Annotated in this window: 48 protein-coding genes; 19 read left to right on the top strand and 29 right to left on the bottom strand. The window is 40.1% G+C overall.

Going from position 1 to position 51,455, the window contains the following annotated elements:
- Nucleotides 1–229: 229 nt before the first annotated feature.
- The gene (locus CWC11_RS15425) at nucleotides 230–682 is read right to left on the bottom strand and encodes a c-type cytochrome (RefSeq protein ID WP_058547780.1); all 453 of its coding nucleotides are present in this window, start codon (nucleotides 680–682) and stop codon (nucleotides 230–232) included.
- Between the two features lie 92 nt (nucleotides 683–774).
- Nucleotides 775–1,245, bottom strand: a complete 471-nt coding sequence (locus CWC11_RS15420) for a DUF2721 domain-containing protein (RefSeq protein WP_058547736.1) — start codon at nucleotides 1,243–1,245, stop codon at nucleotides 775–777.
- Nucleotides 1,246–1,480: 235 nt separating this feature from the next.
- Between CWC11_RS15420 and CWC11_RS15415 the strand changes: the two genes are divergently transcribed.
- A complete protein-coding gene (locus CWC11_RS15415) occupies nucleotides 1,481–4,951 on the top strand; it encodes a S8 family serine peptidase (protein WP_138683417.1) in 3,471 nt (1,156 codons plus the stop codon).
- Nucleotides 4,952–5,084: 133 nt separating this feature from the next.
- On the top strand, nucleotides 5,085–7,277 hold the full coding sequence (locus CWC11_RS15410; protein ID WP_138683416.1) for a S9 family peptidase: 2,193 nt from the start codon (nucleotides 5,085–5,087) through the stop codon (nucleotides 7,275–7,277).
- A gap of 55 nt (nucleotides 7,278–7,332) precedes the next feature.
- Here CWC11_RS15410 and CWC11_RS15405 read toward each other — a convergent pair whose 3' ends face one another.
- Genes CWC11_RS15405 through CWC11_RS15390 form a run of 4 tightly spaced genes read right to left on the bottom strand, consistent with a single transcriptional unit; the run spans nucleotide 7,333 to nucleotide 11,060 of the window.
- Nucleotides 7,333–8,817, bottom strand: a complete 1,485-nt coding sequence (locus CWC11_RS15405; protein ID WP_138683415.1) for a sensor histidine kinase — start codon at nucleotides 8,815–8,817, stop codon at nucleotides 7,333–7,335.
- 11 nt (nucleotides 8,818–8,828) lie between these two features.
- Nucleotides 8,829–9,554, bottom strand: a complete 726-nt coding sequence (locus CWC11_RS15400) for a response regulator transcription factor (protein ID WP_138683414.1) — start codon at nucleotides 9,552–9,554, stop codon at nucleotides 8,829–8,831.
- Between the two features lie 58 nt (nucleotides 9,555–9,612).
- Nucleotides 9,613–10,347, bottom strand: a complete 735-nt coding sequence (locus CWC11_RS15395; protein WP_138683413.1) for a spondin domain-containing protein — start codon at nucleotides 10,345–10,347, stop codon at nucleotides 9,613–9,615.
- A gap of 11 nt (nucleotides 10,348–10,358) precedes the next feature.
- Nucleotides 10,359–11,060, bottom strand: a complete 702-nt coding sequence (locus tag CWC11_RS15390) for a spondin domain-containing protein (protein ID WP_138683412.1) — start codon at nucleotides 11,058–11,060, stop codon at nucleotides 10,359–10,361.
- A 181-nt stretch (nucleotides 11,061–11,241) separates the two neighbouring features.
- On the opposite strand from CWC11_RS15390, the gene CWC11_RS15385 reads away from it, so the two are divergent.
- Entirely contained in the window at nucleotides 11,242–11,607 is a 366-nt protein-coding gene (locus CWC11_RS15385; protein ID WP_138683411.1) for a DUF4870 domain-containing protein, read from the top strand.
- 65 nt (nucleotides 11,608–11,672) lie between these two features.
- Nucleotides 11,673–12,107, top strand: coding sequence for a YqaA family protein (locus tag CWC11_RS15380; RefSeq protein WP_138683410.1), 435 nt, complete (start codon nucleotides 11,673–11,675; stop codon nucleotides 12,105–12,107).
- A 1-nt stretch (nucleotide 12,108) separates the two neighbouring features.
- Here the strand turns inward: CWC11_RS15380 and folX are convergent, their stop codons facing one another.
- From folX to ycaO, 7 genes are all read right to left on the bottom strand, one after another.
- Nucleotides 12,109–12,465, bottom strand: coding sequence for a dihydroneopterin triphosphate 2'-epimerase (gene folX / locus CWC11_RS15375; RefSeq protein ID WP_058547727.1), 357 nt, complete (start codon nucleotides 12,463–12,465; stop codon nucleotides 12,109–12,111).
- A 2-nt stretch (nucleotides 12,466–12,467) separates the two neighbouring features.
- Nucleotides 12,468–13,022: a GTP cyclohydrolase I FolE gene (gene folE / locus CWC11_RS15370; protein ID WP_055015863.1), complete on the bottom strand. Its 555-nt coding sequence runs from the start codon at nucleotides 13,020–13,022 to the stop codon at nucleotides 12,468–12,470.
- A 22-nt stretch (nucleotides 13,023–13,044) separates the two neighbouring features.
- Nucleotides 13,045–13,764: a dihydromonapterin reductase gene (gene folM, locus CWC11_RS15365; RefSeq protein WP_138683409.1), complete on the bottom strand. Its 720-nt coding sequence runs from the start codon at nucleotides 13,762–13,764 to the stop codon at nucleotides 13,045–13,047.
- 133 nt (nucleotides 13,765–13,897) lie between these two features.
- Nucleotides 13,898–14,734 (bottom strand): NAD(+) synthase, encoded by an 837-nt coding sequence (gene nadE / locus CWC11_RS15360; protein ID WP_138683408.1) that lies wholly within the window; start codon nucleotides 14,732–14,734, stop codon nucleotides 13,898–13,900.
- Nucleotides 14,735–14,804: 70 nt separating this feature from the next.
- The gene (locus CWC11_RS15355; RefSeq protein ID WP_138683407.1) at nucleotides 14,805–15,431 is read right to left on the bottom strand and encodes a YceH family protein; all 627 of its coding nucleotides are present in this window, start codon (nucleotides 15,429–15,431) and stop codon (nucleotides 14,805–14,807) included.
- Between the two features lie 43 nt (nucleotides 15,432–15,474).
- Nucleotides 15,475–18,834: an ATP-binding protein gene (locus CWC11_RS15350; RefSeq protein WP_138683406.1), complete on the bottom strand. Its 3,360-nt coding sequence runs from the start codon at nucleotides 18,832–18,834 to the stop codon at nucleotides 15,475–15,477.
- Between the two features lie 134 nt (nucleotides 18,835–18,968).
- Nucleotides 18,969–20,729, bottom strand: coding sequence for a 30S ribosomal protein S12 methylthiotransferase accessory factor YcaO (gene ycaO, locus CWC11_RS15345; protein WP_138683405.1), 1,761 nt, complete (start codon nucleotides 20,727–20,729; stop codon nucleotides 18,969–18,971).
- Nucleotides 20,730–20,885: 156 nt separating this feature from the next.
- Here ycaO and CWC11_RS15340 point away from each other — a divergent pair, with 156 nt between their 5' ends.
- From CWC11_RS15340 to CWC11_RS15325, 4 genes are all read left to right on the top strand, one after another.
- The gene (locus tag CWC11_RS15340; RefSeq protein WP_138683404.1) at nucleotides 20,886–23,171 is read left to right on the top strand and encodes a penicillin acylase family protein; all 2,286 of its coding nucleotides are present in this window, start codon (nucleotides 20,886–20,888) and stop codon (nucleotides 23,169–23,171) included.
- A gap of 58 nt (nucleotides 23,172–23,229) precedes the next feature.
- On the top strand, nucleotides 23,230–24,078 hold the full coding sequence (locus tag CWC11_RS15335) for an MBL fold metallo-hydrolase (protein ID WP_138683403.1): 849 nt from the start codon (nucleotides 23,230–23,232) through the stop codon (nucleotides 24,076–24,078).
- 88 nt (nucleotides 24,079–24,166) lie between these two features.
- Entirely contained in the window at nucleotides 24,167–25,699 is a 1,533-nt protein-coding gene (locus tag CWC11_RS15330) for a bifunctional GNAT family N-acetyltransferase/carbon-nitrogen hydrolase family protein (protein WP_138683402.1), read from the top strand.
- Nucleotides 25,699–26,016 (top strand): DMT family transporter, encoded by a 318-nt coding sequence (locus tag CWC11_RS15325; protein ID WP_055015872.1) that lies wholly within the window; start codon nucleotides 25,699–25,701, stop codon nucleotides 26,014–26,016. Before CWC11_RS15330 ends, CWC11_RS15325 begins: the two co-directional genes overlap by 1 nt.
- 82 nt (nucleotides 26,017–26,098) lie before the next feature.
- Here the strand turns inward: CWC11_RS15325 and CWC11_RS15320 are convergent, their stop codons facing one another.
- Nucleotides 26,099–26,977 (bottom strand): EamA family transporter, encoded by an 879-nt coding sequence (locus CWC11_RS15320; RefSeq protein ID WP_171038435.1) that lies wholly within the window; start codon nucleotides 26,975–26,977, stop codon nucleotides 26,099–26,101.
- 255 nt (nucleotides 26,978–27,232) lie between these two features.
- Here CWC11_RS15320 and CWC11_RS15315 point away from each other — a divergent pair, with 255 nt between their 5' ends.
- Nucleotides 27,233–27,616, top strand: coding sequence for an MAPEG family protein (locus CWC11_RS15315; protein ID WP_138683401.1), 384 nt, complete (start codon nucleotides 27,233–27,235; stop codon nucleotides 27,614–27,616).
- Nucleotides 27,617–27,689: 73 nt separating this feature from the next.
- Here CWC11_RS15315 and CWC11_RS15310 read toward each other — a convergent pair whose 3' ends face one another.
- The 3 genes from CWC11_RS15310 to CWC11_RS15300 form a co-directional block, all read right to left on the bottom strand.
- A complete protein-coding gene (locus tag CWC11_RS15310; RefSeq protein ID WP_138683400.1) occupies nucleotides 27,690–28,901 on the bottom strand; it encodes a M56 family metallopeptidase in 1,212 nt (403 codons plus the stop codon).
- Nucleotides 28,902–28,910: 9 nt separating this feature from the next.
- Nucleotides 28,911–29,285 carry a BlaI/MecI/CopY family transcriptional regulator gene (locus CWC11_RS15305; protein ID WP_138683399.1) on the bottom strand — a complete coding sequence of 125 codons (375 nt, stop codon included), beginning with the start codon at nucleotides 29,283–29,285 and terminating at the stop codon, nucleotides 28,911–28,913.
- Nucleotides 29,286–29,384: 99 nt separating this feature from the next.
- Nucleotides 29,385–30,077 (bottom strand): pseudouridine synthase, encoded by a 693-nt coding sequence (locus CWC11_RS15300; protein ID WP_138683398.1) that lies wholly within the window; start codon nucleotides 30,075–30,077, stop codon nucleotides 29,385–29,387.
- Between the two features lie 90 nt (nucleotides 30,078–30,167).
- Between CWC11_RS15300 and CWC11_RS15295 the strand changes: the two genes are divergently transcribed.
- Together CWC11_RS15295 and CWC11_RS15290 are read left to right on the top strand one after the other, a co-directional pair.
- Entirely contained in the window at nucleotides 30,168–30,473 is a 306-nt protein-coding gene (locus tag CWC11_RS15295; RefSeq protein WP_138683397.1) for a DUF6482 family protein, read from the top strand.
- A gap of 41 nt (nucleotides 30,474–30,514) precedes the next feature.
- A complete protein-coding gene (locus CWC11_RS15290; RefSeq protein ID WP_138683396.1) occupies nucleotides 30,515–30,922 on the top strand; it encodes a GNAT family N-acetyltransferase in 408 nt (135 codons plus the stop codon).
- 10 nt (nucleotides 30,923–30,932) lie between these two features.
- On the opposite strand, the gene CWC11_RS15285 is transcribed toward CWC11_RS15290, so the two are convergent.
- The 9 genes from CWC11_RS15285 to lptM all read right to left on the bottom strand — a co-directional run bounded on the left by CWC11_RS15285 (nucleotide 30,933) and on the right by lptM (nucleotide 38,394).
- Nucleotides 30,933–31,289, bottom strand: a complete 357-nt coding sequence (locus CWC11_RS15285) for a HopJ type III effector protein (protein WP_138683395.1) — start codon at nucleotides 31,287–31,289, stop codon at nucleotides 30,933–30,935.
- A gap of 31 nt (nucleotides 31,290–31,320) precedes the next feature.
- Nucleotides 31,321–32,625: a hypothetical protein gene (locus CWC11_RS15280; RefSeq protein ID WP_138683394.1), complete on the bottom strand. Its 1,305-nt coding sequence runs from the start codon at nucleotides 32,623–32,625 to the stop codon at nucleotides 31,321–31,323.
- Between the two features lie 23 nt (nucleotides 32,626–32,648).
- Complete coding sequence (locus tag CWC11_RS15275; protein ID WP_138683393.1) at nucleotides 32,649–33,755, bottom strand: retroviral-like aspartic protease family protein; 1,107 nt, start codon at nucleotides 33,753–33,755, stop codon at nucleotides 32,649–32,651.
- 25 nt (nucleotides 33,756–33,780) lie between these two features.
- A complete protein-coding gene (locus CWC11_RS15270; RefSeq protein WP_138683392.1) occupies nucleotides 33,781–34,488 on the bottom strand; it encodes an HAD-IA family hydrolase in 708 nt (235 codons plus the stop codon).
- Between the two features lie 10 nt (nucleotides 34,489–34,498).
- Nucleotides 34,499–35,446, bottom strand: coding sequence for a tyrosine recombinase XerC (locus CWC11_RS15265; protein WP_138683391.1), 948 nt, complete (start codon nucleotides 35,444–35,446; stop codon nucleotides 34,499–34,501).
- The gene (locus CWC11_RS15260) at nucleotides 35,443–36,054 is read right to left on the bottom strand and encodes a DUF484 family protein (RefSeq protein WP_138683390.1); all 612 of its coding nucleotides are present in this window, start codon (nucleotides 36,052–36,054) and stop codon (nucleotides 35,443–35,445) included. Before CWC11_RS15260 ends, CWC11_RS15265 begins: the two co-directional genes overlap by 4 nt.
- Nucleotides 36,051–36,881 (bottom strand): diaminopimelate epimerase, encoded by an 831-nt coding sequence (gene dapF, locus CWC11_RS15255; RefSeq protein WP_058547704.1) that lies wholly within the window; start codon nucleotides 36,879–36,881, stop codon nucleotides 36,051–36,053. The genes CWC11_RS15260 and dapF overlap by 4 nt, the downstream gene beginning before the upstream one ends.
- A gap of 64 nt (nucleotides 36,882–36,945) precedes the next feature.
- Nucleotides 36,946–38,199 (bottom strand): diaminopimelate decarboxylase, encoded by a 1,254-nt coding sequence (lysA, locus tag CWC11_RS15250; protein ID WP_138683389.1) that lies wholly within the window; start codon nucleotides 38,197–38,199, stop codon nucleotides 36,946–36,948.
- On the bottom strand, nucleotides 38,200–38,394 hold the full coding sequence (gene lptM / locus CWC11_RS15245; RefSeq protein ID WP_058547702.1) for an LPS translocon maturation chaperone LptM: 195 nt from the start codon (nucleotides 38,392–38,394) through the stop codon (nucleotides 38,200–38,202).
- A gap of 169 nt (nucleotides 38,395–38,563) precedes the next feature.
- Between lptM and cyaY the strand changes: the two genes are divergently transcribed.
- The 8 genes from cyaY (at nucleotide 38,564) to add (ending at nucleotide 48,309) form a co-directional block, all read left to right on the top strand.
- Entirely contained in the window at nucleotides 38,564–38,887 is a 324-nt protein-coding gene (cyaY, locus tag CWC11_RS15240; RefSeq protein WP_138683388.1) for an iron donor protein CyaY, read from the top strand.
- Complete coding sequence (locus CWC11_RS15235) at nucleotides 38,884–39,540, top strand: alpha/beta hydrolase (protein ID WP_138683387.1); 657 nt, start codon at nucleotides 38,884–38,886, stop codon at nucleotides 39,538–39,540. Before cyaY ends, CWC11_RS15235 begins: the two co-directional genes overlap by 4 nt.
- 22 nt (nucleotides 39,541–39,562) lie before the next feature.
- Entirely contained in the window at nucleotides 39,563–40,540 is a 978-nt protein-coding gene (locus CWC11_RS15230; RefSeq protein WP_138683386.1) for a DUF2914 domain-containing protein, read from the top strand.
- A 36-nt stretch (nucleotides 40,541–40,576) separates the two neighbouring features.
- On the top strand, nucleotides 40,577–41,515 hold the full coding sequence (gene hemC, locus CWC11_RS15225; protein WP_138683385.1) for a hydroxymethylbilane synthase: 939 nt from the start codon (nucleotides 40,577–40,579) through the stop codon (nucleotides 41,513–41,515).
- The gene (locus CWC11_RS15220) at nucleotides 41,516–43,348 is read left to right on the top strand and encodes a uroporphyrinogen-III synthase (protein ID WP_138683384.1); all 1,833 of its coding nucleotides are present in this window, start codon (nucleotides 41,516–41,518) and stop codon (nucleotides 43,346–43,348) included. It begins immediately after the preceding gene.
- Nucleotides 43,345–44,454 (top strand): heme biosynthesis HemY N-terminal domain-containing protein, encoded by a 1,110-nt coding sequence (locus CWC11_RS15215; protein WP_138683383.1) that lies wholly within the window; start codon nucleotides 43,345–43,347, stop codon nucleotides 44,452–44,454. The genes CWC11_RS15220 and CWC11_RS15215 overlap by 4 nt, the downstream gene beginning before the upstream one ends.
- Nucleotides 44,455–44,501: 47 nt before the next feature.
- On the top strand, nucleotides 44,502–47,186 hold the full coding sequence (locus CWC11_RS15210; RefSeq protein WP_138683382.1) for a CHASE domain-containing protein: 2,685 nt from the start codon (nucleotides 44,502–44,504) through the stop codon (nucleotides 47,184–47,186).
- Between the two features lie 121 nt (nucleotides 47,187–47,307).
- Nucleotides 47,308–48,309 carry an adenosine deaminase gene (gene add, locus CWC11_RS15205; protein ID WP_138683381.1) on the top strand — a complete coding sequence of 334 codons (1,002 nt, stop codon included), beginning with the start codon at nucleotides 47,308–47,310 and terminating at the stop codon, nucleotides 48,307–48,309.
- Between the two features lie 51 nt (nucleotides 48,310–48,360).
- Here add and CWC11_RS15200 read toward each other — a convergent pair whose 3' ends face one another.
- The 3 genes from CWC11_RS15200 to ubiD all read right to left on the bottom strand — a co-directional run bounded on the left by CWC11_RS15200 (nucleotide 48,361) and on the right by ubiD (nucleotide 51,227).
- Nucleotides 48,361–48,771, bottom strand: a complete 411-nt coding sequence (locus CWC11_RS15200) for a CBS domain-containing protein (RefSeq protein ID WP_138683380.1) — start codon at nucleotides 48,769–48,771, stop codon at nucleotides 48,361–48,363.
- Between the two features lie 166 nt (nucleotides 48,772–48,937).
- Complete coding sequence (gene fre, locus CWC11_RS15195; RefSeq protein ID WP_138683379.1) at nucleotides 48,938–49,651, bottom strand: NAD(P)H-flavin reductase; 714 nt, start codon at nucleotides 49,649–49,651, stop codon at nucleotides 48,938–48,940.
- Nucleotides 49,652–49,760: 109 nt separating this feature from the next.
- Nucleotides 49,761–51,227, bottom strand: coding sequence for a 4-hydroxy-3-polyprenylbenzoate decarboxylase (gene ubiD / locus CWC11_RS15190; RefSeq protein ID WP_138683378.1), 1,467 nt, complete (start codon nucleotides 51,225–51,227; stop codon nucleotides 49,761–49,763).
- Nucleotides 51,228–51,455: the final 228 nt, after the last annotated feature.

Here is a 51,455-nt window from a genome sequence, read left to right as displayed (position 1 = left end):
CATTTACGACTGCATGGATGCAGAAGGTAGAGCAATGCAGGAGCAATTGCCGAGAATAACTTAATAGCGAGTTTTTTACCTAGCTATCAACACGTTTTTTCAGCCTCAAAATAGATCACTTAATTAAGCGAATTGGTATAAATATAAAGCATAAAAAAAGCACTGAATGGTTAACCGTTCAGTGCTTTTTTATTATCTTTTTTTAATGCAGTTTAACGCTGCAGTAAAATTAATCTTTAAATTGTTTATGACAATCTTTACAACCTTTAGCCCATGCGCCAAAAGCTTTACCTATTACCGCTTTGTCGCCTGTTTGAGCTGCTACTGCTAGCTTATCTGCATTTGCAGCAAAGGCGTTGGCTTTTTCAACAAAAGTTGCCTTTTCAGACCAAACTGCTGCTAGTGCTGCTGTATCGCCTTTATCTGTGCCTTCGTAAAACGCTTCCCAAGGCATTTTAGAAAGAGCGGCTGCGTTATTAGCGCGCATTTTAAATTGCTCTGCATCAAACGGCACTTTGCCTTTTAGCATGGCGCCCATGTCACCAATTTGCACTGAGATCATTGAAAAAGCAGCTTGGCGGTATTCAATTGCATCGCTTGGCTCTTTAAAAGCTGAGTTTGCTGATACGCTAAGTGTGCAAGTTGCTAAAGCAACCCCTGCTAAAACTTGTTTTAATTTAATCATTGGAATCCCTGTTAATTATGTCTCGACTATTGCTTTTGTATCTTAGCTACTGCTTTTATTCAAGCTAATAAGACAAAATTAACTAAAAGTTAATCGTTTATGTCTATATCGGCAAATATCATCCCTCGGCGCATACTACGGGTTGCCAAAAATACTTCTCCAAGTAGCGACATAAAAGCGCATATTAGTAATGCCATTGCTGCTACAAAACAGCTAGCAATCGTGACACCTAAATTAATCGACTGAATATGTGATAGAAATAATAGCATTACTACGGCACAAACCAGTAGAGCACTTAATACACTTAAACTAAAAGCAATATGGATACAACGTGAGCGTTTTAACAGCGCACGTAGCTCAGTGGCGAGAGACTTATTAAAGTCCTCATCAATACTAATTTTTAGTTTGCGCTCAAGCTGGCGTGCACGATCTGTTATACGTGCCAAACGATTAGATAGAACCCCTAAAGTGGCTGCAATTCCGGTTATTAAAAATACAGGAGCTACAGCTGTTTGTATTACTTTAGCCATAGTTAAAATGTTGATTACGTCATTGCTCATTAATTTTCCAGAGAATTTAGGGTTTGGTTTACATTAGTTCACAAATGCAGGAGGTTTTTTAGTTCTTTAAAATCATTGGTTTATTGTGTAATTTGTTGTTTTTACTTATTTGCAGTCATATGTTTGTAACCAAGGTGTTGCTTGGCCTGCACTGAAAGTTTTATATTCACTAGCATAATTTAATCATTCTGATTATTACAAATACAATAATACATAACCTACCCAAGGGGAACTAATGGCTAACAATATAATAAAAAAAACTGCTATTGCCACAGCAGTCTCAAGCGCATTTCTTGCCACGTTTGTTAACGCAGCAACTTTGCCTAAAGCAACGATCTCACCTCAAGCTGCAGAACAAGTAAAAGAATTAGCATCTGATCAAAAACAACCATCAGCACATATGATTGTACTACGAGCAACTACATCTGTTGATGCTGTTGCTGCAGGGACTTATCAAGTAGCAAATAGTCGTGAAATTATAGCGAATGTTGAGCAGCTACAAGATACTATGACGAGCGAGCTTAATAGCCTAGACTTCGATGCAAAAGTAATAGGTAAAACAAAAATATTAGCACCAACGCTAATAGTACAAGCAACACCAGAAGCTTTAGCTGAAATAGCAAAAGATGCACGTGTAGAGAAAGTTTTACCAATGTTTGATTACCAGCTGCATGTTTCAGACTCGTCTGATTACATTAATGCTAAACCTTTAGTTATTGATGGTGTTGTAACGGGTAAGGGGCAGCGCGTTGCTGTTTTAGATACTGGTATTGATTATACTCACAAAGCATTTGGTGGTGAAGGCACTGTTGATGCATATTTAGCAGCTCAAGCTGATCCTACTGAAGTTAGCTGGCCGCAAGGTATTGTCCAAGGCGGTTATGATTTTATTAATGAAGATGCTGACCCTATTGAAAACGATCCTGCAAACTCATCTGCAACAGGTGATCCAACAAATCATGGTACATCGTCTTCAAACTCGGTAAATGGTATCGCACCAGATGTTGAGTTATATGTTTACTCTGTATGTGGTGGTGGCTGTCCTAGTGCCGCACAAGCCGCAGCGCTTGAAGCTGCAATGGATCCTAACGGTGATGGCGACATTTCAGACCGCGTAGACGTTATGAATATGTCACTAGGCGGTGAGTATGGTGATACTTACACAGGTGGCGGTGCACAATACCTTATTCAACGAGCTGTTGATTTAGGCGTGAATATGGTTATTTCAGCTGGTAATGATGGTGATCATCCATTCCGTATTGGTGGTCCAAGTACTACACCAAATGCATTATCAGTAGGTGCTATGACTCATCCAACAACCGAAGTGGGTGTAGCTACTGGTACTGTTGCAGGCGTTGAAGGAAGTATTCAAGCGTCTGGCTTTGGTCCGCAAGTTGACTTTGCAATCTCTGGTGCTGATATTGATTTAGTATACCCAGACGCAAACCAAGATGGTTGTAATGACTTTGCTGATGATGTTGATTTTACAGGCAAAGCGGTATTAATTGATCGTGGTGCATGTGCATTTACAGCCAAAGTACTAAACGCACAAGAAAAAGGTGCTGAATTTGTATTTATTGCAAATAATGTAGACGATGGTACGCCAGCGCCAATGGGCGGTAGTGATGCTGCTGTAACAATAAAAAATGTAGGTATTAACTTTGCCGCGGGTGCAGCTTTAAAGGCGCAATTAGCAGCTGGTGATACAGTTACATTTGATATTGATGTTAAAATTAAAACTACTGCAGGTGCGGTAGCGACGTTCTCTTCTCGTGGCCCTTCAATGGATGGTTTATTAAAACCAGAGATTACAGCACCTGGTACAAGTATCTTGGTAGCTGCTGCAGGCACGCAAGATCAGCTAGCACCTGTAAGTGGAACTTCTTTCTCTGGCCCAATTACAGCCGGCGCAGTAGCTATGGTTCGTGAAGCTCACCCTGAGCGTAATGCATTTGAAATTAAAGCAACAATAATGAATGCTGCAGACTTAAATGTTACTAATGAACCACTAGCGGTTAATCCAGATTCAGAACTGGCTCCAATTAGTATGATTGGTGCAGGTTTGGTTGATGTGACTAAAGCTGTAAACCTACCCGTTGCTGCTTGGGTAAATAATACTGATTTTGAAACTAAACAAGCTGCGCTTTCGTTTGGTCTTATTTCAATGGCTGAAACTGGTTCATTAACTAAAACAGTAACAGTTAAAAACTTTTCATCAGAAGCGAAAACTTACGCGTTACGCACGGAAGCTCGCTACCAAAATGATGAAGATACGGGGGCAATTAGTTGGGAATTCCCTGAGTCGGTAACAATTCCTGCAGGCCAGTCAGTTAACTTTGATGTGACGTTAACTGTTGATCCAACAAAACTACCAGTATGGGAATTAGAAAACCCATTTAGTGCAGACGACATTGCAGCAAGAAGTGCAGCACTTACTTCTGTAGAGTTTGATGGTGCATTAGTCTTTAATGATGCAAGCACTGATACAGATCACGACTTGCACGTTGTGTATCATGCAATGCCTAAAGCTGCTACAGGCTTAGATGTTTCATCTCAAATTATTGATAATGAAATGGCGCTAATTGTTGAAAATAGCGGCCAAACAGAATTAACACCATTTGCAGAAAGTATTGTTGCAATGGGAACTGAAAAAACACAAGAAGAAGCTGAGTTTAATATTTTAGCAACTACTTTCTCTGCGTTTGCAGACAGTTCTTGTGATTCAGGTATTTTTGTAACGTCGTCTATTCAATTGCGTGACCCATTAACACATGTATTCCAAGCGGGTTACAGACTAGAAATTGATACCGATAATGACGGTGTTTACGATCACCTAATGCAAAATTACAACGACCGTGGTCGTGATACTGCATTCCCAGGACGTAGCCGTACAGTAATTGGTGCGACTGATGGCGCAGGTAACGATGCTTTAGCATGGGTTACTCCGCTTTATCATTCTGCTGGCGAAGACACTATTACTTTCTCAACATGTAGTGAACTATTAAATATTGATGGTTCATTACTTGGCGCAAACATGAACTTTAAAGCATCTGTGGGTTACCCATCATATTACACTGGTATATTCACTCAGACAGATAGCATTGAAGGTTCTACTACGTTTGGTGCGTCTCCAAGTGTAACGCTTACCTCTATGGAAACAGGTGAAGAAGTTACGTCACTTAAACCAGGTGAGAAAGCAATTGTTGAAGCTAGTGGCCCATTTGCATTATCGCAAGATTCAGGCCTAGATATTATCAAAGTAATGTCAGCTTCTGAGCTTGATGTTCCTGCAATCGAAGCTCCAATGTTAGTTGGTGGCGAGTTCAGTGTTGTTGAAGATGCTGCTAACGGTACAGTTGTTGGCGCGCTTACAATTACTGAATCAGATTTAGACTTAGATGTATCAGAGTACTATGTGCAATCAAATACTCATCAAGGTTTAGGTATCGATGCTGATGGACAAGTAGTTGTAATTAACTCTGAACTATTAGCAGGTGATTCAACAGCTGAAATTCAAGTTGTGGCAATCGATGTGCGCGGTAATGTGTCTGCACCAGCAACGGTTTCAGTAAGCATTACTAAAGCTGTTGAACCAATAGCAACTGTTACACCTGAAACAGTGAAAAAGAGTTCGTCTGGTTCACTAGCTTGGCTTACATTGCTAGTAGCGCCGTTTGCATTTATGCGTCGTCGTAAACAAAAGTAATTTTATAACTACCTAGTTATTTTAAAGGGAGCTTCGGCTCCCTTTTTACATAGCTTCACAAACTAAATCACACCGCGCTTTATTATTAGGTATATTTAATATTACCAATAATAACAACGACTGAGATTTACAAATGTTCCGTTCTTCATTCACACTAGCCGCATTATCACTAGCTGTTTTAGCTGGTTGTAATAAGGCTCCACAAAGTACATCTACCGACACTTCAAATACAAACACTGTGCAAACACAGCAAGTGGAAAAAAAAGTTAGCGCAGTTGCACCTATCGCTAAAAAAGTACCTCACGAAATGACTATTCATGGCGACACGCGTATTGATGACTACTACTGGCTACGTGATGACGAGCGCAAAGCGCCAGAAGTTATTAGTTACCTTGAGGCTGAAAATATCTACACAGATACCATGCTTGCACATACTAAAACACTGCAAAGTAGTTTGTTTGAAGAGCTTAAAGGGCGAATCCAAAAAGATGATGATTCTGTTCCAGTAAAAGACGGCCAGTACTATTACTCGTCACAAACTCGCGGCGATAATGAATATACTACTTACTTACGTAGTAGCGATTTTGCAGGGACCGATCAGCAAGTTATTTTAGACGTAAACGAATTAGCTAAAGGTCATGACTACTTTGCGGTTAGTGGTTTAAATGTAAGCCCTAATGACAACTTAATGGCTTATGGTGAAGATACGGTGAGTCGCCGTATTTACAACATAAAAATTAAAGATTTAAGCACCGGTAAATTATTAGAAGACACGCTTGAAGGCACTAGCGGTAATGTTGTGTGGGCGAACGATAATAAAACTGTGTATTACATCAAAAAAGACGCGCAAACTTTACTCGGTTATCAAGTTTATCGACATACGCTTGGTAAACCACAAAGTGATGACGAGCTTGTATACGAAGAAACAGACACAAGCTATTACACCGGTATGAGCAAAAGCAAAGATGGCTCAGAAATTTATATTTGGCATAGCAGCACTGATGCATCGGGTTTATCAGTGATAAGTGCAAACGATGTAAACGCCAAGCCAAAGCGTTTTATTGAGCGTGAAGGCAACCTTGAATACAACATATCTAAACTAGGTGATACTTATTACATTGTTACTAATTTAAATGCCGTTAACTTTCAGCTTATGAAAGTAGATATCGATAAAGCTGGTGATAAAGCGAATTGGCAAAGTGTGATCCCTGCGCGCGAGGGTATTAAACTTGAGGGTGTAGAGTTATTTGACGACTACTTAGTATACCAACAGCGCGAAATGGGCCAATCAACACTTATTGCGCGTAATTTAACATCAGGCAAAGAGTTACCACTAAGCTTTAACGACAGTGCGTATACAATTAACGCATATGGTAATAACGAATTAGACAGCGATACACTGCGTGTGTATTACACTAGTATGACGACACCGGGCTCATCATACGATGTTAACTTAGCCACTGGCGAAAAAACATTATTGAAGCAGCAGGCTGTATTAGGCGACTTTGATGCTGATAATTATGCGTCTGAGCGTATTTTTGTAGAAGCGCGCGACGGTATAAAAGTACCGGTAAGTTTAGTTTATCGTAAAGATGCATTTAAAAAGGATGGCACAAACCCATTACTACAATACGGCTATGGCTCGTATGGCGCCACCATGGATCCTACTTTTTCTAGCTCGCGTTTAAGTTTGCTAGACCGTGGTTTTGTATATGCTATTGCCCATGTACGCGGCTCGCAAATGTTAGGTCGTCCTTGGTATGAAGATGGTAAATTACTAACTAAAAAGAATACCTTTAATGACTTTGTTGATGTAACTAAATCATTAATGGCACAAGGCTATGGCGCTAAAGATGAAATATTTGCTTATGGTGGCAGTGCTGGTGGTTTATTAATGGGCGCGGTAGCAAACCAAGCGCCTGAGCTTTATAAAGGCATGGTAGCAGCAGTACCGTTTGTTGATGTAGTTACCACCATGCTTGATGCCAGTATTCCGCTTACCACCAATGAGTATGGCGAGTGGGGTAACCCAAATGAAAAAGAGTACTATGACTATATGCTTTCGTACTCGCCATACGACCAAGTATCTAAGCAAGCATATCCAAATATGTTAGTGACAACCGGTTTGCATGACTCACAAGTTCAATACTTTGAGCCTGCTAAATGGGTTGCTAAGCTGCGTGATTACAAAACAGATGGTAATAAGCTACTGTTTAAAATAGATATGGAAGCAGGGCACGGCGGCGCATCAGGTCGCTTTAAGCGCTTAGAAGATACCGCGTTTAATTATGCCTTTATTCTTGATTTAGCGGGTATTAAAAACTAGGTGACCCGCCCTAATTACAATAAAATTAAGTAATGTTTAAAGGTATAGCCAACGGCTATACCTTTATTTTTTGTGGCAAGTTAAAGCTAAACATAGTGCCTTTGCCCAGCTCACTTTGTACATTGATTTCGCTGTCCATAAGTTTTAATAGGCCCTTACAAATAGCCAGCCCTAAGCCACCCTGTTGTCGCCCTTCGTTATTTGAGTTTGAAGCCTGATAATGCGGATTAAAAATAGCGTTTAGCTCATCATGCTTAATCCCCACACCAGTATCAGAAACCTGCACAAATAATTGCTTCTGATCAATGCGCTTAACGTGTACAGCTATACTGCCGCCTTTAGGTGTGTGCCTTATTGCATTATCAATTAAATTACTCAATACACGCTCAAGTTTTGCAATATCGGCTACAACAGGAAAATCGCAAATTGCCGGCTCTACTGTTAAGTTAAGGCCTTTTTTCTCAGCGGTAAGAGAAAACTTAGCAATGCAATCGTAAATAAGCTCACCTAAATTAAAGGTTTCTTTGTGTATACTTATTTCGCCGTTTTCTAAATGAGCAAGCTCAAAAATTTGCTCAATAAGCTGTTTAAGTTGATCGCAGTTATTAAGTGAAACATGCAAGTACTCTCGTTGTTCTTTAGCGCTTAACTGTGCGCCTGACTGATTAAGCACCTCTAAAAATCCCTGCAAAGAGGCAAGAGGCGTACGTAAGTCGTGCGATAAATGGGTAAGTAGCTCTTTACGCTGTTTATCGCTTTGCTCAAGTGCTTTAAATTGCTCGTCAATACGGCTGACCATAGCTTGAATGCTTCGGCCTAAACTGTGCACTTCGTTGCTTTTTTGGGTTGAATAGTTACTGAGCTTTGTATCGGTAATACTGTAATTAGCCGCTTCAATATTACTTACATCACGGGCTAATCGCTGAATCGGGTTAGTAAAAAAGCGCAGTAAAATTAGCATGGCAATTAATAAACAAACTAAGGCAGCCCCAAGCCACAGTGCGGTAAGCCAAAGTTGGTCGTTGTTTTTAATTGTATTTAAAGATGTATCGTATGCCTCACCTCCAATAATCACATATAAATAACCTTGCAGGGACTGCTGATTATAAACCGGTGCAACAGAAAATATTTTTTTACCTTGAGTGTTACGCGGATCGTCGCCATAAACCGGAGCGCTTTTAGGATTAGTTATAAGCTGTTTTAGTGGGTCTAAATTAATATGGCTTCGTTTTACTTTTCCGGGTTTTGCAGAGTAGGTTAATATTTTTCCGTTTTCATCTACAAAATAAAATTCAAATGCGGGGCCTAATAGCATTAAGGTATGAAAAAGGTTTTCGAGTGCTTTGTAGTCGTACACCCCTTCTTTTATTAGTGGATTATCTTGTACTAAGTGCTCGGCAAGCGCCAAATGTAAATTTTGCTCAGCATGATGTTTTGAGGTGAGTTCCAGTTGTTTGCTCCAGCTGTAAACTAATGCGCAAATAAAGCAAAATATAACAACTAACGACACTGCTAATTTTTTATACAAAGATAGTTTCATTATTAAAGCTCTTAAGTGAGTTGGCTTGGGTTGAGTTTGTAGCCAACCCCCCAAACTGTTTCGATAATGGGTGCTTGGTGATGTTGCTCAAGCTTTGCGCGTAGCCTATTTATATGTGAGTTAACGGTGTGCTCGTATCCGCTGTGTTGATACCCCCACACTTTATCGAGCAGTTGCTGACGGCTAAAAACATGGTTTGGATGTCTAGCAAAATACACAAGTAAATCAAATTCAGTGGCGGTTAGGTTGAGGGCTTGTTCGTCCAAATAAACTTGGTGTGAGCTAAATTCAATATTCAGCGATCCTACGTTTAGTGTTTGCTCATTGTGTGTGGGGTCATTTTCGTTATTTTGAATCGCTAGAAGCTGTGAGCGGTGGCGTAATTGTGTTTTAACGCGGGCTTGTAATTCGCGAGCAAAAAAGGGTTTGCAAATATAGTCATCAGCGCCCATTTCAAGACCAATTACACGGTCCATATCGCTACTCAGTGCGGTAAGTAAAATAACGGAGATGGTAGGGTAGTGCTCTTTAATTTTACGGCATAGGCTCAAGCCATCCATTTGTGGCAGGTTTATATCCAGTAAAATAAGCCCGTATGGTTGTTTTGCTATTTTTTTAAGTGCGAGCTCAGCGCTTACAACATGATCAACATGTAAATTTAACGAAGCAAGTTGAGTGGTTATTAATTGTCCTATTTCTCTGTCGTCTTCTACTACCAGTATTTTTTCGTGCCGCATAGTTAACCTCGTAAAAAAGGGACGTCCGTGTCGCCTCACTTCCCCATTACAAGCTGTTTTACTGTGTACGAGTGATCACGATTTTTGATACTGGGTTATCAAACTTCAGTTCAGCACCAAGTGCTGAGGTTGATAAGCCATCTTGATTAGACACAATACCTGGATGCATTGTAATCATATCGGCAATATCGTCGCGTATTTCGTTAAATCCTTCGCCGCCAGCGGCGGGACCAGGCACAGTGTCAGCCGTTTCTGTATTTGCTTCCGTACCTGCATCGTAAGCAGCGGTTGTTCTTGATATTGAACTGCCTACTTCCAATGCTGATACATCTACAGAACTAAGACCGGTAAAAGCGTCATTTGTATTCCCAAGCATTGCAGCAAAAGATAAATTAAGAACATCTTGTGCATTTACAGAGATAGTTACAGAGGTTGTTTCTCCAGGACCAATGCCGCCTTCAGCTGATACTGCAGCAAGTGCATTTTCGTCGCTAAGGTACTCTTCATTAGCGCCGCTTTCTGCAATCATTTCTAAACCGACAGAAGCCGACTCACCAAATTGCCATGGCGCGGTATCATCAAACGCAATAACAGATAATGGCGATAGAGGCTGGCCGGCTGTTAGGTTACTAAAGGTAATAGTAAACTCATAAACTACTGGTTCTGGCTCAACAACAACGACAGGTTCTTGATCTTCAATAGGGTCGTTATTATCGTTATCGCCACACGCAGCTAATGAGCCGGCTAACATTAAAACAAGCGCACTTTTTTTGAAATTAGAAAGAGATGACATAATTAACTCTCCTATTTAACCGTCACAGTTAATTTTGCAACTGGGTTTAACCATCTGTGTACAGTGTTACTTAAATCACTATTACCACCTTCTAGGTCGTCATCGCCTAAACTACCAGGGTGAATGTGCACCATCATATTTGTATCGCCCATTGTTACACCTGTACCCGCAGTACCTGCATCAGCACCTGGTGCTGCTGGAATACCTAAAACACCCGGTGCGCCAGAGCCTTCTACAACAAGCTCGTTATTTGCTTCTGTACCTGCATCATAGCCATTTAGGTAAACAGTATAAGTACCTGCTTCAGTAGGAACTTTCCAGCTATCAAGACCTACAAAGCCATCGTTCGTTGGAAGTAGCATAGCGGTTACAGATAGGTATTCGTTGCCATCGGTCGTTGTTAATTCTGCTGTTGCTGACGCTGCAGGGGCTAATAAGCCAGCTGCTGGGTTTTCTGCAATATCGCTACTTGATGCTGATGCCTGAGTAACAAGTGCTGAAATATCGCCGCCTTCAGCCATTGCTTGCAATGCAGAAGATGCTTCGGTCGCTACTTCGAATAATTTGTCTTCGCTGTCGTGCGCTGTAATTAGTACCGGCGTAAAGTAAAGGCCTTTTGTAAGGTTTGTAATTTTAACGTCTAGCTCTGCTGCCATAGTTGATTGGCTAGCTACTGCTAGAAGAGTTGCAATTGTAAATGCTGAAGCTTTCATTGTTATTTCCTGTAAGTGATGATTCAGGTTAAGTATTAAATAACCACCTCAAGAAACTCTCACGAAGTTATCACTTTTTTATCACAGCGCTTTGCGTTGTGATATTTAGCCTTATATAGGCTAATTTGTAGACACATAGCGAATAAAAAGGCAGTATAGATAAAATAAAAAGGAGAGCGTAATGCAAGAAAATCAACAGGTTGAACCAATCAATAAAGATGATAGGACATGGGCTATGCTCTGTCATTTAAGCGCCGTAGCGGGGTTTGTGATCCCGTTTGGCTCTATACTTGGGCCATTAGTAATATGGCTAATTAAAAAAGATGAAATGCCAATAGTAGACATACATGGTAAAAAATCGCTTAATTTTCAAATCACTATGGCTATAGCTTACTTTGTATGTTTTTTACTAGTCTTTGCCGTAATAGGCTTAGTTTTACTACCTTTAGTGGCTATCTTTTCTTTTATAATGGTTGTTTTAGCAAGTATTAAAGCCAACGAAGGTCGGGAGTTTAACTATCCGTTTAGCTTAAACTTGATAAAATAAAGCGTTAGCTATTATCCTGCGAACCCAGCTATAAGCTGGGTTTTTACGTTTAGCCTAAGGGCATTATGCTTTATTTAACTTTGTTTATTAGTGCGTTTATATCGGCCACTTTATTACCAAGCTCCTCAGAAGTCGTTTTAATAACGATGATTACCCAAGCAAAAGCAAACATTTGGCTTTTATGGTGTGCAGCTACGCTTGGTAATGTATTGGGCAGTTGTGTGAATTATTGGTTGGGTACGCAAGTATTACGCTTTAAAAATAAAAAGTGGTTTCCGGTATCGGCCAAGGGGCTTGAAAAGGCGCAAGATCAGTTTAATAAATACGGTGTGTATAGTTTGTTGTTTGCATGGCTACCCATTGTGGGGGACCCGCTCACCGTGATTGGAGGCATATTTAAAGTACGTTTTAGTGTGTTTTTATTACTAGTAACACTTGGCAAAGGCGCACGCTATTTAGCGGTTATTGCCCTTGCCATAGGTATTGATAAAATAACTTAAGCTATTTAACCCAATCAAGCGTGAGTGATACCGAATCGGCAAAACGCAGCGCATGTGGCTTATCCACGCGTGCTTTGGCGTAATGCACGCTTGGGTGTTTGTGACAAACAGCAAGTATTTCCGCAACGAGTTTTTCTAGTAGTAAAAAGTGCCCTTGCTCTACTAAGTTAATCACCTCTTTGGTGATCACTTTATAGTTAAGTGCTTGCTCTACCTCATCCGTTTTACACGCATCGTCAGCAGGATAATGAATCTCTAAGTTGATCACTACATCTTGCTTTTTTTCACGTTCATCAGGGTTAAAGCCAATAAATGTACGCAAGCGTAAGTTAGTTACGTTAATAATTGCGTTAGCCATAATTAGCCCTTAATAAGCTGTAAAAACTCGTTGCGTGTTTTAGAGTCGCTTCTAAAGTTACCTAGCATTACAGAGGTACGCATGCTTGAATTTTGCTTTTCTACACCGCGCATCATCATACACATGTGTTTAGCTTCAACAATAACCCCCACGCCTTTAGCACCAGTAACTTCTTCAACTGCCTTGGCAATTTGATGAGTAAGCTGCTCTTGAATTTGAAAGCGACGAGCAAACATATCAACAATACGCGCAAACTTAGATAAACCAAGTACTTTGCCATCTGGAATATAAGCAATATGGCAGCGACCAATAAATGGCAATAAATGATGCTCACACATAGAGTAAAGCTCTATATCTTGCACCAGTACCATGTCATCAGCGTCAGAGGTAAATACCGCATTGTTAGTGATTTCATCAAGCGTTTGACGATAGCCTTTAGTTAAGTATTCCATCGCTTTTGCTGCGCGTTTTGGCGTGTCTAATAAACCTTCACGATTAGCATCTTCGCCTACAGCGGTAATAATATTTTGATAACTTTGTTTTAATTCGTCATGCATAAATTTCTCAGTCTAGTGTGTTCTACTTTAAATGGCGTCCGCCATCTACGGGCAAAGCGCGGCCTGTGATGTAGTGGCTTTGCAGTAATAAATCAATACTGTTAATAATCTCTTGGCAACCGGGCTCAATACCCATTAATGATTTTTTAAGTGTTTTGGCACGATAAGCTTCATCGTCATGTTCATTAAAAATGATTAATGATGGCGCTACTGAATTTACTTTTATATTAGGCGCATATTTAGCACTAAATGACTTTGTGAGATTATCTAGAGCAGCTTTACTTGCTGCGTAAGCTAAATGTTTAGGGCTGCCAGTTTCTACAACATAATCAGTGAGATGAATAATATCTGCTGGTACATTATGGCTTGCTTGATAATTAAGTAATAAATCAGCGCACAATAAATTAATTAAATAAGGTGTTTTTGCATGAATACGCATCATGCTATCAAACAGCGCGGCAAAGTCTGGGTTATTAGCTTCACAGTCCCAGCTAGACGCATTATGAATAATAGCGCGCAAGCTACTGGTGTGCGTGTTAAGTGTATTTATAAATGTGCTAATGCCAGTATCGTTACTAAAGTCAGCAAAAATACACACAGCACCTTGTTGCTCTAGTAAATCAACAGCCTGATGACGAGTGCGATAAGTAATAATAACGCTTTGCCCTTGGGCTAAATAATGCTTGGCAAGTGCTAGGCCAATGCGTTGGCCTGCGCCGGTAATTAAAATAGGCGATGTCATATAATGCAGTATTCTCTATGGCGGGCAGTTAATAATATTGAATGCGTTTATTAGGCGATTTATACGCAATACAGTTGTGGCTAGATCAAAAAGCAACTAACGCCTATTGGCATTAGTTGCTATTAGCTATAGCTTATAAATCGTCGTAAATAGTCGGAATTGCTTGGCGCTTATGTTGTGTGCGCAAGTATATATCTATAAGCTTTTGCTCAACCTCTTTTGAAACCTCTTTAGCTTCTAAAAAGTCATCTATTTGCTCATAGCTCAGTCCTAATGCTTCTTCATCGGTAAGGCCCGGTCTATCGCTTTCTAAATCCGCAGTAGGTGCTTTAGTAACAAGTAAATCAGGAGCGCCTAATGCCGTTGCAAGAGCGCGTACTTGGCGTTTTGATAAACCAAATAATGGCGCTAAATCGCAAGCGCCATCACCAAATTTGGTGTAAAAGCCAGTGATGTTTTCAGCACTATGATCGGTACCCACTACTAAGCCTTGGCAAAAACCGGCAATTTCATATTGAGCAACCATACGTTGGCGCGCTTTTACATTACCTTTAATAAAGTCAACTTTTGCTTGCTCAGGAAGTACCGCACCACTGCCTACAATAGCTGCCATTGCTTGATCATGAAGCGCATCTGCTGCTGGTTGTACATTCACCGTCATGCGTTTACTTGGCTTAATAAAATCAACGGCCATTTGCGCTTCATCTTCGTCGGCTTGTATACCGTATGGCAAGCGTACTGCTATAAATTGATATTTGTCGGTACTTTGCTCGGCATTTAATTCATCTACCGCTAATTGGCACAAGCGACCGCAGGTTGATGAGTCAACACCACCGCTAATACCCAGCACTAGCGATACACTATGGGCTGCCACTAAACGTGCTTTAATAAAGTTAACTCGACGGGTTATTTCAGCGTTTACATCAATACTTGGCTGAACTTTCATTTCAGCCACAATTTCGGCGCGCATGGCCAGCTCCTCGTTGGTAAATAATTTTGTTTTTAAGCTTAATTATATTATGTGATTTAGCTGGGCGTAATTAAAGCCCTAAATGTGCTTTTATCATACGAAGCTCTTCTTTTAGTTCGTCTATTTCTGCAAGTAACTCATTAATTTCATGGTTTCTTACATCTGTAATAGCGCTCGGTTTTTGCTCAGGCTGTACTTCGTTTGTATCGCCAAACAAGTGAACATAGCGACTTTCGCGTTTCCCGGCTTCTCGCTCTAATTTACAAACGTAATCATTTTGAGCTAATAAGCTAAGCGCGTTTTCAACTTCACTTACGTTATTAAATTCAGCCAAGCGTGCACTACGCGTTCTTAACTCGCCTGGAGTTTGTGCGCCTCTAAGTAGTAATAAACACACTATGGCACGTTGTTGCTCGGTAAATTGTAAGTTACTAAACTCGGTATTACAAAAGCGATGATCGTACTTGTTTACTCGCCCAGATAGCCCTTCATCAAGCGTGACTAAACGCATTTCAATTAACTCGTCGAGTGCATTTTGTACGTCAGTTTCTGTGAGGGATAGAACTGGATCACGGTTTGATTTTTGATTACACGCATTGGTGAGCCCATTCAAAGACAGCGGATAATGTTCTGGCGTTGTGCTTTGTTTTTCTAATAAGCAACCAAGAATACGTTGTTGATTTGCTGATAACTGCATAAATAATCTCAAATTAGTAAGCTTATTTTACTAGCTTACACCTTTATTGAGTGCCAAGCCATTGTTCAAGTTTTGGTTGTAATGCGGCTAAATCAAGCGGCTTGCTTAAATAATCGTTCATGCCAGCAGCTAAGCATTTTTCTTTATCGCCCTGCATGGCGTTTGCAGTTAACGCAATAATAGTAATATTTTGATTACACTTACCGGCATCACCTTCACGAATTGCTTTAGTGGCTTGGTAGCCGTCCATTTCGGGCATTTGGCAGTCCATTAAAATAAGCTTGTATGGCTTACCTTGTTTTGCATTAAGTTTTACTATTGCATCAAGCCCATTTTCTGCAATATCAAAACTAACACCAGCTTGTTTTAACAGGGCAGAAGCAACTACTTGGTTAATTTTATTGTCTTCTACTAATAGTAATTGGGGCTCAGTAGAATCGGTTATTGGTGCTTTAGTTAGCTTGTTTTGCAGCTGAGCTTGGCGTTGTTGTTGCTCTATAAATTTATCGTTAGTGAGTGAGTCAAATAAATCTGAAGGAGTAAGGGGTTTGAAAATCATGCAATCAACTTTCATACCTAACTTTGAGCTTTCTTGGGAGTAGCTCATCGGAGCCATAATTACTAATTTACAGCCATGCAAATTTATAAAGTTTTTTAAGGTTGTAATATGTGCTTGGCGTGCTTTTTCAAAAAAGTAGTAATCAACTAAAATAGCACTGAGCTTAACTTCTGAGTTATTTAAGTGCTCTGTTACTTGGCTGTAATCGTTAATACATTTTACTTTGGCGCCCCAAACATTAAGTTGTTTATGCGCTGTGTTAGCATTTAAAGTGCACTCATCAATAATTAAAATATGCTTATTTTTAATTAAGTGACTTGGTAAGTCTTGCTCTTTACTCAAGCGAGGCTGTATTTGTATGCTGAACGAAAATGTACTGCCCTCATCAACCATACTTGTTACGCTTACTTCACCATTCATGAGTTCACAAAGTTGCTTAACAATAGCAAGCCCAAGCCCTGTGCCGCCGAATTGGCGAGTGGTTGAAGCATCGGCTTGAGTAAATGAATCGAATAAAGAGTTTTGCTTTTCAGGCTTTATACCAATACCGGTATCAATTACAGAACACTGCAAAAACGAACCATCTGTTGTTTCTTCAACGCGGGCCGTCACAATAATTTCGCCATTTAAAGTAAACTTAACAGCATTACCGAGTAGGTTATTTAATATTTGGCGTAACCTATTAGGGTCACTAATTATTTCACTTACCGTAATTTGTGTTGCGTCTAAAATAAGCTTGGTTTTATTTTGTTCTACCTTTAATGCAAACGATTCAACAACTTCGCCTAGTAGTCTGGGGAGGTTAAATTGCACGTTTTCGATATTGAGCTTACCGGCTTCTATTTTAGAAAAGTCTAAAATATCATTAATTATATTTAAAAGTGATTGAGCCGATGACTGAGCCAGCTCTATATGATGCTCTTGCTGCTGGTTAAGTTGGGTTTGCTTTATAATATTAAGCATACCCAGTACCCCATTCATGGGAGTACGAATTTCGTGACTCATACTCGCTAAAAATTCACTTTTAGCCTCTACTGCCTGTACTGCAGCATCCTTAGCTGTAACGAGTTGCTCTTCTGTCTCAATACGTTTTTGGCTTGAATGTAGGCTACCAATAAGTGCCGCAACAGCTATTAAAAAACTCTCCTCATTACGAGACCATAGTTTAGTGCTTTGGCATTGCTCGGCGCATACAACACCAAGTGCCCCCGAGCCTCCAGGAATAACTACACATAACATAGACTGAATGTGTAAAGGGTCTAAATAGTGGGCTTTTAAGGGTTTTAAAATAGGGTGGTTAAGTGCATCGGGTGCACTAAATACAGCTTGATGATCTATAGCGTTAAAAAAGTCTTTAGTGTTTTTTCTTAGCCAAATAGGGTCGCTATTATCACTAGAGGATAGAGTGCTGTGTATCGCAAAAGGATTTAATTGGCTTTTATCGTCATTAAAAAACCAAATACTGGCACGTTTTACATCAAATGCCTGGCAAATTGCCTGCGTAATTACGTCTTTTGCTTGGCTTAATTGCCCGCTTAATATGAGTTTATTTACAGTGAGTGAGGCTAAAATTTCGTTATGTAATGCAATTTGGTTATTTTCTAGTTCGATTTTTTTACGGGTATCTATATTTTGAATTGAGCCAAAAATACGAATGCTACGACCATTTCTACGCTCAACTTCACCGTGTGCAAGCACCCATATTGTTTTACCTTCAGCGTTTATAACTTCAAGTTCAACTTCGTAGCTTTCACCAAGTTTTATGGCACGCTCAATTAATTTAGCTATTTTCTCACGGCTTTCACCCGGCTTAAAATAACCTAAGTCGTTTGGCCATTCAGGTTGAGTATCAAGCGGGTACTTAAATATTTTTTTGGTCATATCTGACCAGTAAACTTGCTTAGTATCTAAATTAAACGACCATGCGCCTATTTGCGCTAAATCGCTCATGGCTTCAAGCATTTTTTCGTTTTGCTGTTGGCGATTAAGCATTTTTAAAAAGAAGAAAAAAGCCCAAATCAATAACCCACAAATTATGATAATAGCAGAGCGCAGTGGCCATATTGCCGAGTTTGGAGGGTTCCAACCTATTTTAGGCGCGACATAAAGCTGCCAATTTCCACCTTGGAAACTTAATGTAAACTCCAGAGGGTTTTGTTCTGTTATGTTTTGATCTCCATAAAAAAACTCCCCTTTTTTACCAAGCCCATGGCGACCTTGTAATGCTACATTGTATTCGCTTTCTAGCTCTAAAATGCCTGAATTTTTATACACTTTGTTAATATCTAAAACAACAGAAAGTAATCCCCAAAAGCGGTTTTCCGGCGGTATATACACAGGTACACGTGCGATAAGTGCAATGTCGCCTTGTATTAATTTAAGTGGACCCGCCATGACAATTGTATTGGTATCACGTGCTCTAATTGCATCAGCGCGTTGGTTTTTTGCTTCTAAAAAATTTAAGCCGAGTGCTTTTTCATTGCCTTTTAAGGGGTAGGTCATTTGAATGATCATATCGGGAGCGCCACCGATATTACGAAGTTCATTAGAGGTTTTAAATAGTGGCCCAGCAATTTGTTCAAATTGAGCTTGTTGTAAATCAGGCTCTGCAGCAACGGCAACACCTAAACCACGCACTAGCTGAATATTAGAAACTAAAATAGATTCAAGCTGCGCTCGGTAGGTGCTCACTTCTGAGAGAATTTGTAATCTGTGTGCATCTTTTACACGGTTGTAATTAATGCGATCGAGCACAATGCTCACCAATATAAGAAGAGTTAGAGATAAGCAAAAGGTCAGCTTAAAGTTATGAACTTTGTTTTTATTATTTTTTGGTGGCGACATTTATTACATCGTGCTGTTATTTTAGGCATATTAACTATAGCCAATTAATTGCACAAATAAAAATGGCGCTAATAAATTAGCGCCATTTTATTTTTATAATTAGTAGTTTAGCTATATTAGCTCAACTATTAGTATTAACTATCGGCAACTTCACGGGCCCAGTGGTTTTGCTTAGCTACATGTAACTTACGGTAGCCATCAAGTAAAGCTGCGTGCTTTTTAAAGCCGTTAAGCGATAAACCAGGGAAGGTTAAACCATTAAATAATTTACGGCCTTCTGCAATTTCAATTGCAAGCGTTACGTTGTCGCTACCAAACATTAAACCAAGTGCATCTTGGTAGTCGGCGTATTCACGCTCGTCATCGTATTTAATTTCAAGAATGGCTTTTAAGCAGCGGAAATGGCGCATTGCCTCTTCGTTTACTTGGCCTGTATGCAGTATCCAATCAACCCAATCGATTGCTTCTTCGCTGCCTGCGGCTAAACACAGGTGCGCTTTAAGCTCACCAATACGCAGTGTGTGCCAAGGTGTATCGGCATCGGTTGCAAGGCCAATAAATTCAGCAGCGCGAATAATATCGCTGTGGCCGGCTTCTTCTAGGCTGTCGTAAATATCCATCCATTGCTCGGCATCGTACTGATCAAGCGATAGGAATGCTTCACGGAATTTAGCGCCTTCGTTGTTGTTACGCCAAATAAGCTCATCTACTGGGTAAATGTCTGACATGCCCGGTACTAAAATTCGACATGCATACACGTTTAGGTGCGTGTAATCCATAATATAAATGTCGTGGTTCATGCTATGAATTAAATCTGTACAGAAGTTGTATTCTTGCTCTGTTGTACCGCTAAAGTCCCAGTGTACAAAGTCAAAATCTGCTTCGGCACGGAAGAAATCATGCGAAATCAAACCGCTAGAATCAATGAAGTGTAGTTCAATGTTTTCAGGCGTTGCTACTTCGTCGTTATCGAACGTGGCTGGTTGGAACACATCAAGCTGATCAAGGCGACGACCTTGTAGTAACTCAGTAACAGTACGCTCAAGGGCTACTTCAAATGAAGGGTGAGCACCAAACGAGGCAAATACAGAGCCATCTGTTGGGTTAATCAGCGTTACGCTCATTACTGGGTATTTACCGCCTAGTGATGCATCGGCAATACGTAAATGAAAACCATGGCTGCGTAGTTCTTCACATGCTTCGTGAATTTGTGGGTACTGTTTAACAACGTCTTCAGGCACGATTGGTAAACAAATACCTTCTGCGATGATGCGGTTTTTTATAGCGCGTTCAAATACTTCTGATAAACCTTGTACACGCGCTTCAAACTTGGTGTTACCTGCGCTCATACCGTTAGATACAAAAATATTACCAATCACGTTTACTGGAATGTACACGTCTTGGTTATCGCGTTGGCGCGTGTATGGCAATGTACAAATGCCGCGCTCGTTATTACCCGAGTTAAAATCAAAAAGGTGTGATGCGTTAAGTTCGCGCTCTGGGTCAAAGTAATCCCACAGGCTTTCGTCCATTATGCCCTCAGGCACTTCTTCACCTTCAACTTTAAACCATTTTTCGCTTGGGTAATGAGTAAACTCGCCGTTGGCAAATTCTTCACCTAAGTAAAAGTCAGCAAAAAAGTAGTTACAGCTCAAACGCTCAAAGTATTCACCTAGCGCAGAGGCAATAGATGCTTTATCGGTTGCGCCTTTACCATTGGTAAACATAACACCGCAGTCGCTGTCTTTAATATGAACCGAATAACAGTTAGCTACAGGATTAAGCCAAAGCGCTTCCTCAACGTTAATGTTAAGGGCTTTAAGCTTGTTTTGCATGGTAGAGATTGACGATTCTAGGTCGCGGTCTTTACCTTTGATAAATGTTTTTTCAGTCATATTAATCTCAACTAGTTCTGCACATGATGTGGAAGCGACATTATCGTGGATTTTGATGTTTATTTCACCCTTTGTGAGCAAGAACATTATTATTTAATAAAACTGTGGTTATTATATGCTCATTCTGCGTAGTATAAATTTTTATAGGGAAGGTTGATGTTTAAAGTAATCAAACGGTTATTGTTATTAATTGTGATTTTAGCGCTTGCAGGCACAGCGGTAGTATATGGTGTGCTGACTTTGAGCCTGCCTGCACTTGATGGCAAAGGTCAAAGTAGTCACGTAAGTAATAACGTTAAAATATCGCGCGACTTACTAGGGCAGGCTGTTATTAATGCCAATAATAGAAACGATGCCGCTTATGGATTAGGTTATGCGCACGGACAAGATCGATTTTTTCAAATGGATTTATTAAGGCGCAACGCCGCAGGTGAGCTAAGTGAGTTCTTTGGCAAAGCGGCCCTTGGGCTTGATAAAAAAATGCGCTTTCATCAATTACGCAAACGCAGCCGCGCTATTTTACAAACCCTCCCAAAAGCCGATAAGCAGTTATTAAAAAGCTACGCACAAGGCGTTAACGAAGGGCTGGCACAGGTAGGGTATGCAAGCTTTGAATACCTACTAACAGGCGGGGCGCAAAAGCCTTGGCAAAGTGAAGACAGCTTATTAGTGATATTTAGCATGTATCTTGATTTACAAAGTGCAACGTTTGAGCGTGACCAAGCACTAATTCAAATTGAGCAAGCTTACGGGCAAAAAATGGTTGAGTTTTTAACGCAACCAAGCCAATACCAAGCGGCGCTTGATGGCAGTAAACTTACGCCTTTTACAGACGATATACCTACACTTCCAGTGCAAGCACAGCGCACGGTTAAAAATATTCAAGCAAACCAAGAGCGCGGCAGTAATAACTGGGCCGTAACCGGTGCGCATACTCAAACGGGTGCAGCAATGCTCTCTGACGATATGCATTTATCGATGGCGGTGCCGGTTATTTGGTACAGAGCGCAGCTTAATTACACGCAAAATACTAAGCAATTTCAAATAACAGGCGTATCGCTACCTGGCGCACCCGCTATTGTGGTGGGTAGTAATAATAAAATTGCGTGGGGCTTTACTAATGGCTACATAGATACCGCTGATTGGATAGCGCTAAATGATGACAGTAAAACATGGCAAGTAAATGAGCCAATAGCGCTGCCAAATAATGAAGTTGAAAACTACCCATTAACGTTAAGCGAATATGGCCCCGTAAAATACATTAATAAAAAACCCTACGCACTTAGCTGGGCTGCACATAAGCCTTACGCGGTTAATATGGAATTAGTAAAACTTGAACAAGCAAGTACGGTTGATGATGCATTAGCAATAGCGAGCAATGTGGGTATTCCGGTGCAAAACCTAATGGTGGTTGATAGTAAAGGCAATGCAGCGTGGAAGCATATGGGCGGCATACCAGCGCGTAAAATGCCAAGCGAGTTAAGTGTAAAAACAAAACAATATTCTGCACTTTTTGAGCAAAATGAAAATGAGCGCCCGTTTGTTAAAAACCCGCAAAGTGGGCGATTATGGACAGGTAACTCACGTGTTGTATCGGCCATAGATAACAGCCGCTTTGGTAACGGTGGTTATGCACTAGGGGCACGTTCAAGCCAAATACGCGATAGATTATTTGAAAAACAAACCTTTGCCGAGAGCGACTTTTACGCGCTACAGCTTGATAACCAAGCCCGTTTTTTAATGCCTTGGCATACATTACTGCTTAATCAGCTTAAAAAAGATAAAAGCAAAAACAAGCAATACATTAGCGAGCTTGAAAACTGGCAGCAGTGCGCATGTGCAAGCTCTGTAGGTTATACGTTAGTTAAGCGCTATAGAAGTGCATTAATAAATACTGTTTTTGCAAGCATGGAGAATAAGCTCAATGAGCAAATCGGTACACTTAAATACGTAAAACGCGATCTAGAGCCGGCAATATGGCAGCTTCTCAATACACGACCCGATTCGTGGGTAAACCCTGAGTATAAAAATTGGGATGAGCAGTTATCAGGTGCATTTAACCAAACAGTGACAGCGCTTAAGGCAGAGTATGGAGATAACTTACAAAATTGGCAGTGGGGCAAAGTAAATGCGCTTAACATTGAGCACCCGTTTGCTAAACAAATGCCAATACTGGCTAAATTTTTAAATATGCCAATTGCGCCTGGATTTGGCGATAGCTACATGCCCGCAGTGCAAGGTAAAAGCTTTGGTGCGTCGCAGCGCTTTATTGCCCAGCCTGGGCATTTAGAAAATGCCATTATGACAGTGCCTGGTGGGCAATCGGGGCATCCGCTATCTGAGTTCTACCGTGCAGGCTTTAGTGATTATGTAGAGGGTAAACACACGCCTTTATTGCCACAAACGCTTATACATCAAATAATAATAGAGCCCGCTCAATGAACTAAAATATAGCTAAATACGTTCTATATTTATTAATTCATATAACAGGTAAAAAATAATGAAAAAAATACTACCCGCATTAATCACAGGCTTATTACTCAGTAGTACAGCGCATGCAGATGAGCACCCAGTAACCGCTGAAAAGTTAAGTGACCACGTATACGTATTATTTGGACAAGGCGGCAACATTGCAGCAAGTGTTGGGGACGATGGTATTTATATTATTGACGACCAATTTGCCAAGCTCTCAGATGATATTAAAAAAACCATTAGCGATTTAAAACCCGGTAGCGCGGAATTTGTAATTAATACGCATCATCATGGCGATCACACCGGTGGTAACGAAAACTTTGCTAAGGCCGGTGCGCATGTCATTGCGCACGACAACGTGCATAAGCGATTAGAAGAAAAACACGGTGCAAACTCAGATTACCTGCCACGTATTAGTTTTGGTCACGATTTAAAGCTGCATTTTAATAACGAACACGCGCATGTAGTGCATTATGCGCATGCACATACCGATGGTGACTCGGTTATATTTTTTAATAACGATAACATAGTACACATGGGCGATATTTACTTTAACTTTGGCAGCTTGCCGTTTGTTGATGTAGATAGCGGCGGCAGTGTTGATGGAATACTAGCGGCCGTAAATGACGTTATTAAGCAAATAAACGAGCGCACCATAGTGATACCCGGACATGGGCCGGTAAGTGACCGTTCAGGGCTAGTAACGTATGCTAAACTTGTTCAAAAAGCTAAAGATTTAATGCTAAATGCAATGCAAAATAACGCAAGCCTAGAGCAAGTAATTAAAGCCGATCCATTGGTAGAACTTGGCCTTGAATACGCAGGCTGGTTACCAAAAGAGAAAGTGACTACACTCTTTTATCGTAGCTTAAAGTAGTACGCGTAACGTAAAAAACATGATACAAAGCTGAGTGTACTTTAGCGTACATTCGGCTTTTATTTTATTATGCCCAAAGGAGTTGTGTATGTCGGCAGAAAAAACCCACCTAGAAATTTGTAACTTAACAAAAGAGCAGTATCCGCAAATTAAAACCTTGATGGATCAGGCTTATCCCGATTTAGGTGGCGCATGGCCAAGCCATACTATTTTTAGATTGATAGATCAGTTCCCTGAAGGGCAAATAGGCATAGTGGATGATGGCGTGCTGGTGGGCTTAGCGCTGAGCGTGCAAGTAGACTACACGCGTTTTTCAAACCCACATACCTATGAAGACATAGCCGATGGCCATGATCGCGTATTTAGCGATACCGATGGCGATGCTTTATATGGCTTAGATGTTGCTATTAGCGAAACTCACCGAGGCATGCGTTTAGGGCGCCGCCTTTATGATGCCCGTAAAGAATTGTGCCGCCAATATAACTTACGCGCTATTTTAGCCGGTGGCCGTATTCCACGTTATTACAATCACAGCAGTGAAATGACACCAATGGAATACATTGAAAAGGTTGACCAAAAAGAGCTTTACGACCCAATTTTAAGCTTTCAGCTTTCTAACGACTTTCAGGTAAAGCGGTTACTTAAAAAGTATCTGCCGGAGGATCAAGAGTCTGTAGGTTACGCCACCTTACTTGAGTGGAATAACATAATGTATGAGCCAACCGACACCGTGCTCGAATCTACTAAATCAATCGTGCGCGTAGGCGCGGTGCAATGGCAAATGCGCTGCGTTGAGTCGGTTGAAGAAATGCTAAAGCAGGTTGAATACTTTGTAGATACGGTATCTGACTACAAAAGCGATTTTATATTATTTCCTGAGTTTTTTAACGCGCCACTTATGGGCTTAGGCGATCAAAATAATCAAACCGAAGCAATCCGCTATTTAGCGGAATATACAGAGACGTTTAAAAACGCGATGTCGCGTATGGCAATAGAATACAACGCCAATATTATTACTGGCTCTATGCCGCTTGCCGAAGACGATAAAATTTATAACGTAAGTTACTTATGCCACCGTAGCGGTAAAATAGACGAGCAGCGCAAAATACACATAACCCCGCATGAGCAAAATGATTGGGTTATTCAAGGCGGCGATAAAATTGCCGTGTTTGATACCGATGCTGGGCGTGTAGGTATTCAAATTTGTTACGATGTAGAGTTCCCAGAGCTTTCGCGCATACTAGCTAAGCAGGGGCTTGATATACTCTTTGTGCCGTTTTGGACCGACACTAAAAATAGTTATTTACGGGTTCGCCATTGTGCGCAAGCGCGCGCAATCGAAAACGAATGTTATGTAGTTATTGCAGGCTCAGTGGGTAACTTACCTGAGGTTGAAAGCCTAGACGTACAGTACTCGCAATCAGCTGTGTTAACGCCATCTGACTTTTCGTTCCCGCACGATGCAACACTCAACGAAGCCACACCTAATACCGAAATGTTATTATTTAGCGACCTTGATATGGATAAGCTAAAAATTCTTCATAGCGAAGGTACGGTGCGCAATTTAAAAGACCGCCGTGAAGACTTATACGACGTAATTTTGAAAAAGAGAGATGTTTAATGGCATGGGTTTATTTAGTCATTGCAGGTCTGCTTGAAATAGGCTGGCCAATTGGTTTAAAGGTATCGCAAAACCCGGATACTCGTTGGCAAGGTATTGCAATGGCAATTGCATTTATGGTGGCCAGTGGCTTTATGTTATGGCTTGCACAAAAGCAAATATCAATGGGGACGTCTTATGCCGTATGGACAGGAATAGGTGCTGCGGGGACGTTTTTAGTGGGTATATTATTTTACGGTGATGCAGCCACGTTTGGCCGTATTGCTGGTGTACTGATGATTATTTGCGGTGTGATAACGCTAAAAATCAGCTCTTAAAAAGAGCGCTTAACACTTGCTTTAAAAGTTATAAGCAGCTTTACAGTAGCGCAGGTTTAAAATCCTGCGCTTTTTTATGTTTTTAATTTGGTAGCATCACCAAAATAGCGGCAATGGCTATTAAAATTAAGCCCGCGGTATCTTGTTTTTTAAGTGGCTGTTTTAACCAAAGTACGGCGATTAGCATGGTAAAAAATACCTCTACCTGACCAAGCGTTTTAACATACGCTACGTGTTGTAAACTCATTGCACTAAACCAGCCAATAGAGCCTACACAACTAAATATACTAATTGCTGTTGTAATGCCTTTATATTGCCAAAGTTTGCCAAGCGTGTGTGGCTCTTTAACTAATAAATAACCCAGTAATATAAGTGTTTGTAGGCTTATTACAAACAGTAAAACCCATGCAGCCGAGTGCGGAAATAACAACCCTGAATTTAAGCTCGCTTCACGTACCCACAGCGATGTAAGGGCAAAGCTTGTGCCGCAGGCAAGGCCAAGTAACGCTGTTTTGGCATCAAAGTGTTTTACGCTGGTTATACCGCTAAGTAATAGCACTGCTATGGCGCCTAAAAATACACCCAGCCAACCAAGAAGACTAAGCGCAGAGCCAAAAAACAATACCCCTAAAATAGCGGCTACTAAGGCTTCGCTTTTAGCAAGGCCTGCACCTATGGCGTAATTATTCATTTTAAACAGTTTTACCATTAAGCCAGTGGCAAGTATTTGCATAACGCTTGCGCCAATAATAAAACCCCAAAAGGCATGATTAAAGGTAGGCATGGCTGTATCTTCATATTGATACAAACCATATAAATACACCGCAGCAATGGGGCCGGCTAAAATAAAACGCGAAAGGGTTACGCCAGCTACACTTGCATGTGTGCTTAATTTACTTTGCAGGGCATTTCGCCATGCTTGCATAAAGGCGGCTAAAAAAGTGAAAAAAATCCAGATCATGGGGGTCGTCGGTAAAAAAATAAGGTCTATAAATTAACAATCTTTAGTCATTAAAGCGATGTATTAAGGGTGATAGTGAATATTCCTCACCTGCGACATTATGCCGCACTGCTTTATAGGTAAACTTAGCTATAGTAAGAGTGATGTTATTGTTTAGCCGCCTGCGTATGTCATAAAACGTATAGGCGGCTTTTTTGTGTATGTGTGTTATATGTATTGGTCAAATAACTAAATTTATAAATAAGAGAATACATTATGACTACATTAGTGGTGTGTGCAATATTAGCTGTATTAATGCCTTATTTTGCAAAAGTACCTGTGGCTGTTGCGATGGCAAAGCTTGGCCGGTACGACAATAAACACCCACGTTCCCAACAAGAAAAACTAACTGGCTTTGGTGCTCGGGCGCTCGCTGCTCATCAAAATTGTTTTGAATCGCTTACTGTTTTTGCCGTTGCTATTGCAGTGGTGCTCGGTACTAACTCGATTAATGCAGTAACCGAAACCTTGGTGGTTACTCATATAGTTTCGCGCACTTTGTATTGTATTTTTTATTGGTTGAACCTAGATATTATACGTTCGTTAGTGTGGTTTATTGGTTTAGGTACTGCCATTGCCATGATTGTAGTGAGTATTTAATTTTATTGTTAAAACCACAAAGCAAGCGGCCTAAAAGGGCGCTTGCTTTGTGCTCTTGCATAACTAAATAGTATTAATGCGATACTTTAATTCGCTCGATTAGATCGGTATTAGCAACCTCGCTGTTTATAGCAAAGTCTAACTGTACGAGTACATCATTAAAGCCTGCCTCAGAGATTTTATACTCCCACTTTGCCAAGGCTTCCTTAGCTGATTTATCAAAAACGTCTGACGGCTTAGATTGAATTACGCTAATGTTTTTTGTTCTGCCATTGGCGGCAATATCGTATTTTAATACAACCGAGCCGCTAATGCCTTGCTTAGCTGCTTGAGCAGGATAGCGTGGCTCAATTCGAATGGTTGGCCAAATGTGATCTTGTTTAGCACCTTCTACTTGCGGTTGCTTTGCAATAGCGAGAGTACTTAACATACTTGCTGCAACAAGCAGTAAACCACCTTTGGCAAAGCGAGAGTGATTGCCACTGTGCTTTATATTGGTAAGTCGTTGTAACATGGTTTTTTTATCTCCGTAATGTGAATAAGCCATTAGGCCTACGGGCGTTGCTGCCGCGCAGTTAACTAAGGCTTTGCTGTATAAAATGTGTTGGTGTGTGGTTTTATTGGCAAGTACCCGTTCATCACAAGTCAGCTCTTGTAGTCGACGCATGCTTGCGTAACAAAACCAAGCAAGTGGGTTAAACCAAAGTAAAATAGTGGGTAGCAGCATGAATGCGTTTGTTAAGTTGTCTTTGCGTTTAATGTGTACGTTTTCGTGCTCTAAAATAAGCGCCAATGTGGCTTTATCAAACTGGGTTTTATAGTTGCTCGGTAACACTAGCTTACTGTTTAAAATACCCACCACCATTGGTGTGGCTACATGTTGGCTGATATAAGTTTTAGCACTTGTAGTAAGTGTATGGTTAAAGTGTGTTAGCTCAGTTAGCTGCAGGCTTTTAACAAAACGAGTATGTGTAATAAAACTGGCTATTAATAACCCCGCAGTAATAAGTACATACATGAGTGCCCAGCTAATACCCATTTCATGTGTAAAAGGCTGGTTAGGGGTAATTAAGTAATGGCTAATATTGCTATTTTGCAGTGGTTTAATCGCATTGGGTAAATTAGCGATAACTAATGCCGCAGGCAATAACCACGCTAACTTGTATACAAACCGCGCGCCAAGGGTTTTTAAACCAAATCGCTCGAGTAAAATAAATCCACAAAACAAAATACTTAATAGTAGTTGTTGCTCAATTAACCAATTAAATCCAGTTTGAATAACCATGTTAATCCCTTACTTTTGGTTTTTTTCCCAGTCATCAATGACTTTTTTAAGCTCGTTTATATCTTGCTGAGAAAGCTGCTCCGATTTAGCAAAACCGCTTACTAGCGGCGCTATGCGGCCACTAAAAAAGCGTTCTATAAAGTTTTGGCTTTCTTTTAGGGTGTAGTCGGCGCGCTCCATACAGGGAGTATAAATATATTGGCGACCGTCCTTTTCAAAGGTCAGTGCGCCTTTTTTAACTAATCGACCCAGCAAGGTTTTAATGGTTTTTTCGTGCCATTGTTTGTCATCGCTTAAACGCTCAATAATTTGGCTGGCAGTTGCCGGGTAATTAATCCAAAGTGCATCAAGCACGTCGAATTCTGCTTTTGATAACTCAATCATTTTGTTGCCTACAAGTGTAATCTTCAACTTAAGACTACACCTGTAATCTATTTTTGCAAGGTTATTTTTTAACTTTTTTGTACGCTATTTAAACGAAGGTTAGATTTTTGAAATATCAGTTTTACTAATTTGTATGTAGTGGTTTTCAGGGAGGTTTAGTTTTGAAAGAGCAAGTTCGCTAAATTGTGCCCGATATAAATCAATTACTTTAAAGCCGCAGTAATACGCCATTTTACGTATTTGTCTGTTAAGCCCTTGCTTTAAAATAATACTAAACTGGTTGTCAGCTATTTTTGTTACTTCACACGGTAAGGTTACTTGCTTATCTACAGGTACCCCAGCGGCCATTTTTTCACAAAACTCATTATTAATAGGTTTATTTACCGTCACTAAATAACGTTTGGGCTGGTGGAAATCAGGGTGAATAAGTTGATTACAAAAATCACCATCGTTGGTCAAAATAAGCAAGCCCCGAGAGTCTTTATCTAATCGGCCAATAGGATAAACACGGGTAAGTGTAGGTAAGTGGTGAATAAGGCTCGTAGGGTCATCTTTATTTAATTTGCAGTCAATACCTACAGGTTTGTGGTACGCAAAATAAACTAGCTCGGCTGCGCCTTTAACTGCTTGGTCATTAACTATTACTAAGTCTTGCTCGTCAACGTGATCAATATGATTAGCAGGGCGATTATTTACCGTTACTACTCCTTCATCTATTAAGCGCGATGCCTGTTTACGAGAACAAATACCTGCATGGGCAATATATTTAGCGAGTCGAATTTTTGTGCTCATAACGTGTGATGCCAGCGACTAATAAAAATTTGATCGCGATTATAGCAAAGCTGCGTATCGATACTGTTAAATTTAATTAAGGCAAAAATTATGGGTATTAAATTTTCACAGTTAAAAAAGCATGAGCCGCTACAAAAAGTCATTGTTCACTCGTTAGATATGGCGCTTTATCAAGTATCAGTGATGATCAATAACGTTGAATATTATGTAACAGAAGACAGCGGTGAATTTTTAAGATCACTAAGCCCACTGCATGTTCAAAAGCGTTTTGATAAAATAGCCTATGCCGAAATGGTACTGCGCCAAACAAGCGCTTACGATGAAATGTGCGGCCAACCCGAAAAAACAAGCAGTAATTTACTAGAAGTACCTTATGGTAAAAATAACCTTTTTTAATTAAGTTTGTTTGCTAGTATCTGCTTCTTTAAGGGCGGTACATGTATCAATTAAAAGCAGATAATACCGATGCGTTAAACTCAGTGCTTCGCACTAAAATAGTTGACTTTAACGCGCAGCACTTTGATGCGCAAAGAGTGCCATTAGGCTATAAATTTGTTGATGAGCAAGGTGAGCTTGTTGCAGGTATTAGTGGGTGTGTGTTTGGAAATTGGCTGATGATTAGTTGGCTTTGGTGTAGCGATGTAGTGCGAGGTCAAGGGCTTGCAGATAAGTTACTAACGGCACTTGAACAATCAGCTATTGAACTCGGTGCAACGACCGCTCAGCTTGATACACTCGATTTTCAGGCTAAGCCATTTTACGAAAAGCGCGGTTATAGTGTTAAGTATCAACTTAATAATTATCCGCGCTCTGGTACGCGCTACTTTATGGAAAAGTCGCTTTAATTTTTGCTGACTACTTTGCTTTTAGCGGCTCGCCTTCAAAGGTAACGCCCAAAAATGGCGTTGCCTCTGGCGCTAACATAAACGTGCGAATGTTCATGTGATCATCGCCCTTAGGGTTTTGTAGTACGTCTTCACGGTAAAATTTACCAAAGCAGTCCAATGTATTTTGTTTACTTAAATCGTTTAATTTAGCAAACGCAAAAATTTTACATGAACCGTTGTTCTCACTTGCTGAGCTAAGTAACCCGTGGTTATTAAATTCACATGCAGTAAAATCGTAGTTTGCTTCAATTACCGCCATTGTATCGGTAAATTGAATACTTTTTGGGTTATCTGCGAGTTGCTGTAAAAAATCTAGTAGTAACATTTTTATCCTTTTAATATAAAAATATAAGGGATTAGTAATCGTTGCTAGTAAGCTCTGCACTTAAAAGCTTTCCATTATAAATATAAAAATAACCATCCCAGTATTGTGATGTAAATTCTGCTGAATCAAAAAACTCATCGTAATTGCCTAACTTAGCAAGGCTTGCAATAGGGTCGTTGTATTTCACACCTGAAAAATCCCAACTGTGTCCTTGTTTAAAGTAATTTGCTAATGCCGAGAGTTTTATATTGTTAGTAGAGATAGGTTCAAAAAGTTTTAATTTGGCAATAAAGTTAGCCTTTTTATATAAGAACTCGCTGCATGGAGTAACACTGATATTGTCTTCAGATGAACTGATTAGCTTTAATGATGTGTTTATATTTTTATCAATATTACCATCGTTTTTGGCGATAAAGCTTTTAATGCAGTGCTTATTGAATGCGATTTTGCCTATTAGCTGCCCTTGAGAAAGTCCTATTAGCCTTTGATCTACTTCAGTGTCTGATGACTTATAATATGCGGTTTCAACATCTGCAAACTCTTTCTTTAATACCGTTATTTGTAAAGGCGTTATAGAAGTGGCTGCTTCTACAATCTCATCATTACTAAGCTTGATTTTAAGCTCTTTATTTTCCAACGTGAGCACATTATTAATTTGCATGGGTAATAAGTTTAAATGGAACTGATAGCCTACTAATTGATTATTAACAAAGTGAAAAGCATGGTGCCTACCATATACACGTATTCTTTTGCTTTCATTTTTTAATTCAAGGCTGTGTAACCCCAGCAGCTGAGTTACTTCTTGTGTGCTTTGCCCAAATTTGGTGTCAAAAAAGTGCTTTGATGTAATTAACTTACTATCAAATTTTTTGAATGCAGGTCGGTCATCACTATTTGAAAGAATTGTTATCTTTTTTTCTTTTGATTTCAAAATTCTGAAGGTATGTTCTCCTGCAATAAAAGTAGCTTCAGACATTGCTTGGTTTTCATTGCAATGTTTGGAAGGTGTGAAGTGAGCGGTATAAAATAAACGTTTTTTAATTGAGTTAGAAGAGGTCGATTCTTGGTTAACGTCCCTATTCATTACGAACCTTTCTTTAACGTAGATTTGAGAGTTAGCAGCTAATGAATTTTTAATTTTTTTGTACTCAAATAAAGCTTCGGTTCTTAAGTCTTGCTGTGCTTTAACTTCACTATCTGACTGAAATAATGACATTTGAGTCTTAATTGTAAGTTGCTCTGAAATAGCCTCACAACTTTTGTCTTTTACAAAATAATTTGCTGCCATAGCACTACATTGCCAAAAACAAAGTAGTGTAAATAGTAGAGTACGCATAAACTTCCTTTTATTATTTTTGTTTATTTAGCACTCAACTCTAACTCATCTGTTTGCTGATTTATATTAAATTTAAATCGCGATAAAAAGTTCATTCCTAACAAACCTTGGCCGCGGGTATTTTCGATATTGAGCACTTCAAAGCCGTAAATAATTTGCATCCCCACTTTAAACGACTCAATTTGATAGCGCTTAACTTTAATTTGTCCATTTGCAGTGTTTACGGTTACATCGCCTAAATAAAGTGGTCTTGGTGAGAGTTGGCTAAGCACATCACTCGAAAGAGAAGTAATGCTTGCACCGGTATCTATCATTAGTTCGCTTTGCAGTGAGTTATTTAGCTCGCTATTAATTAAATAATGCGCGCCGTAAGGGGTAAGGGTAATAAAGTCATCTTGCAATTGAGCCTTATTAATTAGTGTTTTTAGTGTATTTACGTCTGTTTTAAGAGGGTTATTACGAGGCATACGCTCAAGAGTGGTTAATGCGCTTATAAAGTCATTTTGCTGGTAATAGGCATAAGCAAGTGCGTATAAAAAATGACTATTGTCGTTTTGATAATCAAGCCAAATTTGGGTTTGTTCGATAATTGCTTGCCAATTTTGCTGCTCACTTAAACTATGAAGCTCGTTTTTAGTCAAATTTTCCAACCGCACATTTGCAGTGCTTTGCTGTTGCTCATTTAACAACGGGTATAGTTCAAATAAAGCAATAATTGCATTTTGTATTTGCCCACTATTTATTAAGTAATCGACCTGCAATGTGAGTAGCTCTGTATTGTAAGGGTCTTGATCTAATAGTGTGTTTAACAATGGTTCGCTAAGAAATAAGTTCGTATTTAGCCATGTTTTTAATTGCAAAACCCACGAAGAGTAAAGAGTGCGAGCAAGGGCTGGAGAGCGTTGCTTTAGTTGCTGGTAAGTATTAAACGCCTCGTCAAATTGGTGTTGCTCAAATTGTTGTTTAGCCTTAGTAAGCAGCTCATTATTAGGCGCTTTAATGGGTTTTGCAGAGTTTTTTTGGATTTTTTGTTTGCCAACAACCGCTACTTGTTCTGGCCATAGCAGGTAAGCATTGAGGCTAAGTGAGCCAATTAATAGTAAGGTTATTAGCTTGGTATAATGGCTCATTGAAATCTCTTCGTTGTATTTTAGGTTATTTAATAAAATGTGCTAAGGCATGAATATTCGCTATTTCAACATCGGCAAGTCCTTTATAGGCATAGTTAGCGCCTTGATCGTTTAGCCATACCGATTGGCAGCCCGCATTATTAGCACCTTGTACGTCTGTATCAAGGCTATCGCCAATGTGTAAAATTTCACTTTTAGGAATATCTAAATGCGCCGCGGCTTTATCAAATAATGTTTTATGAGGCTTTGCTTTACCGTGCATGCCCGCTTGTAACACGAGCGAAAATTTATTGTGTAAATTAAAGCGTTCTATTTCCACATTACCATTAGTGATGGCAACAAGCGTAAAATGCTGAGCTAAATTATCAAGTAGTTTTAGTACGTCGTCACTGACGACTATTTTGCTACGTGCGTCAGCAAAAGCGTTATACGCTGCATTTGCATGGTGCTCTACATCATCGGCGTTTAAGTTTAATTTAGAAAGCGCTAAACGCAGTGTATGTTGGCGCCATTTGGTCACGTTATCGGCAAGCTCAGGTGATTGTAATACTGCTTCGTTACGACATTGCTGCCAATATTTAGGGCCTTGCTCTAGGTAGCTCGGCAGTGCACTTAAGTAATCTTGCTGCGCTTTAACCGCCGCTTTTATTATTGGATGGTTGTTGTACAGCGTGTCGTCTAAATCAAAGCTCATAACAGAAAAAGGGCGAAGAGCACGATTAAATCGGATCATAGTTATTTTCCTAATCGGTTTGTTTTTTAGCGCGAGGATGGGTGTTGTCGTACACCTTGGCTAAATGCTGAAAATCTAAATGCGTATACACTTGTGTAGCCGACAAACTACTGTGCCCTAATAGCTCTTGTACAGCACGTAAATCGCCAGAGGATTCTAAAATATGAGAAGCGAATGAATGGCGTAATTTATGTGGATGAACCTGCGAGCTAATACCTTGTTTTATTCCCCACTCTTGCATACGAAGGCGAACCTGACGCACCGAAATACGGTTTTTTTTACTACTTAAAAACACGGCTATTTCATCGGGTTTTGCAAATTGGCCGCGTATAGTCAGCCAACTTTGCAGGGCACTTAATGCTTTTTTGCCAACCGGAATTAAGCGCTCTTTGTTGCCTTTACCACGCACTAAAATCTCTCCGTTTTTAGTGTTTATGTCTTGCATGTTAGCGCCAACTAACTCACTAATGCGAAGCCCAGAAGAATACATTAGTTCCATCATGGCTTTATCTCTTATAGCTAATGGGTCGTCGTCGTTTATTTCTAGCAAGCTTGCCATTTGATCTACATCGAGGTTTTTTGGAAGTGGCTTTGAAAACTTAGGCCCTTTAATCCCTTGTGCAGGGTTATGGTAATGAGATTGCTGTGCAATATTTTTGGCTTTCAAAAATTTATACAAACTACGAATACAGCTTAATTTTAAACTAATTGTTCGCCCGCTTAATTGCTTTGAACGAAGCGCCATACTGTAGCGACGAATATGCTCGCCTTGTACGCCAAACCAGTCATCACATAATTTACTAAAATAAAGCGCTGCAAAGCCAAGTTGGCTTACATACTGATTTACAGTGTGCGCTGAATACTGCCTTTCGTATTTTAAATATTCGCTAAATAAAGTAATAGGCGTACGCCAGTTATCGCTTAAATCGCTAATATTTGGCGTGGGGTTTTCGTTCATGCAAGTTCCAACAGCCTTAGCTGTAGGGCACGTACAAAGTCCAGTACAAAGAGGTTGTCTTGTGCGGGTTCAAAGTGGTTAGCATCGTTACTACCAAAGGCTAAAATAGCCACTGGCTTTTTGCTATCACCAATTAAATAGATAGCTGCCGATTGGGTTTTATCGCTAAATAATAGCTCGCATTCTTGTTGATTAATACGCCCTAAATAATACGTAGAATGTGTAAGGCGATGATCAATAAGGTCGTTATACTGCGCTGTGTATTTAATTAACTTACAGTCACTTATATTAGGACTTGTACAAATTATATTGGTTAAGTTACTGGCAAGTGTATTGAAGTCGTAATTGCTCCAAAGCTGGCTATGGCACTGGCTAAATAATCTATATACAAGCTCGTTTTGTTTTGCATGTTTACTCATGCTCTCTATTTGATTTTTTAACAGTGTATTGTGCTCACGTAGCTGGCGCTGCTGTATATGCACCAGTGAAGTAGCACCTTGCTCTTTTTGTTGAAGCTCAAGCTTTGCAAGTAAGTGTGGTTGCTCAATTAAAAAATCAGGATGATGAGTTAAATACTCAGCAACTTGCTCTTTAGTTAGCTCGCTCATAATGCTACTTGCCCATCAAATACATGCTCGGCTGGGCCAGTCATGCGTACAGGGTGGCCTTCGCCGCTCCAGCGTACTTGCAATGTACCGCCTGGTAAATCAACTTGTACCGTGGTGTTAAGTTTGCTTTGAATATGGCCAATAACCATAGCTGCACATGCGCCAGTACCACAAGCAAGGGTTTCGCTAACGCCGCGCTCCCATACTCTGAGTTTTATATGATCTTGCGATACTACTTGCATAAAGCCGATATTGGCACGATTTGGAAAACGTTCGTGGTTTTCCAGCAGTGGGCCAAGTACATCAACTTGTGCGGTCGTTATGTCGTCAACTTCTAATACGCAGTGCGGGTTACCCATAGACACCGCGCCACTAAATACAGTGTGCTCTTGTGCTCTTATAATATAGGTAAGTTCACGCTTGCTGGCTTTGAGCGGTATTTTGGCCGGCTCAAAGTTAGGATGGCCCATGTTTACGGTAACTTGGCCATCTTTTTCTATGTATAGCGTTAAGTTGCCCGATTTAGTCGATACGCTAATTTTATGTTTGTTGGTTAAGCCTTTCATACGCACAAAACGGGCAAAACAGCGTGCGCCATTTCCGCATTGCTCTACTTCGGTGCCATCGGCATTAAATATACGATAATGAAAGTCGAGATCGGGTGAGTATGGCGCTTCTACCATTAGCAATTGGTCAAAACCAATGCCAAAGTGGCGATCAGCCAGTTTTTTTATTTGATCTCGTGACAAAAACACATTTTGTGTAATGTTATCAATTACAACAAAGTCGTTGCCTAAGCCGTGCATTTTGGAAAAATTAACTAACATAGCGCTCTAATTCGGTTTTGCTCTGTGCCAATCATGCCACAGAGCAGCGAGTTGGCAAAAACGTTTATGGTAAAATTTTCTCACCTTGATAAAGGCTTTCTATCGTTTCGCGTTGGCGAATAAGGTGGTGCTGCTGTCCGTCTACCATTATTTCTGCAACACGTGGGCGAGAGTTATAATTTGAGCTCATAGTAAAGCCATATGCGCCTGCACTACGCTGAGCTAGTAAATCGCCTTGCTTAAGTGCAAGTTCGCGGTCTTTACCTAAAAAGTCACCGGTTTCACATACTGGGCCAACAATATCGAAATTATGTGTTGGGGTGTCGTCGTTTCGCACCGATACCGGAATAATTTTTTGCCATGCTTGATAAAGCGAAGGGCGCAGCATGTCGTTCATACCCGCATCTACAATGGCAAAAAATTTATCTTGGTTTTGCTTAATAAATTCAACTTGGGTTACTAAAATGCCGGCATTGGCTGCAATAGCACGCCCTGGCTCAAAAATAAGCTCAAGATGTTTGTAATTAGCTAAACGCTCAGTTACTTGTGCAGCATATTCACTTGGGTGTGGCGGTTGCTCGTTGTTATACGGCACACCTAAACCACCACCAATATCTAAATGCGTAAGCTCAATACCGCATGTTTTTAGCTCATCAATTAGCGCCATTAATTTATCTAACGCTTCTAAAAAGGGTCTTACTTCTGTTAGTTGCGAACCTATATGGCAGTCAACACCGGTAATTTTTAAACCCGGTAAAGACGCTGCATGTTGATAAACACTCACTGCAGTTTGAATATCAATACCAAATTTATTTTCTTTTAAACCAGTAGAAATATACGGATGCGTTTTTGCGTCTATATCGGGATTAACACGAATAGAAATAGGTGCTTCTAAATTTAACTCGCAAGCTACTTCAGAAATACGCTCAAGCTCAGAGGCCGACTCAACGTTAAAACATTTAATGCCTAGTTTTAGTGCGTACGCTATTTCGTCAGCGGTTTTAGCCACACCCGAAAAAACCACTTTATTAGCATCGCCACCGGCTTTTATTACACGCGCAAGCTCGCCTTTTGACACAATGTCAAAACCTGAGCCAAGGCGCGCTAAAATATTTAATACTGCAATGTTAGAATTTGCTTTAACGGCATAGCAAACCAAGCTTTTATGGTTTTTAGTGGCATTAGCAAAGGCTAAATAATGACGTTCAAAGGTCGCGCGTGAATACACATAACAAGGTGTACCATATTGCTGAGCAATAGCGGCCACACTTACGTCTTCGGCAAATAATTGGTTGTTTTGGTAGTTAAAATAATCCATTTATTGCTCCTGACTTTGTTGTGTGTTGTTTTGCTCTGAAGCAGTTACTGGTTCAACAGTTTCTTGAGGTTGGTTTTGATCAACTTCTTGTTCTGGTAAATAAAGAGGGCCACTTTGTCCGCAACCAGCTAATGCGCTTAGCAGTACAGTGCTTATTAATAGTTTTTTTAATTGTAAGGTATGTGTCGCTTTCATTAGATTAATATGGTTGCTGGCTTTATAATCGCAGAGTAACAGAATATCTAAAAAATGCAGCTATTCGCGGATGATTTTATTCCTGTTACACTAGCTGCACACTTTTAAAGCTAATTTTAAGCTAAAATGTACCCAATATTAGGCGGCTCGCCTGCAAAGGAAAATTACAATGACTGAACACGAATATCACCAATTAGCCGAAGCTCTTATGTTCACAATTGAAGAGCAAGTTGATGATTGCGATGCTGATTTAGACTATGAGTCGGCACAAGGTATTTTAGAAATTATATTTGCTGATAAAAGTAAAATTGTAATTAATAAACAAGCGCCTTTGCATCAAGTATGGGTGGCAACTAAATTTAATGGCCACCACTTTGAAATGCGTGATGGTCAATGGATTGATAACCGTTCTGGCGCTGAGTTTTGGGAATTTATGAACCAAGCATCTACTCGCCAAGCAGGCCAAGAAATTAAGTGGCAATCATCACTATGAGTTTAGAATTTGTAGAATACCCGGCGCAATCAGAACACAAAGCAACGGTAATTTGGTTACATGGGCTAGGTGATTCGGGTGATGGTTTTGCACCTGTAGCACCGCAGCTTAATTTACCCAGTGAGTTGGGTATACGATTTGTATTTCCGCATGCGCCAGTGCAACCGGTCACCATAAATGGTGGTATGGAAATGCGCTCTTGGTACGATATTAAATCTATAGAATTAGATAAGCGTGCCGATGAACAAGGCGTAAGAGATTCAGCTGACAAAGTTCAAGCTCTTATTAATCAAGAAATTGAAAGTGGTATACCTGCTAACAAAATTATTTTGGCTGGTTTTTCACAAGGTGGCGTAGTGTCGCTACATTTAGCGCCACGTTTTGAGCATAAGCTTGGTGGCGTTATAGCGCTTTCTACTTATATGTGTGTGCCACAAAAATTTACAGACGAAGCAAAACATACAGATTTAAATGTTTTTATGGCGCATGGTAGCCAAGATAACGTAGTGCCGCATAGTGCGGGAAGAAGTGCGTATGAAGTATTAACAGCACATAACATGGATGTAAGCTGGCAAGATTACCCAATGGCTCATCAGGTTTGCGCAGAAGAACTGCAAGCTATTCGCCAATGGTTAATTGCCCGTTTAAGCTAATTTTGGAGCCGCTGAGGTCAATATGAGTCAAAAAATAGTAATTAAAGCAAATGTTAAACGCGAACCACAAAATACTGTACCTACGGTTAGTTATGAGTGGCACTGGCGTCGTATTGTGAGTATTTCTATGTTGGTAGCAATGACCTCTGCTGCTGTGGTATATGGGCTAACTGCATCGGTAAATGCCGAGCAAGGTGAGCACGCTAACGAGCAAGAGCAATTTTTAAGCTTTGATGACAGTCCGCAAAATAGTGAAAGCGATGATGAGGCAAACATAAATAGTGAAGCACAACAAAGAGATTTATTTGATGAGCCTGATGACATTACCCAAGCGAGTATTGATCCGCTGTTAGTCTCACAGAGTTTGCAAAATGAAGCGCCTGAACTTGAGGCTTCTGAGGATACCGATTTTGTAGATGATAAGAATACGTTAGCGGTAAGTAATAATGCACAGCAAAACGATAGCATTAATACAGCGTTAAACTCTGAACTTGATAATGAAGTACAACAAAAACCTGAAAATGAAGAGCTGCAAAGTACGGTGCAAGCAGCAAGTGCTGGCGATTTACTGGTCGAATTAGACAGTGATGATGGTGCTTTAACAGGTACTGAAGGGTTTTCTGCTGATGCACATGTAGCGAGTGTAGCCTTAGGGGCGCAAATTGATACAGGTAAAATTAGCCGTGCAGTACTGACTCGTAAAGTAAGTAAACGTGAGCCTACAAATGTATTTGCTGCCGATATAAGGTTAAGCCAGTTTGATGAAGGTTTATCGTTTTTTAGTGAGCTTAAAAACTTACAAGGCCAACAAGTTAAGCATGTTTGGTCTTATGAGGGTGAAACCATGGCTGAAATTACGCTTAATGTTACTTCGCCTCGTTACAGAACGTACTCTACAAAAAATATTATGGACACACAAACAGGCCACTGGCGTGTTGATGTTGTTGATGAGCAAAGTAATTTAATTGCTCAAAAAGAATTTAGAATTTTAGCTGACTAAGCTTAGCTATTCAGCAGTAACTAATTGGATACCCCTATGACAGAAAAAACAAAACTAGTACGCATAGCCACTCGTAAAAGCGCTTTAGCGCTTTGGCAGGCTGAATTTGTTAAAGCACAACTTGAGCATTTTCATAGTGATGTGCGCGTAGAATTAGTCCCTATGTCAACCCAAGGGGATATTATTTTAGATACACCACTTGCTAAAATTGGCGGTAAAGGCTTATTTGTTAAAGAGCTTGAACAAGCTATGTTAGATGGACGTGCCGATATTGCCGTACATTCTATGAAAGATGTGCCAGTAGAGTTTCCTGAAGGCTTAGCGCTGCACACTATTTGTGAGCGAGAAGATCCACGCGATGCATTTGTTTCAAATAACTTTGCTAATTTAAGCGAGTTGCCAAAAGGTGCTATTGTAGGAACTTCGAGTTTACGTCGTCAGTGCCAAGTAAGAGCGCTTCGCCCAGATTTAGAAATTCGTGATTTGCGCGGTAACGTGAATACACGTTTGGCTAAATTAGATGACGGCCAATATGATGCTATTATTTTAGCGGCTGCAGGGCTTATTCGTTTAGAAATGGGCGAGCGTATTGCTGATTACATTGAACCAGAAGTATCGTTGCCTGCAAATGGCCAAGGTGCTGTAGGTATTGAATGTCGTATTGATGATGAAGTAACAAAAGCGTTGCTTGCACCGCTTGAGCATACGCAAACACGTATTCGTGTAAATGCAGAACGTGCCATGAACCGTCATTTAGAAGGCGGCTGCCAAGTGCCAATAGGCGCTTATGCATTAGTTGATGGCGAGCAAGTGCATTTACGTGGTTTAGTTGGCGCCGTTGATGGCAGCGAAATTTTACACGATGAAGTTACTGGCCATATTAATGATGCAGAAAAAATTGGTGTTGAGCTTGCTAAAAAGCTACTAGCTCAAGGTGCAGATAAAATATTAGCTGAAGTTTATAGAGACGCATAAATGACACATATCCTGATAACTCGGCCCGAAGGAAAAGGCGCAGCCCTTGCTCAGCAACTTGAGGAAGCGGGTTATCAGGCGTCGCTATTTCCTGTTTTAAAAATTACCCATTTAACGCCCTCAAGTACCGAGCTGAGCCCTCTGTTAAATGCAGATAAAATAATATTTATATCTCAAGATGCAGTAACAGCACTCGCCCAGTTAAAACCAAATATTAATACTAAAGCGCAATTTTATGCCATTGGCCAACAAACTGCCGATACTATTTATGAGCAGTTTGGTGTTCGGGCTGCCGTACCTAAGCAATATGATTCAGAAGGTCTATTAGCACTTAAATCGTTAGCGGAAGTTGATGGCAGCAATATTGTGTTAGTAAAAGGCCAGGCAGGGCGCCCCGATATTGCAAAAACACTTAAAGAGCGCGGCGCTTTTTTAAATAATTGTGTGGTGTATAAGCGTGAGGCAATAGCCGCTGAAAAAACCAACTGGACAGACCACTGGCAAAGCCTGAAAGTACAAGGTATAGTCATTACAAGTAATGCAGCAGTAGATGCAATATTTAATAACCTAATTCAAGAACAATTACAGTGGTTACAACAGTGCCGATTTTATGTTGCTAGCGAGCGTATTGCCGCTTATTTACAGCAGCAACAGGTAAGTTCGGCTAATATACACATTGCAGCAGGGGCAAGCGATGACGCTATGTTTTCCTGTATTAAACAGCAAGGTAGCAACATGAGCGAACAGTCAAAGCCAGTAACGGCAGATAATAAAAATCCAGCTAAAGCAGCAGTGCCTTCAAGTAAAAAAGATCCTGTAAATACAGCTAATAAGTCTAATAATACTAAGCAAAAAATTAGTAAAGTAGCGGTTCTCGCACTTATTATTTCTCTTATTGTAGCAAGTGGTGTGGGTTATGAGTTTTACCAAAAGCTAAATGCAGGTAAGGCTCAAAATATAGCGGTTAACGAGCTTAATGAGCAAAATAAGCTACTTGCTCAAGAGTTACAAGCGCTTAAATCTGCACAATCTAACTTGCAGCAAGCGCTATTTAATAGTGAGCAAAAGATAACAACAGCACTAAGCGAAAGTGCTGCAAACAATCAGCAGCAATTAAAAGCAGCCCTTCAGCAAGCTCAACAACAAGGGGCCTCGCTTAATCCGCAAGAAGTAACCAGCTTACAACGCATGGCAGAGTTTAAGTTGTGGGCTGAAAAAGACTACCAAGGTACACGTGCTGTACTTAAGCGTTTAGATGCATTACTAAGTGAGCATCCAGGTACTGTTGAAGTTCGCCAAGCCATTATGCAAGACATACAAATGCTCGACAGCTTAAAACCAATAGCAACAGAAGCTATTTATTTGCAGCTAAGCAGTGTGTTAACGAGTGTTGATGATCTAGCTTTTAACGCAGTCAATGTGCCTTCAGACACAACTGAAGTTGACAAAAATGTATTAAGTGAAGATATAAGCGATTGGCAACAAAACTTAAGCAATAGCTGGAATAAAATAGTTGATAGTTTTATTACTATTCGCCATCACGAAGGCACAGCAATTGAACCACTACTAACAGATCAAGAGCGTCATTTAATTAACCAGCGTATTAAACTCAATTTAACTCAAGCACAAGATGCGCTTATGAGTAAGCAAGCGAGTATTTATTTTAATGCCCTAGGTGAAGCTAAGCGTTTGGTCACTGAGTACTTTAAGCAAGATGATGACGCTACTAAAGCGGTACTTAAGGCATTAGCAAATCTTGAAAAAGAGCAACTAAACTTTAGCCCTAAAGTAACGTTAAAAAGTACACAAAAGGTTAAGGAGTGGGCGCAATGATAGGGATAATTATATTAATTGTAGCTATTGTTGTGGTACTGGCGGTAACTCCGTTTGTATTAGATGAAAAAGGTTATGTACTGATTTCGTTTAACAATACAACGATTGAAGGCACTATAGTGTCGTTTTGTATTATGGCGGCGATTACAGCAGCTGTGTTGTACTTAACTTATAAGTTAGTACGCTATTTATTATCGATTTATCATAATACTAAACATGGTTTTTTTGCGCGTAGCCAAGAGCGCAAGCACGCTGCCATAGAGCAAGCTCTTTGGAGTGCTATTAACGATGATTACGAACATGTGGAGCAGGCATTGTCTGGTAATAGCGTGCCAAGTAAATTTGAGGATATTCGCTTAGCATTACTTGCAAAAGCAGCGCTCACTAACAACCAAGCAGATAAAGCACTAGAGCGATTATTTGAAATAAGCCCAGAAAACCAACTGAAAGTTGCAAAACTGTGGCTTGCAAGTGGTGATAGTAGCGCGATTGAATCGCAAATGCGTACCAGTGCCGAAGCTAAAAAAGCAACATCTCTGGAGCTTAAACTTTATGCCGAAGTACTTGTCCAGCAACAGCATTTTACAGCCCTTGAAGACTTTTTACCGCGTTTACTTCGTAAAAAAGCACTTAATGAGGCGCAGTGGACACAATTATTTAATGCTTATTTTAGTGCGCTCGATGATGACAAACTCACCGAAAAGTACAAACAGTTACCTAAAAAGCTACAGGCTCATGCTCACAATGCATATTTAATACAAATGGCAAAAGCTGGTCAATTAAGTGTGATTGAAAGCGACTTAATTAAAATGGTTAAACATAATGAGCAGCACTTATTGCTCGCTAATATATTAAGTAAAACCACTGCTGCCGATGCTGTTAAGTTACAAACAACTATTCAAGATCGCCTCAAAAAGGATGACTCGAACAACGCTTTATTATTAGCATTAGCGTGTCTTGCTAATGCCCAAGGTGATTATGATTTAGCTGCGCGAATATTTGATAAAGCCCTGAATAGCGATAATAAAAAGCAGTTTTTTGAACAAGCTGTTTTAAGTTATAAAAATAGTGCACAAGCAGAAAAGGCGCTCGTTTTATATCAATAAAGGTCTACACTATTAGCAATTGATTTTTATGATATTGGAGCCAAGTATTGAGAAAACTTTTAATATTAACCCTAAGCTTGGCCTGTGCTTATTTTTTCACTGGGTATTTTAGTAACTCACTTCTTTCTGTTGATGGTTATGCGGTCGCCTCTTGGCCGCCTTCAGGTATTGCATTAGCTAGCTTTTTAATTTGGGGTCGAAAGTCTTTTATTGGGCTTATTATTGGGGCTTTTTGTACTAACTTAATTCACCTTGATAACGCTGTAGATATTCTCAATTCTCGTGTTTTTTTACAGGCTATTTACGTCACTTTAGCTTCTGTTTTGCAGGCTTGGATTGGCTGCAAAATTATTGTTAATGTAATAAAAGCCCCCCTGGATCTATCTTCATTAAAACGCAGTGTTCAAAGCTTAGTAATAGCCGGGCCGCTGTGCTGCATTATTGCAGCAGGTGTTGGTACAAGTTTATTAGCACTAAATAACGTAATACCAACAGATGCTATTTTTGATAATTTTATAGCGTGGTGGATTGGCGACAGTATTGGCGTTTTAATATTTACCCCTTTAATGCTAGCTGCGTTTAATTACACGCAGGTACGTCACCGTCTACAGGTGATTTTGCCTTCACTATTAATATATACGCTTATTAGCGTTAGTTTTTATGGCGCAGCAAGTGTAAAAAAAGAAAAAGACATTCAAAAACAAGAAACTAAAATACTTGCAGTACAAAATGCAATTAGTCAAAAGTTAGATGGAGTGACTTCTCATTTAGGGTTATTAGCGACTTATTTTGCTAGTAGCGACGACGTGAATTTTAAAGAGTTTAAGCAGTTTACTTCAAAGCAACTAACTTACAGCCAAGAAATATTAGCATTTGAATGGGTGCCATTTGTATCGTCTAGCCAATTAGCCGAGTTTGAAGCGAATCAAAATCTAGCATCAGGCGCGCCTATTTATATAAAAGAAAAGGCCTTAGATGGTGGATGGCAAGAGGTTGGCATTCGTAGTCATTACTTTCCGGTAAAGTATGCATACCCTTTAGAGGGCAACGAAGATGTTATTGGGTTTGATTTAGCGTCAAATAAGGTACGCAGCGCAGCACTTGCTAAAGCTAAAGTGCTTAATGAACTTGTGTTAAGTGAGCCTATTAACTTAGTACAAAACACATCAGAAGAAGGTGTATTATTTTTATACCCTGTATTTGGTGACTCATCCACTGAAGATGACTTTAAAGGCTTTGTAGCTGCCGTTGTTAGCCTTAAGCGGCTTTCTCAAGCGCTATTGTTTGATCATAATAACTCAATTGCAGCGAGCTTTTTTGATACAACGGTATCGGGTAAAAAGTTGCCTATTTATGCTGCTGATATAGATGCCTCTTATACTTTGTTTAAGCAATATCAATTACTGATTGGTAAGCGTATGTGGCAAGTAGAGCTGCATGAGCCGATAGTAAGAACCTCTTGGTTTGTATACTGGCTGGCCCAAATAGTGGGGATGTTATTTGTTTGGTTGCTTATTACTTTTTTAATCTCAGTTACAGGTACCAATATACAAATACGTGAACAAGTAGCCAAACAAACGCGCAGCCTTCGTCTGGAAAAGCAAAAGGCAGACGAAGCGAGCCAAATTAAAAGTCACTTTTTAGCAAATATGAGCCATGAAGTACGAACGCCTATTAATGGTATTAAAGGGCTACATTATTTAGCGCTACAGCAAAATGACTGGCCACAAGCAAGAAGCTATATCGAACAAGCTGATGGCGCATTAGGGGTCTTATTACGGGTTTTAAACGACGTGCTCGATTTTTCGAAAATGGAAGCAGGTAAGCTCGATTTAATGCAAGAGCCAATTAATGTAGCCAGTTTGGCTGACGAAATGCTTAATTTACTTCAATTTGAAGCTGATGCTAAATCAATACAATTAAATCTCGATTTTGATAAATCGACAAATTTAGTGATTAATACAGATCCTATTCGCTTAAAACAAGTGCTGTTAAATTTATTAAATAACGCAGTTAAGTTTACGGCTAAAGGAGAGATCACGTTAAAAATTTGGCAATCTAAAAAAATGACTTATTTTAGTATTAACGATACGGGTATTGGTATTAGCAACGAAGCGCAAAAGCAATTATTTAAGCCGTTTGCACAAGCTGATAGTTCAACCTCACGTCAATACGGTGGTACGGGTTTAGGGTTAAGTATATGCCGTAAACTGGTGCATTTAATGGGTGGTGAAATTGATTTAGTAAGCTTTGAAGGAAAGGGGTCAACGTTCACGTTTAGCTTGCCACTTAGCTCGCCTTTACCAAAAGCAGAGCAAATTTTGCAGCAATACAATGACATTGATGTAAGTACGTTATCATTTGCACATTATAAATTGCTTTTAGTTGAAGATAACCCGCTAAACCAGCATGTTGCCAGTGCCATTTTAAAAACAAAAGGGTGTAACGCAGACATTGCTAATGATGGATTTGAAGCCATAGAAAAGCTCACCGCTAACACTTACGATATAGTAATTATGGATATTCAAATGCCTAAAATGGATGGCCTACAAGCAACAACAGTAATACGTAATGATCTAGGGTTAATAGATTTACCCATCATTGGCCTTTCTGCAAATGCACACGATGATGATGTTAAAAAGGCTTTAGCCTGTGGGATGGATAGTTACATCACGAAACCTATTGATGCAAATACACTTTTTAAAACACTCTGGCATTATTTACCTCATTAAGTAATTTTTTGCACAAAAAGCAGACATATGACCGCTTAAACTTAAAGCAAATCGTATAGACTTGAAAAATAACTGTATCTGCGTATCATGCGCGCAAATTTAACCTAACCGAGTTGCTACTATGATTAATAGAAAACTACCTTTGCTAGATATTCATCGCCACTTAGATGGTAATGTCCGTGCGCAAACGATATTAGAGCTTGGTCGCCAGTTTAATATAGAGTTACCAGCCGATAACGTAGAGGCGCTTATTCCTCACGTACAAGTAATTGATCCTGAACCAAACTTAATGGCTTTCTTACAAAAACTAGATTGGGGCGTTACGGTTTTAGGTGATTACGATGCGTGTAGACGCATAGCAATTGAAAACATTGAAGATGCTCAGGCACAGGGCCTAGATTATGTTGAGCTTCGTTTTAGCCCTTACTACATGGCACAAAGCCAAGGTCTGCACCCGCAGGGCGTTGTAGAGGCTGTTGTTGACGGTATTAAATCAGCAACAAGAGGTGCGAATATAAAAGCTAATTTAATTGGCATTTTATCGCGTACTTATGGCGTAAAAACATGCCAGCATGAACTTGATGCCCTCTTAGCGTTTAAAAACGATTTAGTTGCAGTTGATTTAGCGGGTGACGAAATTGGTTTTCCGGGTGAGCTCTTTATTGAACACTTTAAGCAAGTTCGCGATGCTTATTTAGCTTCCACTATACACGCGGGTGAAGCGCTAGGTGCGCCAAGTATTTGGCAAGCAATTAATGAGCTAGGTGCAAGCAGAATAGGCCACGGTGTTAAAGCAATTGAAGATCCTAAATTAATGGATTATTTACGCGATAACCGAATTGGTATTGAGTCGTGCTTAACAAGTAATATTCAAACAAGTACGGTAAACGATTTAACTAAGCATCCGCTTAAACAATTTTTAGATCATGGGATTTTAGCGTGTATTAACACCGATGATCCTGCAGTTGAAGGAATTGAAATTGAGCATGAATACTTAGTAGCAGCGCCAAAAGCAGGCCTATCGCAAGCTGATATGGAAAAAGCCCAAGCAAACGCCCTAGAAATCGCATTTTTGAGTGACGGTGATAAAAAAGCACTTTCAGCACTCGTTAGTGCACGTTAATTTAAGAATATTAAAAATGCCGCTTTAAAGCGGCATTTTTATAACTGTTATTTAGTGTGTTTGGCAGCTAATGTAGTTATCGTAAAGTGCTTTAAGTACATCAGCTCGGCTGATCATGCCTATCACTTTAACGCCGTCGACCACAGGGTAATTTTTAGGCTTACCAGTTTTCATTTGCTCAGCTAGTTCAATAATATTTGTATCGCCACTAACGGTGACCACATTAGTTTGCATAAGCTGCGATACCTTAACTACGCCATCACAAAAATAACTGCTTTGCGTAAGCGGCTTAAGTAGTTCTTGCTCAGATATAAATCCAACCAGTGATTTGTGCTCGTCAAATACAGGGGCGCCAAGTAATTTAAATTTTTGTAGCTCTGCAATGGCGCTCGTCATTTCTGTATCGGGTGTAATGTTTGGCAACTTACGTTGCATAAAGTCTTTTACTTTTGTATTTAGCATTTGGGTCTCTCCCGCTGATGTTCTATACAAAGTATGGTTTATAGATTTGTTTTTAGGAAATTGTTTATATTGATAAGGTTGATAGGTTTAACCAATTAACTATCTAAAATTTACAAATAAAAAAGGCACCTTCTAGGTGCCTGTTTTTTAATGTGTTGTGCTTTATTTACTTTATAAAAGCAAATGCATCAGCAAACATGTTTTCGCGTACTGCACCATGAGTAATAAAGTCATCACGTACAATGCCTATCATGTCAAAGCGACCCGCCATGTAAATGTCGTAAGGTTCAAGGGATACAATATCTTGCATTACTGCTTTATGTACGTAGCCAGTATGGCCTTGCCAATTAGCTGATGGGTTTTCTACAACTGGAATAAACTTAAAGTTTTCGTTACTGTTTGCCCAAGCTTGCATTTCGGTATGTGCGTATAAAGCTGACTCTTCTTTTACACCCCAGTAAAATAATACCGGGCGGTCGCAGTTAATTTCAGCTAAATGATCAGCCATTGATTTTGCGTAAGAGAAACCAGTACCACCGGCTAGTAAAATAATAGGGCGTTCGCACTGAAGGCGTAATTGCGATATACCAAGGCCTGCTTCAATATCTACCGGGGTATTATCTGCATAGGCACTACGAAGATGTTCAAGCGATTGCATAGCATATGAGTCTGCACCCGAGGCACCAATGTGTAATTCAATTTCGTCACATTGTGAAGGGCGGCTAGCAATAGAAAACGCACGTTTATCTTTTTCACCTAATACTAATTGCATGTATTGGCCCGCTTCAAACGTAATAGGTTGTTGAGGCTTTAAAATTACTTTATGTACAAATTCTGTAAGTGGGCTGATAGCTACAACTTCAGCTTTTAATGTTTGCATTTTTTACCTTTTAGCAGCGCTTTTAACAGCAGATACGCAATAGAATATGTCGATTCTAGCATATCTGCAGGGTTACTTTATAGCCTGTTATGTACTTACATATAAACGTTTACAGAATATTTAAGCTTTGCCAAATATCATCTACACGATCTCTAGTGGCTTTATCCATAACAATCGGCTCACCCCATTCTCGAGTGGTCTCGCCAGGCCATTTATTGGTAGCATCCATCCCCATCTTCGAACCAAGCCCTGATACCGGTGATGCAAAGTCGAGATAATCAATAGGGGTGTTTTCTATTAATGTGGTGTCACGTGCAGGGTCCATACGAGTGGTAATAGCCCAAATAACGTCTTCCCAATCACGCGCGTTAACATCGTCATCGCATACAATTACAAATTTTGTATACATAAACTGGCGTAAAAACGACCATACACCCATCATTACGCGTTTGGCGTGGCCAGGGTATTGTTTTTTCATAGTTACAACAGCCATACGGTACGAACACCCTTCCGGTGGTAAGTAAAAGTCGACTATTTCAGGGAACTGTTTTTGTAATATAGGCACGAACACTTCGTTGAGTGCCACGCCTAAAATTGCAGGTTCATCAGGTGGGCGGCCAGTAAAAGTACTATGATAAATTGGATCTTTACGGTGAGTTAAGTGAGTTACCGTCATTACAGGAAAGTCATCAACTTCGTTGTAGTAACCAGTGTGATCGCCGTACGGTCCTTCTGGCGCCATTTCACCAGGCATTATGTAGCCTTCAAGTACTATTTCAGCACTGGCTGGCACTTGTAAATCGTTAGATATAGACTTAACTACTTCTGTTTTACTACCACGTAATAAGCCTGCAAACGCATATTCGCTTAATGTGTCTGGCACAGGTGTAACTGCACCTAAAATAGTGGCAGGATCAGCGCCTAATGCAACTGAAACCGGATAAGGTTCACCAGGGTTTTCTTTGCACCACTCTTGAAAATCAAGCGCGCCACCGCGATGCGATAACCAGCGCATAATAATTTTGTTTTTACCTAATAGTTGCTGGCGGTAAATACCTAGATTTTGGCGCTTTTTATACGGCCCTTTAGTAACCGTTAAGCCCCAAGTAATAAGTGGCGCAGCATCTCCAGGCCAACAGTGCTGAATAGGTAGTTTAGTTAAATCTACATCATCGCCTTGTAAAACAACTTGTTGGCAAGGCGCTTTTTTAACCTCTTTAGCTGGCATATTAAGTACTTGCTTGTAAACCGGCAATTGGCCTAGCGCTTCTTTAATGCCTTTTGGTGGTTCAGGCTCTTTTAAGAAGGCGAGTAGCTTACCTACTTCTCGTAGCTCGCTCACATCTTTTTGACCCATACCCATGGCAACACGTTGCGGGGTGCCAAATAAATTAGCAAGTACCGGAATATCGTAACCCTTTGGGTTTTCAAATAATAACGCCGGGCCTTTTGCACGCAATGTACGGTCGGCTATTTCGGTCATTTCAAGATACGGGTCGATTTCTTGGGTGATACGTTTAAGCTCGCCTTTTTTTTCAAGCAAATCGATAAAATCACGTAAATCTTTGTATTTCATTGTGGGCCGCTATTATGCAAAAAGTGAAAGTATTATACCCAACTAAACAGCAAATGCATGCGCAGTTATTTAGCAAGGGCGATGGTTAAAGTTCGGCTAGTATTACGCAGGGTAATAAAAAAGAATTAGGGCGTGTTAATCTTTGATGGTTGAATTCGCAGCAGTATGTTTGGTTTTTAGGCAAGGCAGAGCCTATGAAGTGTGGTTACTCCCCATAAATAGGCGATA

The sequence above is a fragment of the Pseudoalteromonas sp. S3178 genome, assembly GCF_005886985.1.
Classification (GTDB): Bacteria; Pseudomonadota; Gammaproteobacteria; order Enterobacterales; family Alteromonadaceae; genus Pseudoalteromonas; species Pseudoalteromonas carrageenovora.
The sequence above is the reverse complement of the archived record's forward strand: the minus strand, read 5'-3'. Positions and strand labels throughout refer to the sequence as shown.

Excerpts from the sequence above, each read along its gene's own strand:
- CWC11_RS15420 (WP_058547736.1), bottom strand. The coding sequence starts at position 1,245 with ATGAGCAATGACGTAATCAACATTTTAACTATGGCTAAAGTAATACAA.
- CWC11_RS15415 (WP_138683417.1), top strand. The coding sequence starts at position 1,481 with ATGGCTAACAATATAATAAAAAAAACTGCTATTGCCACAGCAGTCTCA.
- CWC11_RS15410 (WP_138683416.1), top strand. The coding sequence starts at position 5,085 with ATGTTCCGTTCTTCATTCACACTAGCCGCATTATCACTAGCTGTTTTA.
- CWC11_RS15405 (WP_138683415.1), bottom strand. The coding sequence starts at position 8,817 with ATGAAACTATCTTTGTATAAAAAATTAGCAGTGTCGTTAGTTGTTATA.
- CWC11_RS15400 (WP_138683414.1), bottom strand. The coding sequence starts at position 9,554 with ATGCGGCACGAAAAAATACTGGTAGTAGAAGACGACAGAGAAATAGGA.
- CWC11_RS15395 (WP_138683413.1), bottom strand. The coding sequence starts at position 10,347 with ATGTCATCTCTTTCTAATTTCAAAAAAAGTGCGCTTGTTTTAATGTTA.
- CWC11_RS15390 (WP_138683412.1), bottom strand. The coding sequence starts at position 11,060 with ATGAAAGCTTCAGCATTTACAATTGCAACTCTTCTAGCAGTAGCTAGC.
- CWC11_RS15385 (WP_138683411.1), top strand. The coding sequence starts at position 11,242 with ATGCAAGAAAATCAACAGGTTGAACCAATCAATAAAGATGATAGGACA.
- CWC11_RS15380 (WP_138683410.1), top strand. The coding sequence starts at position 11,673 with ATGCTTTATTTAACTTTGTTTATTAGTGCGTTTATATCGGCCACTTTA.
- folX (WP_058547727.1), bottom strand. The coding sequence starts at position 12,465 with ATGGCTAACGCAATTATTAACGTAACTAACTTACGCTTGCGTACATTT.
- folE (WP_055015863.1), bottom strand. The coding sequence starts at position 13,022 with ATGCATGACGAATTAAAACAAAGTTATCAAAATATTATTACCGCTGTA.
- folM (WP_138683409.1), bottom strand. The coding sequence starts at position 13,764 with ATGACATCGCCTATTTTAATTACCGGCGCAGGCCAACGCATTGGCCTA.
- nadE (WP_138683408.1), bottom strand. The coding sequence starts at position 14,734 with ATGCGCGCCGAAATTGTGGCTGAAATGAAAGTTCAGCCAAGTATTGAT.
- CWC11_RS15355 (WP_138683407.1), bottom strand. The coding sequence starts at position 15,431 with ATGCAGTTATCAGCAAATCAACAACGTATTCTTGGTTGCTTATTAGAA.
- CWC11_RS15350 (WP_138683406.1), bottom strand. The coding sequence starts at position 18,834 with ATGTCGCCACCAAAAAATAATAAAAACAAAGTTCATAACTTTAAGCTG.
- ycaO (WP_138683405.1), bottom strand. The coding sequence starts at position 20,729 with ATGACTGAAAAAACATTTATCAAAGGTAAAGACCGCGACCTAGAATCG.
- CWC11_RS15340 (WP_138683404.1), top strand. The coding sequence starts at position 20,886 with ATGTTTAAAGTAATCAAACGGTTATTGTTATTAATTGTGATTTTAGCG.
- CWC11_RS15335 (WP_138683403.1), top strand. The coding sequence starts at position 23,230 with ATGAAAAAAATACTACCCGCATTAATCACAGGCTTATTACTCAGTAGT.
- CWC11_RS15330 (WP_138683402.1), top strand. The coding sequence starts at position 24,167 with ATGTCGGCAGAAAAAACCCACCTAGAAATTTGTAACTTAACAAAAGAG.
- CWC11_RS15325 (WP_055015872.1), top strand. The coding sequence starts at position 25,699 with ATGGCATGGGTTTATTTAGTCATTGCAGGTCTGCTTGAAATAGGCTGG.
- CWC11_RS15320 (WP_171038435.1), bottom strand. The coding sequence starts at position 26,977 with ATGATCTGGATTTTTTTCACTTTTTTAGCCGCCTTTATGCAAGCATGG.
- CWC11_RS15315 (WP_138683401.1), top strand. The coding sequence starts at position 27,233 with ATGACTACATTAGTGGTGTGTGCAATATTAGCTGTATTAATGCCTTAT.
- CWC11_RS15310 (WP_138683400.1), bottom strand. The coding sequence starts at position 28,901 with ATGGTTATTCAAACTGGATTTAATTGGTTAATTGAGCAACAACTACTA.
- CWC11_RS15305 (WP_138683399.1), bottom strand. The coding sequence starts at position 29,285 with ATGATTGAGTTATCAAAAGCAGAATTCGACGTGCTTGATGCACTTTGG.
- CWC11_RS15300 (WP_138683398.1), bottom strand. The coding sequence starts at position 30,077 with ATGAGCACAAAAATTCGACTCGCTAAATATATTGCCCATGCAGGTATT.
- CWC11_RS15295 (WP_138683397.1), top strand. The coding sequence starts at position 30,168 with ATGGGTATTAAATTTTCACAGTTAAAAAAGCATGAGCCGCTACAAAAA.
- CWC11_RS15290 (WP_138683396.1), top strand. The coding sequence starts at position 30,515 with ATGTATCAATTAAAAGCAGATAATACCGATGCGTTAAACTCAGTGCTT.
- CWC11_RS15285 (WP_138683395.1), bottom strand. The coding sequence starts at position 31,289 with ATGTTACTACTAGATTTTTTACAGCAACTCGCAGATAACCCAAAAAGT.
- CWC11_RS15280 (WP_138683394.1), bottom strand. The coding sequence starts at position 32,625 with ATGCGTACTCTACTATTTACACTACTTTGTTTTTGGCAATGTAGTGCT.
- CWC11_RS15275 (WP_138683393.1), bottom strand. The coding sequence starts at position 33,755 with ATGAGCCATTATACCAAGCTAATAACCTTACTATTAATTGGCTCACTT.
- CWC11_RS15270 (WP_138683392.1), bottom strand. The coding sequence starts at position 34,488 with ATGATCCGATTTAATCGTGCTCTTCGCCCTTTTTCTGTTATGAGCTTT.
- CWC11_RS15265 (WP_138683391.1), bottom strand. The coding sequence starts at position 35,446 with ATGAACGAAAACCCCACGCCAAATATTAGCGATTTAAGCGATAACTGG.
- CWC11_RS15260 (WP_138683390.1), bottom strand. The coding sequence starts at position 36,054 with ATGAGCGAGCTAACTAAAGAGCAAGTTGCTGAGTATTTAACTCATCAT.
- dapF (WP_058547704.1), bottom strand. The coding sequence starts at position 36,881 with ATGTTAGTTAATTTTTCCAAAATGCACGGCTTAGGCAACGACTTTGTT.
- lysA (WP_138683389.1), bottom strand. The coding sequence starts at position 38,199 with ATGGATTATTTTAACTACCAAAACAACCAATTATTTGCCGAAGACGTA.
- lptM (WP_058547702.1), bottom strand. The coding sequence starts at position 38,394 with ATGAAAGCGACACATACCTTACAATTAAAAAAACTATTAATAAGCACT.
- cyaY (WP_138683388.1), top strand. The coding sequence starts at position 38,564 with ATGACTGAACACGAATATCACCAATTAGCCGAAGCTCTTATGTTCACA.
- CWC11_RS15235 (WP_138683387.1), top strand. The coding sequence starts at position 38,884 with ATGAGTTTAGAATTTGTAGAATACCCGGCGCAATCAGAACACAAAGCA.
- CWC11_RS15230 (WP_138683386.1), top strand. The coding sequence starts at position 39,563 with ATGAGTCAAAAAATAGTAATTAAAGCAAATGTTAAACGCGAACCACAA.
- hemC (WP_138683385.1), top strand. The coding sequence starts at position 40,577 with ATGACAGAAAAAACAAAACTAGTACGCATAGCCACTCGTAAAAGCGCT.
- CWC11_RS15220 (WP_138683384.1), top strand. The coding sequence starts at position 41,516 with ATGACACATATCCTGATAACTCGGCCCGAAGGAAAAGGCGCAGCCCTT.
- CWC11_RS15215 (WP_138683383.1), top strand. The coding sequence starts at position 43,345 with ATGATAGGGATAATTATATTAATTGTAGCTATTGTTGTGGTACTGGCG.
- add (WP_138683381.1), top strand. The coding sequence starts at position 47,308 with ATGATTAATAGAAAACTACCTTTGCTAGATATTCATCGCCACTTAGAT.
- CWC11_RS15200 (WP_138683380.1), bottom strand. The coding sequence starts at position 48,771 with ATGCTAAATACAAAAGTAAAAGACTTTATGCAACGTAAGTTGCCAAAC.
- fre (WP_138683379.1), bottom strand. The coding sequence starts at position 49,651 with ATGCAAACATTAAAAGCTGAAGTTGTAGCTATCAGCCCACTTACAGAA.
- ubiD (WP_138683378.1), bottom strand. The coding sequence starts at position 51,227 with ATGAAATACAAAGATTTACGTGATTTTATCGATTTGCTTGAAAAAAAA.